The following is a 56,448-nucleotide window of genomic DNA, read 5'->3' as shown; positions in this document are numbered from 1 at the left end:
GGTTCTGCAGCCGCCGCCCTGCAATCACGCCCGGACCGTGGGCGATGAAGATCGCCTGCATCTCGGGGGCGGCGTTGTCATAGCCGTGGGCGCCGCCGGACCGGGTGACCGGGCGCGCCTTAGTCGCCAGCAGCCAGCCCGGCTCGGACGCGCAGACGATGGCCGAGACGCGCGGATTCGAGCCCAGCGCCAGCCGCGCCGGAATCTCGCTCTTGCGCCAGCAGTCCAGATGAGGGCGCGAGCCCAGCAGCGCCTGCTCCACCTCGGCCTCACGGCCCTCGACCGGATTGAGGAAGGCGACTGCGCCCGAATAGACGATCTGCACCGCAGCCGGATCAATGATGTCGTCCAGCACGGTGACGCGGTCCGGCGAGGTCGCCGCCATGCCGTGGTCCGACACCACCACCAGCATGGTGTTGTCATACAGACCCCGCGCCTTCAGTCCCTCCACCAAACGCCCGATGGAGGCGTCGACCGAGCGCATCGCTTCCAGCGTCTGCGACGCATCCGGGCCGTGGTTGTGCCCCATGGTGTCGACGATATCGAAATAGAGGGTGGTCAGGGCCGGGCGCTGGGCGGCGGGCAGATCCATCCAGGCCAGCACCTGATCGACGCGGACGTCGCCCGGCATCGACTGGTCGAAAGGCGTCCAATAGCTGGGACGCACCCCGCGAATGTCAGCTTCGGAGCCCGGCCAGAACATGGTGGCCGTCTTCACGCCCTGCCGCTCGGCCGAGACCCAGATCGGCTCGCCCTGATCCCACCAGCGGCGATCGGTGACCGCCTGCTTGTTGCCGAGCGAGAAGCGGCCCAGTTCGGCGTCGACCATATTGTTGCCGACGATGCCGTGGTGATCAGGATGCAGACCGGTGACGAGCGTATAGTGGTTCGGAAAGGTCACGCTGGGGAAGGACGGCTTCATCGGTCCCGACGCCCCCTCGGCCGCCAGTTGCGCCAGCACCGGCGTCGCCCCGCGCTCCAGATAGTCCGCGCGGAAGCCGTCGATGGAGATCAGGATGACGTTCGGCGCCTGAGCCGTTTCGACCAGCGACGTGGGCAGCGTGGTGGCGCAGGCGGCGACGGCCAGCGTCAGGACGGCGGCGCGCGCCAGGCCGAACAGACGATCAAACATGAGGAACTCCCGGAAACCGACTTTTTCGCGAATATTGCCTAAGCTTAATCCGCGACAGACAGAAGACGGCTTGCCGGTTTTTCAACTCCGGGCCACGCTCCCGTCCATGACCAGCGTTATCGAAACGAACGGCCTGACCAAGACCTATGGCGCGGTGCGCGCCCTGGACGGCCTCAGTCTCAGCATACCGCGCGGCGGGGTCTATGGGGTGCTGGGGCCCAACGGCGCGGGCAAGTCGACCCTGTTCCGCATCCTTCTCGGCCTGATCCGGCCCACGGCGGGCGAGGTGCGGGTCATGGGCCAGCCGACCGGCGATCCGGCTGTGACCCGTCGCATGGGCTCGATGATCGAGACGCCGCGCTATCCGCCCTATCTTACCGCGCGCCAGGCCCTGCGCTGGCTGGCGCTGGCGCACGGGATGGGGGCAGAGGCCGAGACCGACCGCTGGCTGGATCGTGTCGGCCTGTCCGAGGCGGCGGACCGCAAGGTGCGTGGCTTCTCGGTCGGCATGATGCAACGGCTGGGCGTCGCCGCCGCCCTGATGACCCGGCCCGATCTGGTCATCCTCGACGAACCGACCAGCGGCATGGACCCGCCCGGCATCCAGGAAATGCGCGCCCTGATCCGCAGTCTGGCCGACGACGACGGGGTGACCATCATCCTGGCCAGCCACCAGCTGCTGGAGGTCCAGCGCGTGTGCGACCGCGTCGCCATTCTGAACCGGGGCAAGCTGGCGGCCGAGGGCAGGGTCAGCGACCTGACCGCCTCGGGCGAGCGCCTGCGCCTGTCCGCCACGCCTCTGGCCAAGGTCATGGCCGTGCTGGGCGAGCGCGGCAGCGTTCAGGACGACGCCGTCATGGCCGCCGTTCCCCGCGCCGAGGCCCCTGCCCTGCTGCGCGCCCTGATCGAACAGGGCGTGGACATCGACGAGGCCCGCTGGGTCGGCGCCGATCTGGAAAGCGTCTTCATGACCGAAACCTCTTCCGCCGAGGGAGGCCGCCCATGATGCTGGCCGACGCCATCCGCGCCGAAACCTGGCGCCTGCTGCAGAACCGCACGGCGGTGTTCTGGAGCGTCGTTTTCGTGCCCCTGATCTCGCTGGCGCTGGCGACCGCAAGCTTCCTGTTCATTCGGTCCAAGATGGACGGGGCGATGCAGACCCTGCCGGTTGAACTGAAACTGACCGCCAGCGCCGTCGATCTGGGCCAATCGCTGGTCGATGCGGCGAGCGGGCTGGCCAACCCCGGCGTGCTGGCCTTCCTGTTGATCGGCGCGGCTACCGTCTTCGCCGGCGACTACCGCTGGGAGACCTGGCGGTTGATCACGGCGCGCAACACCCGGCCGAACCTGATCATGGGCAAGGTAGGCGCGGTCAAGCTGATGACCCTGGCCGGGTTGATCCTGCTGTTGATCGCCGGCATGGGCGCCGAAGTCGCCAAGGGCGTGATCTTCGGGCGCAGCTTCGCCTTCGGCTTCGGCGGCGAACAGGCGCAGGCGTTCAGCCTGCTGACGCTTCTGTCCTATGTGCGGGTGGTGCAGTTCCTGTTGCTTGGCCTGCTGGCGGCGACAGTGACGCGATCCCTGCTGGCGGCGCTGTTCGTGCCTCTGGTCATCGGCGTCGGCCAGTTCTTCCTGGCCAAACTGAGCCCCCTGTTCGGCTGGCAGATGGGCGACTGGGCGACGATGCTGCTATTGCCCGGCGACGCCTTCGAAGTGCTGAAGCTTCTGATCAAGGGCGGCATGGAAGCGGCCCTTGTCCCCACAGGCGCCGTCTGGCGCGCCATCACGGGACTGGTGCTGTGGAGCTTCGGCCCCTTCCTTCTGGCCCTGGCGTGGTTCCAGCGACAGGATCTGTCGAAGGAGTAGAATCTTTCCTCCCCACTGCGTGGGGAGGGGGGACCGCGTAGCGGTGGAGGGGCTTAGGGCTGCGGAACCAAGCAGCCCCTCCGTCTCGACGGCTACGCCGCCGATCCACCTTCCCATGTCATGGGGAGGAGAAACCCAGCGCCTTCTCCATGAAGACGTCGGCCCGGACATAGGGCGTATCGCGCGGCGGCAGGCGCACGAAGCCGAAGCTGTCATAGAGCGCCAGAGCCGGGCCGAGCGTCGAACTGGTCTCCAGATAGAGGCGATGCGCCCCCGCCTCGCGGGCCGCCGCCTCGCAGGCGTCCAGCAGGCGGCGCGACAGCCCCTGACCGCGCGCGGACGGCGCAATGGTCATCTTGGCGACCTCATAGCCGCCGTCGTCCATCGCCATCAGGGCGCAGCAGCCGACGGCCTGTCCCGCCTGCTCGACAAAGAAGATGCGGCCGCCCGGCCTCAGGATCTGGCCTTCAGGATCGCCCAGAACCTTGCGGTCCTTGGCTTCGATCGCGAAGCCGCCCTCGGCCAGCCAGGCTTCGTTCAGCGTCCGCCAGGCGTCGCGATGGTCCGGCCGATAGGCGACGATGGCGAAGCTTTCGCCGCTCATGCCGAAGCCCCCCGACAGTGGTCCGCAAAACCGGCGACGAAGGCGGTCAACCGTCGGCGCGTATCCGCGTCGATCAGGCGGCCTTCGGCGTCGAAGGCGTCGCCCGCGCGTGTGACCATCAGCCTGGCCCCGAACCACGGCGCCGCGCCCAGGGTGCGCAACACCGGCAGCCAGGCCGCCTGGCTCATCAGCGTCCCGAACGGTCCAGGCGAGGCGCCCAGCACCGCCACCGGCCGCCCGCCGAACACCCGACCGATGTCTGAACTGGGCCGGCTCAGCCAGTCGATGGCGTTCTTGAACGGGCCGGGGATGGAGTTGTTGTATTCGGGCGTGAACAGCATCAGCCCGTCGCAGCCGGCGATCAGATCCTTCAGCGCCACCACGGCCTCGGGCAGGCCCTGCTCGGCCTCCAGGTCGCCGTCATAAAGAGGGATGCCGTGGATGGTCGCGGCGATCAGCTCCACATCTGCGGGCGCCGTCTCCTGCGCCGCGCGCAGCAGGGCGCTGTTGTAGGAGGCCGCCCGCAGGCTGCCCGACAGTCCGACCAGACGCATCTCAGTCCTTCATCTCCGCTAGCGTCGCCGTATCAGGCGACGACAGCCTTTCGCCGTGAATTTGCTGCTCGGCGCAACCCTCGACCAGAAAATCCAGCAGCATGCGCACCGAAGGCAGCAGCCCCCGCCGCGACGGGAAGACCGCGTGGACGATCCACTTCTTGGGCCTCCAGTCCGGCAAGAGGTCGATCAGCCGCCCCGCCTCCAGGTCGCGCATCACCGCCACGCTGGGCAGCAGGCCCACGCCCAGGCCGTTCAAGGCGCCTTCGTGCAGCATGTGCAGGTCGTCGGTGACCAGACGCGGCGCATGACGCACTGACGCCGTCATGCCTTCCTTATGATGCAGGGCCCAAACATGATCGCGATGCGCCGGGCCGAAATCCACGCTGGGCCAGCCTGCAAGATCGGCCGGACCGGTCGGCGCTCCCATGCGAGCGATCAGGTCCGGGCTGGCGACCAGGCGATGCACGCTTTCGTCCAGTTTACGCATGACCAGATCGGTCTGCTCCAGCGGCGGCTCGCGCACGCGGATGGCCAGATCAAACCCTTCGCCGATGACGTCCACCCGACGGCTGGTGCTGTGAAGCTGCACCTCCAGCTCGGGATACAGGGCCATGAAGCGCAAGATCAGCCCGCTCATCTGATAGGTCAGCAGACCCGGCGCGCAGGCGACGCGGATGGTGCCGCACGGCTCGGACCGGGCGCCGTCGATCAGGGCCTGCGCCGCCTCGGCCTCGACCAGCATGGCGAGGCAGTGCTGGTAATAGGCCTGGCCGATCTCCGTGACCGAAAATTTGCGCGACGAGCGCTGGATCAGCCGCGTGCCCAGTTGGTCTTCCAGCGCGGCGATGCGGCGGCTCAGCTTGGATTTCTGCATCCCCAGCGCCCGCGCCGCCGGGGCGAAGCCGAGGTGATCCACCACCTGCACGAAGTAATAAAGGTCGTTGAGGTCTCTCATCGTCCTATTGATAGGACGCAGCGAGGCGATTTCGCAATCTGTCCAGCCCGGCGTTCCAGAGTCATAAAGTCTTCAACGCGATCGGCCCTGCCCCCAACGGCCGATCCAACGAATGGAGACAAGACCATGAAGAAGGTTCTGGGCCGTTACGGCAACGACCGCGGCCACTGGGTCGGCGACGGCTTCCCCGTCCGTTCGCTGTTTTCCTACAACGCCGTGGGCAAACAGGTCAGCCCCTTCCTGCTGCTCGACTACGCCGGTCCCTACAACTTCGAGCCGACGACCGAGCGGCGCGGCGTGGGCCAGCATCCGCACCGCGGCTTCGAGACCGTGACCATCGTCTATGACGGCGAGGTCGAGCATCGCGACTCGACCGGCCAGGGCGGAATCATCGGCCCCGGCGACGTCCAGTGGATGACGGCGGGCGGCGGCATCCTGCACGAGGAGTTCCATTCTCCGGCCTTCTCGCGCACCGGCGGCCCCTTCCGCATGGTTCAACTCTGGGTCAACCTGCCCGCCAAGGACAAGATGACCCGTCCCGGCTACCAGTCGATCCTGAACGCCGACATTCCGATCGTTTCCCTGCCTGACAATGCAGGAACCGCGCGGATCATCGCCGGCGCGATGGAGGGCTCGAAAGGACCGGCCACGACCTTCACTCCCATCAATGTGTGGGACGTGCGGCTGAACCGGGACGCCGAGACGACGCTGGATCTGCCCGAAGGCCACACGGCCATGGTGGTGGTTCTGTCGGGTCATGTCACCGTCAACGGCGACCAGCCCGCGGGCGCCGCCGAGGCCCTGCTGCTGGACCGTCAGGGCGACAGCGTGACCCTGAGCGCCGATGCGGACACGACCCTGCTGATCCTGACCGGAGAGCCGATCGACGAGCCCATCGTCGGCTACGGCCCCTTCGTGATGAATAACGAGGACGAAATCCGCACCGCCATCACGGACTTCAACAGCGGCCGCTTCGGCGACATTCCCGCCGCAGCGTGACACACTGAGCAACAGGCGGCCCGGCCATCGCCGGGCCGCCGCCCTTTCAAGGAGGCCCCCATGATCGAACTCATCATCGACCAGCGCCGCAAGGACCTCGGCGGCTTCGAGGTCGGCCGCGTCCTGCCCTACGCCAAGCGTCGCATGGTCGGCCCGTTCGTCTTCTTCGACCACATGGGCCCGGTCGACATGCCCGCCGGTATTCCCAAGACGGTCGACGTGCGCCCGCACCCGCACATCGGCATCTCGACGCTGACCTATCTGTTCGACGGCGAGATCACCCACCGCGACAGTCTGGGCGTCCAACAGGACATCCGCCCGGCCGAGGTCAACTGGATGACCGCCGGCAGCGGCGTCACCCACTCCGAACGCTTCGAGCGGGCGCGGATGGAGGGCCTACGTCTTGAAGGCATCCAGGCCTGGATCGCCCTGCCCAATGGGCAGGAAGAGATCGATCCCTCCTTCCAGCACGTTGTGCCCGGCGACCTGCCGACCTGGATCGAGAACGGCGTCAAAGGCCGTCTGGTCGCGGGTGAAACGATGGGCATGAAGGCGGGCGTCAGCACCTTCTCGCCCCTGCACTATATGCATCTGGAGCTTGAGCCCGGCGCCCGCTTCCAGACCCCGACCGACCATTCCGAAAGCGCCGTCTACGTCGTTCAGGGGCTGGTCGAAATCGACGGCGGCAGGCCCCTAGGCCACGGCCAGATGGCGGTGCTGTCCAAGGGATCGCCATCGGTCATCCACGCCCTGCAGCCGACCACCGTCATGGTGCTGGGCGGCGAGCCGGTGGGAGAGCGTTTCATCGAGTGGAACTTCGTTTCCTCGTCGCAGGATCGGATCGAACAGGCCAAGGCCGACTGGCGCGCCGGGCGCATGAAGCTGCCCGACATGGATGATCAGGAGTTCATCCCCCTGCCGCCGGACCGCACGCCGCCTCCCCCGCCCATGTCCTGATCGGAGTCGTCATCATGGCTATCGCACACGCCCATATCGGCGCCGCGCGCTATCGGACCACGATCCGGACAGGCGGCGACCTGCAACACCTCCTTACCGCTGACGAGCCGCAACGGCTGAACGGCGGGGATCAGGGGCCAGCGCCCTTCGACCTGCTGATCTCGGCGTTGGGGGCCTGCACGGCCATCACGCTGAAGATGTACGCCGAGCGGAAGGACTGGCCGCTGGAAGCGCTCGACGTTCAGCTGGAATATCTCGGCGGCGAAAATCCGCCCCGGATCGAACGCGTCCTGACGCCTGTCGGTCCTCTGGACGAAGCCCAACGCGCGCGCCTAGCCGATGTCGCCGAGCGCACGCCTGTCACCCTGGCGATCAAGAACGGCGTCCCAGTCAACACAAGGCTGGCGTAACGCCCTGCCGCCGCGGGGCCTGCGCCCTCAGTAAGTCCAGCGGACGCCCAGCCGCAGGGTGCGCGGCGGGCCGTAGCCCTCGACGCCGGTTCCAGTCTCGGACACCTCGACCGCTTCGTCGAACAGGTTGTCGGCGGCTGCCCAGATCATGGCGGCGGGCGTTATCCGCCATTCGGCGCGGGCGTCCACCACTACCGCAGCGCCCAGAACACGGCTGTTCAGGTCGTCTTCAAATCGCTTGCTCTCATAGCGGGCCTGGGCCGCCAGGGTCAGGCGTTCGCCGGCGCGCCAGTCCAGCCCGGCCGTGGCGCTCCAGATCGGCGCCTGGGCCGGACGCAGGCCCGTCAGCTGCGGCGCCGCCGAACCGCCGTCCATGCGGGCGTCGGTGACGGAAACGGCGCCGTCCAGACTCAGACCGCCGGGCAGGCTGCGGCGCGCCGTGAGTTCGATCCCTGTCGCTTGGATGGTCCCGGCGTTCTGACGCTGACGCAGCACGCCGCCGGCCGGAACAAAGCCTGCGCGCGGGAAGGTTCCCGGCCCCTCGCCGATGGTCACATTGACTATGGCGTCCTCGATCCGGTTCCAGAACAGGGTCGCGCCGAAGGCCGCGATCGGCCCCTCATAGGCCAGCCCCGCCTCCACGCCCTGAAGGGTCTCGGGAACCAGGGCGGCGTTGGCCTCGGTCAGGTCGTTGCCGACCCGGAACGGGCGGTGCAGTTCGTTCAGCGTCGCCGGGCGGAAGCCGGAATAGGCCGCCGCCCGCCCCGCCCAGCCGCCGCCGAGGAAGCGCCGCGCCGCCAGACGCGCGCTGACCACCTCGCCCGAGCGGTCGGTATCGGCCTCGTCCAGGGTCGCCGTTCCATCGGCCCGATCACGCTCCAGACGGCGGCCGTTCTCATTCTTCCAGCTGTCCAGACGCAGGCCCCCGGCCACCAGCCACAGGTCGTTGCGCCACGATGCCTCGCCGTAGAGGCCCGCCACTGCAGTCTCGCCGCCCGCGATGCGGTCGCGGGTGAAGGCGCCGTCCATGAAGCGGAAGCGTTCGCGGGTCTCGCCCTCGTTGAAGCGGGCGTCGGCGCCCAGCTCCCATTCCAGCCGTCCGCCCGCCACGTCGCGCGAGGCGCGGCGCAGCGCGGCGTTGACGCCCCAGCCGGTTGCGGGCGTCTCATACTGATCATTGGCGGGCGTGGTCGCGTTGCGGTCCGCCGCCACCGCGACGGAGGTATTGGCGAAATCGCTTTCGCGTCGCCAGGCCTGCAGTCGCCAGCCATAGTCGCCGTCCTGCGGCCGCTTCGCCGCCGTGGCCGACAGCAGGTGACCGCTGGCGCTGGACCGCGCCCCCATGAGGCCCGAGCCGCGCTCTTCGTCATAGGCCGAGGCGCGCAGCGACAGACTGGCCTCGCCCAGCGGCGCGTCCAGCCGCAGCGCCGCCGCCCTGGTGGTCAGATCCAGCGGCGTGTCCGCCGTCCCGGCCGCCGCGCCGCGCACGGGCGTATAGCCGTCGCTGGTCTCATAAAGGGCCGAGCCCGTCAGGCGCAGAGGGCCGGCGTCGAGCCCGCCCGCGCCTGCCAGCCGTGCCCCGCCCCTTTCGGCGATCGAGGCGTCCAGCACCCCGCCGCGTTCTCGCTCGCGCAGTTGGATGACCCCGGTCAGGGCGCCCGCGCCATAGGGACCGGCCCCCGCGCCGCGTACGATATCGAGGCTTTCCAGAGCCTCAGTCGGCAGTTGCGACCACAGGACCCAGCCGCCGAACGGATCATTCAGCGGTACGCCGTCCAGAGTCACCAACGTCCGCCCCGCCCCTGACGGCGCGATGGCGCGCAGGGATATCCCCTGCGTCGTCGGATTGGCGGACAGGCTGGTGGTGCGTCGGAACAGGGAGACCGCAGGCACGCTGGCCAGCGCCTCGTCCAGCCGCGTCGACCGATCCAACGCAAGCCCATCCAGCCGCACGACCGAAAAGGCCGCCTCCCCCGCCGCCGGCGGCAGACGCGCCGCTGTGACCACGACTTCGTCAACGACCGTCGGCTGTATGTCCAAAACCCAAACGCCCCCGTAAAAAACCGGCCTCGGCGTCAGGCGCGCAGGGTCGCTCCGCCGTCGACGTAGAGGTCCGTCATGGTGATGTGCGCCGCACGATCCGACAACAGGAAGACCACGGCCTCTGCGATGTCTTCCGGCGTCGCCAGCTTCTGCAACGGAATCCCGGCCTTAAAGGTTTCCGGCGAACCGGCGATGACGCGGGCGGCGCCGTCATCGTCGGCCCACATGCCGGTCTGCATCGGCGTCAGGGTCGAGCCGGGGGCGACGATGTTGCAGCGGACGCCCTTGGGCCCCAGCTCCAGCCCCAGACAGCGGGTGAACATGGTCGCCGCGGCCTTGGACGCCGCATAGGCCGCCATCGCATGACGCGGCACGCCTGCGGCGTTAGAGCTGACGGTGACGAAGGCCCCTTTGCCCCGCTCGCCCATCCGCCGCGAAACCTCGCGGCCCAGGTGGAAAGGCCCATCCGTATTGACCGCGAACACACGGCGCCACTCGGCGTCGGAGGTCTGATCCACCGTCACATTGGACAGGACGCCCGCCACGCTGGCCACGAAGTCGATCGGGCCGTCCTCGGCCTCGATGCGGTCGAACAGAGCTTCGACCGCCGCGCCGTCGGACACGTCCAGCGGCTCGACCCGCACGCCGTTCAGGAAGGCCAGCCCCGACAGGGCAGTGGACGGCAGGTCGGTGGCGACCACGCGCGCGCCCTCCTCGACCAGCAGACGCACCACGGCGGCGCCGATACCGCCGCCCGCGCCCGTGACCAGGGCCAGACGGCCGGACAGTCCGCTGTCTCTCATCGTGCGATCTCCTCGAAGGCGGTCATGCGGGCGTCGAGCTCAGGGGCGATCAAGGCCGTCGCCGCCGGGCCGGTCAGTTGCGGGTGCAGGAAGGGAACCTCGACCACGTCCAGATCGGGCGAATAAGGCCGCCACAGGCCCGGCGTCAGGTCGCGATCCTTGTGATCCAGCGCCGCGCGGACGTGGGTGGTGCGGCCGCCGAAGGGCCTGTGGTGGTGTTCCCGCACCAGACGGTTGGTGTCCAGCACCACGCGGATCACCCCGTCCAGCGCCGCCTCGGGCAGGCCGCCCAGCGCGCTGTCGCCCGCCTTCAGGAAGGCGACAATGGCCGCGCGGCTGCGCAGCTCGGGATACTGGGTCGGGTCGTATCCGGCGATGGCCAGCAGGGCCCGCATGGCGTCGACGGGGTCCGGTTCCGGTTCGGCGCGCCAGCACTCGGCCGGATAGGAATCCAGCATGGCCATCAGGCCGACCTTGACGCCGCGTCGCTCCAGCTCGACCGCCGCCGCCTGGGCGATGATGCCGCCGACGGACCAGCCTGCGATGTGAACCGGACCGGGCGCGCCCAAGGCCAGAATGTGATCCACATAGACGGACGCCAGCCCCTCGATGCAGTCCGGCAGGGCGTTCTGCGGGTCCAGCGCGGGCGACTGCACGCCCCACACCGTGCGGCGCGGCGACAGGGCGCGCGCCAGGGTGCGATAGCCCCACGACAGCCCTCCCGCCGGATGGATCAGGAACAGCGGCGGCAGGGCCGGGTCGCCCTCGGCCAGACGGATCAGCACGCCCAGCCCGTTGTCGAAGTCCAGCGCCTCGGCGTCGATCAGGGCCGCCAGTTCGGCCACGCGCGGCCGGTCGAACAGGGCCCCCAGCCCCGGATCGCGCCCCAGCCGCTCGCGGATCAGCATCATCAGATGCACCGCCAGCAGGGAGTCGCCGCCCAGGGTGAAGAAGTCGTCGTCGGCGCCCGCCGGTTCGGACCTGCCCAGCGTCTCGGCGAACAGTTCAGCGATGATTTTCTCGGTCGGCGTCTCGGCCGCGCGACCCGCAGCGGCCTCGAACACCGGGGCGGGCAGCGCCTTGCGGTCCAGCTTGCCGTTGGAGGTCGTCGGCAGGGCGTCCAGCGCCACGATGGCGGCGGGCACCATATAGTCGGGCAGGCGCGCGGCCAGCTTCGCCTTCAGAGCGGCTGGGTCATAACCCTCGGCCGGGACCAGATAGGCGACCAGACGGCGCTCGCCGGGACGGTCTTCGCGCGCCAGCACCACCGTCTCGCGCGCGAGGCCCGAGGCGATGACGGCGGCTTCGATCTCGCCCAGTTCGATGCGCAGGCCGCGAATCTTCACCTGATGGTCGCTGCGGCCCAGATAGACGACCGCCCCGTCCGCCCGCCGGCGCGCCACGTCGCCGGTGCGATACAGCCGCTGGCCCGGATGGTGCGGGTCGGGGATGAAGCGGTCCTCGGTCAGGTCAGGCCGGTTCAGATAGCCGCGCGCCAGCTGCACCCCGCCCAGATGCAGGTGTCCGCCCATGCCGGGCGCCACGGGGCGCAGACGCTCGTCCAGAATGACCAGCCGCGTGTTCCATACCGGCCAGCCGATCGGCATGGGGCGCGACGCATCATCCGGCCCGGCGGCCCAATAGCTGACGTCAACCGCCGCCTCGGTCGGGCCGTAGAGGTTGTGCAGTTCGGCGCTCACCGTCTGGTGGAAACGGTCGCGCAGTTCGGCGGGAAGCTCCTCGCCGCTGCAGAAGACGTGGGCGACCGCGATCCCCTTGGCCGCCGGATCGGCCAGAAAGGCCGACAGCATGGAGGGGACGAAGTGCAGGTCGGTGACCGCATGGCCGCGGATCAGCCCGGCGATGGCGGCCGGATCGCGGTGCGCGCCGGGCGAGGCCACGACGAGTTCGCCGCCGGAAATCAGCGCCAGGAAGAACTCCCACACCGAGACGTCGAAGGTGGCGGGCGTCTTCTGCAGGATGCGGGTGTGGACGCCGATGCCGTATTCGGCCTGCATCCACAGCAGGCGATTGACGATGGCCCGATGCTCGACCAGCACTCCCTTGGGATCGCCGGTCGACCCCGAGGTATAGATGACATAGGCGGCGTCCTCGCCCCCTTGCGCCACCGCAGGCGCAGCCCCGTCCAGCGGCCAGTCGGCGGGCGCCAGCAGGGCCTCGCCGAAGGCGCCGCCGATGTCTTCATGCGCCAGGACGACGCTCGGCCCGGCGGCGCGGACGATGGCGGCGATCCGCTCGGCCGGATGCTCCAGATCGAGCGGCAGATAGGCTCCGCCTGCGCGTAAGGTCGCGACCAGCGCGATCACAAGCTCCAGCGAACGCGGCAGGGCCACGGCCACCAGGCTCTCGCGCCCCACGCCGCGCGCCGCCAGGGCCGAGGCCAGCGCCGCCGTGCGGCGGTCCAGTTGGGCGTAGGTGAAGGTCTGATCGCCGAAGGTCAGCGCCGGGGCGTCCGGCGTCGCCTTCATCGCCGCCTCCAGCAGGGCGGTCAGCGTCGTGTCGGGAACGGGGTGGGCGGTGTCGTTGAAGGCTTCGAGTTCGCGCGCGGCCTCGCTCGGCGTGGCGATGGGAACCTCGCCCAGCGTTTCGGCGTCCAGCGCGTTCGTCAGAAAGGCGGCCAGACGCTCTGCGTGGGCGGCAGCCTCCTCCAGCGTGTAGAGGTCGGGGTTGGCGTCGACTTCCAGCGTCAGGGCCGGGGCGGCGTCGCCGCGGAAGGTGAAGCTGATGTCGTCCACCGGGCCTGTGCCCAGCACCTTCAACGTCGTATCCAGCCCCGCAAAGCGCGGCGGCAGGTCGAACGGCAGGACGTTGACTAGCGGCCCATACAGGCGCCGCGCCCCGCCGATCAGGCCCAGGTCGCGCCGCAACTGCTCGCTGCGGTAACGTCCGTGGCGACGGGTCTTGATCAGGGCCTTGGAGGCCACAATCAGCTGTTCGTCCAGCGGGGCGTCCTCGTCCAGCGTCAGGCGCAGCGGCGGGACGTTCATGACCATGGCGGGCGTGCGCGCCGATACGCTGCCCATGCGGCCCATCCACGGCACGCCGATCACAGCCTCTTCCGCGCCCGAGAAGCGGCGGACATAGGCGGCGCCGATGGCGGTCAGCACGTCGGGCCATGACAGGCGCCCGGCGTCGGCGCGGGCGCGCAGGCGGGCCGTGACCTCGGGCGGCAGGGCGCGCTCGATGCGATGGAAGCGGTGGGCGGTCGTCGCCTTGCCCGGCGCCAGAGAGGCGACTTCAGGCGCGTCGCCCATGATCTCGCGCCAGTAAGCCGCGTCGGCCGTGCGCTTGTCGGATACGCGATAGGCGGCGTCTTCCTCCCACACCTTGGCGATGGGGTTGAAGGCCGGGCCGGGCGCCGGGCCGCCACGCGCGGCGTTGTAGAGCTCGGCTGTGCGGTTGGTCAGCAGGGCCATGCCGAAGCCGTCGGTGGCCAGGTGGTGGACGCGCAGACTCCACAGGAAGCGTTGCGGTCCCATCAGGAACAAGATGTTGGCGGCCAGCGGGTCGCGGGTCGGGTCCAGCGGCGTCTCGTGATCGCGGCGCATGGCGGCCACGGCCTCGGCGACCGGATCGGCGGCGGCGAATACGTCGACGATCTGAAGCTGGGGCCGATGGGTCGGGTCGAGCGTCTGGAAGACCTCGCCGTCTCGTTCGACGAAACGCAGCGACAGGGCCTCGGCCTCAGCCGCGGTCTGATCGACGGCGGCGCGGAAAGCCTCGACATCCAGATCGCCCCTAATGTCGAGATAGTGGGCCGTGTTAAAGATCGGATTGGCCGGGTCCAGTCTCTGGGCGAACCACAGGCCGGATTGGGCTTCCGTCAGCGGGTATTCCAGCGCCGCCGCCATGCGTCCGTCGTCCATGATATCAGGTCAGGCGTCGTGACCGGCGGCGCGCAGTCGCGCCTGAACCACGCTCCACCAACCGGCGAGCGTGGTGTGCTCGGCCAGTTCGCTGAACTCCAGCGGCACAGCCTCGCTCCACGCCAGAGACAGGTTGAGGGCGCGCAAGGAGTCGACGCCCAGATCCATCAGATTGTCGTCGTCCAGAATGGAGTCCGGCGTTTCGTGCAGCACGGCGGCGACATCGGCGCGCATCCGCTCCAGCGTCAGATCCTGCGGGGTCAGCTTGGTCATTTCAGTCGTTCCAGAACGCGCGCCGTTGAAAGGGCCACGGCGCAGGTGTCGGCGGCCCAGGCCACCGCGCCCATATGCTTGTCGCGCGAGAAGTCGCCAAGCGCATCGGCGACGAAGAAGGGTTCAATGTCCCGCTGAAACGCCTCGGCCGCCGTCAGTTGGCAGCCGATGTGGGCGTAGACGCCGCAGACGATCAGCTGGTCCCGCCCTCGCACGCGCATCAGCGTCTCGAAATTGCTGCGCTGGAAGGCGCTGTAGCGGTGCTTGACCAGCGGGAAGTCGCCTGGCGCCGGGGTCAGTTCAGGCAAAATCTCTTCATGCTCGGGCGCGCGGCTCATGCCCGGTCCCCACAGGTCGGCCTGCAGGCCCCGGTCGCGGCGATCCTGATCGCCGTGCTGGGCGGTGTAGAAGACGGGAACGCCCGCCGCCCGCGCCGCCGCGATCAGCCCGGCGATGTTGGCGATCAGGCCCGGCAGCGGCTCGGCGCCCGGCGCATAGGGGCGCATGAAATAGTGCTGCATGTCGTGGACCAGCAGGGCGGCGCGATCACGCTGCAACGTCCACTGGGCGCGCGAGGCGGGGATCTCCGCCTCGGTCGGCAGGGCATAGGCGGGGACGGTGGGCAAACCTTTGGAGACGCTCACGCCTTGCCCTCTTCTTCCAGAATCCGCTGGCGCAGGGCGGCGCGCAGTTCGCGGCGGCTGACCTTGCCCACGGCGGTCACGGCGAAGTCTTCGACAAAGACGATCTGGTCCGGCACCTTGAAGTCGGCGATGTCGCGCTTGCGCATCCAGGCCTTCAGCTCGACGCCGCGCGGCGGGGCGCCGTTGGGGATGATGAAGGCGCAGATACGTTCGCCCAGATAGTCGTCGGGCACCGACACCACGGCGGCGTCGAAGACGGCCGGGTGGGCCAGCAGGTGATCCTCGACCTCCTCGGCCGAAATCTTCTCGCCCGCGCGGTTGATGTGGTCGGTGGCCCGGCCCATGACCACGAGGTAGCCCTCGGGCGTGCGCCGCACCACGTCGCCGGTGCGGTAGAAGCCGTCGTCGGTGAAGGACCGCTCATTGGCCGCCGGTTCGTTGTGATAGGCGCGGATCGTATAGGGGCCGCGCGTCAGCAGATTGCCCGGTTCGCCCTCGGCCACGGGCGCGCCCGCGTCGTCGACGATCAGGATTTCGTCGTCGGGGCTGATGGGTCGCCCCTGCGTCTCCACGATCAGGCTCTCGGGGTCGTCCAGCCGGGTGTAGTTGACCAGCCCCTCGGCCATGCCGAACACCTGTTGCAGGGTGCAGTCCAGTTCGGTGCGCACGCGACGCGCCGCCTCGGGCAGGAATTTCGCCCCGCCGACCAGCAGCACCTGAAGGCTGGACAGGTCGTGGGTCTTCTTGGCCGCCGCCTGCATCCACAACAGGGCCAGAGGCGGCACAAGGCCGGTGATCGTCACCCCCTCGCGTTCGATGAGGGGGAAGCAGACGTCCGGCGACGGCGACGGCGCCATCACCACCGTCGCCCCGACATAGAGAGCGCCCAGATAGCCAGGCGAGCTCATCGGGAAGTTATGCGCCGCCGGCAGGGCCGTCAGATAGACGCTCTCCGGCTCCAGCGCCGAGATGTCGGCGCTTTCGCGCACGCTGTAGAGATAGTCGTCGTGGGTGCGCGGGATCAGTTTGGACAGGCCGGTCGAGCCGCCCGAAATCTGCAGGAAGGCCACATCGGACGGATCGGCGTCCTGCGTCGGCAGAGACGCCGGATCGGCGCGGAAGCCATCGAAGGATGCGAACTCCTCGGCCTCGCCCACCACGACCACATGGCGCAGGTCCGGAACCTCGGCCTGAACGGCGCGGGCCAGGGCGCGGTAGTCGAAGCCTTCATGCCGGTCGGCCACGACATAGGCGGCGGCTTCCGAACGTTTCAGGAAGTGAACGATCTCGGTCGAGCGGTGCGCGGGCAGCGCATAGACGGGGATCAGCTTCGCCCGGAACAGGCCGAAAATCACGCTGAGGAACTCGGGCAGGTTCGGCAACTGCACCACCACCCTGTCGCCCGGCTTCAGCCCCAGCGCCAGGAAACCGGCGGCGGCTGTCTCGGCCTTTTCCAGCAGTTCGCCATAGGTCCAGCGCTTGTCCATGCCGAGCACGGCGACAGCGTCGCCCTGCGCCTCGGCGCGGCTGCGCAGCAGTTGGGAGAAGGTTTCGCCGCGCCAATAGCCCTTGGCCCGATAACGCGCCGCCATGTCGTCCGGCCAGATCTGTTGCAGGGGAATCATACGCTCGCCTCATCCACGCCCAGTGCGCGCAGGACGGCCTGGAACTTACCTGACGTCTCGTCCGCCTCGGCGGCGGGGTCGGAACCTTCGACAATGCCCGCCCCGGCGTAGAGACGCGCCTGATCGCCGCACGTCTCGGCGCAGCGCAGCGAGACGTACCATGCGCCATCGCCGAAAGCGTTGGTCCAGCCCACGGCCCCGGCATAGAAGCCCCGGTTATAGCCTTCAAGCGCGTGAATCATCTCGGCCGCCCGGTCGCGCGGCGAGCCGCAGACGGCGGGCGTCGGATGCAGCAGGGCGGCAAGTTCGGCGGCGGAGGTTTCGTCGGGGCGATGCAGTCGCCCCTCGATGCGGGTGCCCAGGTGCCACATGGTCCGCGTCGACACGAGCGCCGGTCCCGGCGGCGCGCGCAGGTCGCTGCAGTAGGGCGCCAGCAGGTCCATGATGGCCTCGACCACCAGGGCGTGCTCGCGGCGGTCCTTGTCGGACGCCAGCAGACTCTGCGCCGCCGCCTCGTCCTGCACAACGTCGGTGCTGCGGCGAGCTGATCCGGCCAGAGGGTGAGAGAAGACGACCGGGCCGCGCTTGGACGCCAGCAGTTCGGGCGTGGCGCCGACCAGACGGCGCATGGCCCCGCCCTGTCCTGTTTTTTGGCCTTCACCCAGCGGCGTCAGGAAGCGAGCGGCGGTCGGGTCGGCTTTCAGGTCGCGCCACAGGGCGAAGGGGTCGATCGCGCCGTCGCCCTGAACCTTCAGGCTGCGCGACAGCACCACCTTGTCGACCGGCTCGGCGCCGCCTTGCGAGGCGCGCATGGCCTCAAGCGCCTGCGTCACAGCCGCCTCATAGGCCGCGCGCGACGGCTCGGGCGTCAGGGCGCGGATCGACGGATGAGACGCGCTTGAAGGCATATCCCAGATGCGGTTGGCCGCGCGCTCGGGCAGGAACAGGCAGTCGTCGGCTTTGCGGTCGAACGGCAAGGCGCCGACCAGCAGGCGCGGTGACGGCTCATCGGTTTCCGGCGCGACGGGCAGGTCAGCGAAGAAGCGGCGCACCCGCGCGCCCAGCGTCGCCGCCGGTCCCGGCGTCAGGCGCTGCTTCAGACCCGTGGTGAAGAGCCGAAGCTCCGGCGTGGTCAGTCCAAAAGCCCAGTCCATGTCGTCCTTCGGCGCGGCGGCCTCTTGCCGTTCGGATGCGCCGCCGCCGATCTGAACCGACAGATCGGGCGCCCCCCAGAATTCCGCTACTCTCGACTCCATGCTGGTCCCTGCCGCACTCAAGCTGTTGCATATCATTCGCAACAACCGGCCTATAGCGGAGCAACCTTCGCGTTGTCTTGCGGCGAGATTAATTCCAAGCCGGTCTGGTCGTTTCGCTGCAGAGGTTTAGAAGGGCGCTCATGCGAATGCTTGTCATTGACGATGATGCCCGAACCCGCGCCTTCGTGGCCGAAGGCCTGCGCCAGCAAGGGCATACGGTCGATGAGGCGAACGACGGCGAGACGGGTCTGCACATGGCGATGGAGGGCGAGTACGACGCCATCGTCGCCGACCGCATGATGCCCGGCCTGCCCGGCCTGGAAGCGGTGCAGGCCATGCGCGCGAGCGGCCTGAAAACGCCGGTGCTGATGCTGACGGCGCTGGGCTCGGTCGACGACCGGGTGGCGGGGCTGAACGCGGGCGCCGACGACTATCTGGTCAAGCCCTTCGCCTTCAGCGAACTGAGCGCGCGCCTTCAGGCGCTGGTCCGACGCCCGCCGCTGGCCGAGGCCACGACGCGGCATCGGGTGGCCGACCTGGAAGTCGACGTGGCCGCCCACCGGGCGACCCGCGCGGGCAAGCCCTTGGACCTGACCCCGCACGAGTTCAAACTGCTGGAGCGGCTGGCCCGCAACGCCGGGCACGCCGTGACGCGCACCATGCTGCTGGAAAGCCTGTGGGGCTTCCACTTCGACCCGCGCGCCAATCTGATCGACGCCCACATCAGCCGCCTGCGGGCCAAGGTCGATCGTGGCTTCGATCAGGAGCTGATCCACACCATCCGGGGGGTGGGCTATGTCCTCAAGGCTCCGGACTGAGCCGAAACGTCCGTCGGTCTGGTCCACGGCCAGCCTGCGCTACGCCGCCGCCTTCTCGGTCCTGTTCGGCCTGGGCGCGGCGGTGATGATCGCGGGCGTGGACTACGGCCTGATGCGCTTCGCCGAGGCCGAGGTCCGCGACGGGCTGAACCACCAGATGGACGTGATGCGCGCCGACGCCAACCGGCATGGCACGGCCCAGTTGGTGCAGGAGTTGAACGCTGAAGCCCGCAACCGCGACGCCCGGCGCTATCTGCTGCTGGTCGAGGCGCCGGACGGCAGCACCTTCTCCAACGGCCTGACGCGGCTGGCGGTCAATGAGACCGGCTTCCGCCGCAACCTGCCCAACAAGGCCCGCCCCGCCCGTTGGCCCGACCAGACGCCCAACATGCTGGCGCTGAGCGCGCGGGCGTCCGATGGCGGCCTGCTGGCGGTCGGACGCGACATCCAGCATCTGGACGAACTGCGCGGCGGCATCCGTCGCTATGCTCTGATGAGCGGGATCGCCCTGATCCTGCTGGCGCTGGCTGGCGGCTGGTTCGCCGGACGGCTGTTCCTGCGGCGGCTGGAGGACGTCAACCAGGCGGTCGGCCGCATCATCGCCGGTCAGGATTCGGCCCGCCTGCCCGCTGTCGGCCTGGGGCGGGAGTTCAACGAACTATCAGCCAACCTCAACCGGATGCTGGACCGGCAGGAGGCGGCGCTGACGACGCTGAAGACCCTGTCCGAGGGCGTGGCCCATGAACTGCGCGCGCCTCTGAACCGGGTCCGCAACCGGCTGGAGGATCTGGCCGCCAATCTGAATGACGCCAAAGCGCGTGAAGCCGCCGTCGAACGCGCGCTTGAGGAGACTGATCAGGTCAGCGCCCTGTTCGAGGCCCTGCTGACGCTGGCGCGGATCGAAAGCGGCGACGCCGCCCTGAAGACCGAACCGCTGGACCTCGCCGTCCTGACCGGCGCCGTGGCAGACATCTACAGCCCCTTTGTCGAAGAAGCGGGCGGGCGTCTGGCCGCCACCCTCGCCCCGGCCGGAACGGTCGAGGCCGACCCCGCTCTGCTGCAACAGGCCCTGGCCAATCTGATCGAGAACGCCGTCTTCCACGGCGGCGGCCAGGTCGCGGTCTCAACGTCCAGCGCAGACGGCAGGGCGGTCGTCCGCGTCGCCGACCACGGCCCCGGCGTGCCGGAAGCCGAACGCGAAAAGATCCTGCGCCGCTTCTATCGCCTGGATCAGGGCGAGAACAGCCACGCCTCGGGCGCAGGGCTGGGTCTGGCGATGGTGGCCGCTGTCGCGCGGGCGCACGGCGGCGACTTGCGGCTGGAGGACAATCAGCCGGGTCTGGCGGTGGAACTGGCCCTGCCCGCCACAATGGCCAAGCCCTAGTTGCAATTGGTTCTCAATTATCCGATCAAGCCGCTCCATCCCGTTCAGGAGCGTCTCATGACTTCCGCCACCACGACCGTCGCAGCCCCCGGCGGCGCCTTCAGCCTGAAGCCCCTGCTGTTCACCGCGGGCGTCGGCAGCATGTCGATGATGGCCTTCGTCGCCGTGGTCGGGCCGATGGCGCGGCTGCTGGGCCTGCAGCCCTGGCATGTCGGAGCGGCGGTGACGGCGGCGGGCCTGGCCTGGATGCTGATGGCCCGCTTCTGGGGCGCGCGCAGCGACGAGGTCGGGCGGCGCAAGGTGCTGTTGATCGCCCTGGCCGGGTTCGCCGTCAGCTATGCGGCGCTGGGCCTGTTCATGAGCACGGCCCTGGCCCTGGTTCCGGCGGCCATCGTCAGCTTCCTGGGCATGACGGCGGCGCGCACCGCCGCCGGGGCCTTCTACGCCGCCGTGCCGCCGATCTGCGCCGCCGTGGTCGCCGACCACACGGCGCCGCACGAACGCGCTCGCGCCATGGGCGCCGTCGGCGCGGCTAGTTCGCTGGGCATCGTCTTCGGACCGGGTGGGGCCGGCCTGCTGGCCGGATGGAGTCTCAGCGCCTCCCTGATCATCATCTCCGCCCTGCCCGTCCTGGCCTTCATCGCCGTGTGGCGGTTCCTGCCCGCCGACGCGCCGCATGAGACCCGCAGGAAGTCGGCGCTGAAGCTGTCGGACGCGCGCATCCGCCGCGCCGTCGTCACCGCCTTCGCCGCCATGTGCGGCGTCGTCGTCTGCCAGGTGGTGGTCGGTTTCCTGGCTCTGGACCGCTTCGGCCTGTCGCCCAATGAGGCGGCGCGCACGGCGGGAATCGCCCTGGCCGTGGTCGGCGTGGTTCTGTTCGCCTCGCAGATGGCGCTGCGCCGGTTAAGCTGGGCGCCCTCGCGCTTCATTCGTATCGGCGCAGGCATCGCCGCTCTCGGCTTCATCGGCGCCGTCTTCGCCGCTACGCCGGTGCAGCTATGGATCGCCTATGGCGTCATCGCGGCGGGTATGGGCTGGGTCTATCCCTCGCAGTCGGCCCTCGCCGCCAACGCCGTCGAAGCCCATGAGCAAGGCGCCGCCGCGGGAGCCGTGGGCGCTGCGCAGGGTCTGGGCGCCGTCCTGGGCCCGCTGGCGGGAACCCTAGCCTATCAGGCGGCGCACGGCGCGCCTTACGCCGTATCGGCCGGTCTGATCCTGATCGCCGCCCTGTGGCCTGCGACCCGCCTCAAGGCCCACGAGGTCTGAAGCCGAATCTTGTCGCCGGGATCGGTTTGCCTCTTATATTCCGAGGATGCTGACAGATCAGCCGAACTCAGGAGGCCCCATGTCAGACGGCTTTCCGCACGGAACCGTGCATCAGGCGGCTGCGGATCTTCAGGGCGCCCTGAAGATGGACGCCGAGATTTTCGACCTGTGGCGAAACCTGACGCCGCTGGGTCGCAATGAGTTCATCTGCTGGGTTGATGACGCCAAACAACCGGCGACGCGCCAGCGACGCATCGGGCGGACCGTAGAGGAACTGCGGGAGGGCAAGCGCCGCCCCTGCTGCTGGGCGGGCTGCATTCATCGCACCGACAAGGCGCCGAGCCGATGGCAACAGGCCGTCCTGATCGACCAAAAAAGCAAGGGCGCGTCCAAGCCCTGACGCGCCCTCGCCTTCTCTCGTCTGTCGCCCGTATTATTGAGCGGCGACCGCCTTGGCCGTCTCAGCGGGTTTGCCGCCGCGCGCGATGAAGGCGCGCATATGCTCCTCCAGCGTGTTCAGCGGCACCGAGCCCAAAGCCAGGATTTCGTCGTGGAACGGGCGCGGATCGAAACGCTCGCCCAGAGCGGCCTCGGCCTCGCCGCGCAGACGGCGGATGGTCAGCTCGCCCAGCTTGTAGGACAGGGCCTGACCGGGCCAGCTGATGTAGCGGTCCACCTCGGTCTCGACCTCGTGGCGCGACAGGGCGGTGTGACCCGCCAGATAGTCGATGGCCTGTTCGCGCGACCAGCCCTTCAGGTGCACGCCGGTGTCGATCACCAGACGCGCCGCGCGCCACATCTCATAGCTGAGGCGGCCGAAGTTCTCATAGGGCGTGCGATAGATGCCCATCTCGACGCCCAGCCATTCCGTATAGAGGCCCCAGCCCTCGCCATAACCTGAGAAGTAGGTGTGGCGACGGAAGGTCGGCCCCGCGTCCTGCTCCTCGGCCAGCGCCATCTGGAAGCTGTGGCCCGGCGCGCATTCATGCAGGGTCAGGGCCGGGATGTTGTACAGGGGGCGGCTGGGCAGGTTGTGGGTATTCATCTGGCAGGCTTCCAGCCCGCCGCGCCCCGCCGTGTAGAAGGGGGCCAGCGCCTCAGGCACCTGAATGATGGTGTAGCGACGGCGCGGCAACTTGCCGATCAGCTTGCCGATCTCCCCATCGGCCCGCACCGCGACCCAGGCCGACACCATCATCAGTTCGTCCGGCGTCTTGGCGTAGAACTGCGGGTCGGTGCGCAGGAAATGCAGGAACTCGTCGAACGAGCCGGTGAAGCCCGCGTCGGCCATCGTCTGGCGCATCTCGGCCTGGATGCGGGCGACCTCGGACAGGCCGATCTGGTGGATCTCTTCGCCGCTCAGATCCAGCGTCGTATATTTGCGGACCTGGGATTCATAAAAGGCGACGCCGTCAGGCATGTCGCGGGCCGCCAGCGTGGTACGGGCGCGCGGCTGGTATTCCTTCAGATAGAAGTCCAGCAGCGACCGATAGGCCGGGATCACCGCCTCATTGATGACAGTCGCGGCCTCGGCGCGCAGGCGCGCCTGGTCGGACGCCGAAACGGTCGAAGGCATCTGGCGGAAGGCCGCGTAGAAGGCGTTAGCCTCGGCCGTGTCGGTGATGAAGTTGGTGATGGAGGCCTCACGGCCTTCCAGCGTCACGCGCGGCACGCTGAAACCGCGCGCCAGGCCGTCGCGCATATTGGCCTTCTGCTGGTCGAAATAGCGCGGGATGTCGCGCATTCGCGAGATAAAGGCGCTGTAGTCCTCGGCTGTGCGCAGGCTGCGGGCCTGGTCCAGATAGGTCCAGAAGGAGCTGTCGCTGTTGAACGGCATTTCCCATTGGCGAGCCTGACCGTCGATCAGGGCATGCTCCAGATTGGTGCGGAAGACGGCGGCGTTGATGCGGTCCTCGTCCGACAGCTCATCCAGCGAAATGCCGTCCAGTTGCTGCAACAGTCCGCGCACATAGGTCAGACGCTGCTGCTGGGCGGCCGGGCTGACGTCCGCCAGACGATCCGCCGGTCCGTATTCGCCGTCGGCGCCTTTGACCCGGCCGGTGCGGGCCATCCCGGCCTCGGTTTCCGCCTCATAGAGCGCCTTCAGCCGCGCCCCGGCCTGCTGCATCTGCGCCACGGACGGAGACGCCTCGGCGGCGAACGCCGCCGCCGGGACCGACGCGACCAAAAGAGACGAAACGGCGCAGGCCGTCAGCAGCAGGGTTCTCATGATACTGTTCCTATTCTTACCAGCACGGGCGTCGGCCGAAGCCTAAGCCAGTGTCAATGCCACTCGCCGCCGCCGATCGGCGCGCCCGGCGGAACCGGCTGGGCGACCGGAAGGGTCGCGCTGAGCGCCTTCAGCCCCTCGACCGGTCCTGTCAGGGCTTCGGCCAGATAGGCGCACTGCGCCGTCTCCAGCCGATCGCCACGGCAGCGTTTCAACTGTTCGCCGAAGCGGCGGGCGCTGTCGCGCACCACGCCCTGAGCGGTCGAAGACAGGTCCTTGCCCTGCATCAGGGCCGACAGATGGGCGGCGTAGCGAGCCCGGGCCACGCGGCGCAGTTCGGCCTGTCGCGGGCTGAGAACGGCGCCCGGACCGACGGCCGACGCCACCCGATCCAGCGTCTCGACCAGGCCCAGCTGGCCCGGATCGCGGCGCTGCTGTTCGATCAGACGATTCAGCCGCTCGGGCGCCAGCAGGGTCTCGAACACCACCTCGGTCGCCGCAGCCGCCGCCGAGGACGGGTCGAACACAGCGTCGGTCTTGCCCTCGAACAGTTCGATCTGGGTCTGGCGGTCCGGATTGCCCGACTGGACCGAGGACAGCAGGTCGATCAGGTCGTCCCTGAGGTCCAGTTCGGCCGGAGACAGCGCCTGCATCAGGGCCTCCAGCGCCGCGCGCTGCTTGTCGGCGGGCACGACCTCGGCCCGCTCATGCCCGGCGCCGCTGACGGCGTAGCTGTAGTCGACGCCGCCGATCTGACGCCCGACCGCCGTGGTCTGATAGCGGTGATACAGATAGATCGGCACAATGACCCGGCGCAGGTCCGCCGCCGGCGCGCCGGCCGGCAGATTGCCCAGGCCGAAACGCGACAGGGCGATGCGGCGAACCGCCAGAGTGTTGGCGAACTCCGCCACCGGATCTTCGCCGTTGTCCCACATGGCGCCATAGGGCTGAAGGCTGCCCAGAGGTCGGGTGTCGTTGTCCCCGACGAACCGATAGCCCTTTCCTTGCGCCTCTGCCGCCAGGGCCAGACGACGCGCCTGCGGGTCCTGACCCGGCGTATCGCCATACAGCCAGTCGATGGCGTAGCGGTCCCAGGCGCCGACGCCGGTCGTATAGGCCTGGCTGAAGTCCAGCCGGTCGCCGTCGGCGATCACCCAGGGCGCGGGATAGTCCATGACCGAGGCCCGCCCCTCATACATGGAAGCGGCGAAGTTGTGAGCCAGGCCGATCGAGTGGCCGATTTCATGCGCCGACAGGTGACGCAGGCGGTGATAGGCGAGACGGTCTGGGTCGTCCTCGGCGCCCGTCCCTGCGCGGGCGGCGCCGACCAGCCCCTCGATGATCATCTTGTCCTGACGGTCGCGCAGCGAACCCAGTTGCACCACGCCGCGCACGATCTCGCCGGTGCGCGGATCGCTGACCGTGCTACCGGTCGACCAGCCCCGCGTCTCGCGGTGGACCCAGGCGATGATGCTGTAGCGGGCGTCCATCGGATGCGCCCCTTCAGGCAGCACCTCGACCCGGAAGGCGTTCTGATATCCCGCCTCTTCAAAGGCTCGCGCCCACCAGTTACCGCCCTCGATCAGGGCTTCGCGGATGGCGACCGGCGCGGCGCGGTCGACGTAGAAGACGATCGGCTTCTTGACCGGCGAACGGGCGGCCGAGGGATCAGTCTTCTCCAGCCGGAAGCGGCGCGCCATCCGCTTCATCACCGGCTGATCCAGAGGCGCGGCGAAGTCCACCGCCATCGCCTGGCCGATGCTGCCGCCGCGCGGATCGTGCGGCACGGTCTGGAAGCCGTCGTCCGGCAGGCGGATGAAGGAGTGCTGGACCGTCAGGGTGACGGCGCGCGAATCCGGCGCGATGCGCGACAGCTCGCCGCCCGGCTCGTCGCTGGTGAAGGTCTGAACCGTCTGAAGTTCGACGTTGTCCGGAAACACCAGAGTCTGATCCAGCGCCAGATGCCCCAGATCCTGCGCCGGCTTGAACGAACCGAGGCTGGCCCGCTTCAGTCGCCCGGCGATATTGACCGCATCGCGCGTCAGGAAGCCGGACAGGTCGACGACCACCGAGCCGTCGGCGCCTGTCTCGATCACATCCGTCGCCCATACGGTCGAGGGGGCGAAGGAGGCGGCGACCGCCCTCTGTTCGTCGTCGCTGGCGTCAAAGGCGCGGAAGCGGTGATTCTCGAACCGGGCGAACACCCGGCCCCCGACCTTGTGGAAGGCCACGATCTGCGTCTGGCCCAGACCGGATCGATCCAGCCCGGCGTTATCCATGCCCAGCCCCGCCGACAGGCCCGGCTGATACAGGTAGCGGCCGATCACGCCCTCGGCGTCCGGCGGCGACAGACGCGCCAGAACCCGCCCCTTCTCCCGGTCCAGCCGCACGCCGAACAGGCCGTCCTGCCAGGCGGCTGTGGCCGCCGCAGTCGCGGGCGCGGACTGCGCTGTCGCCTGAGCCGACGCCCCGAGCATCACCAGACCGGCGACGCTCGCCAGCAGAACCTTGCGTAACATCGGCTTCCCCCTCCGACCGCTTGAACTGCCGCGTTCAGAACACTGAACGCCTGCAAGCGCAAGCCGGCCAGACCTTATGATCGAATAATGTATCTGAACATTTCACATGCAGGCCGCTTTGCGAAGTCGGGGGCTCAGCCTTCCGTTCGCTCGATATTCCGGCTCTTTCCGTCGAACGGCAAAGGCGCGCGGAACCGTCAGCCACGCCTGTCGTTGCGCCTGGGTACGAAGGAGAACGACATGATTAAATGGGCTATCATTTTCGCCATCATCGCCGTTGTCGCCGGCCTGCTCGGCTTCGGCGGGATTGCGGGCGCCGCAGCGGGCATAGCCAAATTCCTGGCTGTTCTGGCGCTGATCATCTTCGCGATCTTCCTGGTGCTCGGCTTCACGGTGGCGAAGAAGGTCACCTAAAGCGAACCTGCGCCGCCCTGTCGCTGAACAGGGCGGCCGTATCAGCTCAACTATCGTCGGATACGCGCCCTGACAGGCGCCGCCTTACGGCCAGCCCATGCAACTCCACCCGCAGGCCGCCCATCGCAGACGGGGCGAACCGGACAGCGCCTCCATGCGCCTTCACCGCGGAGACCACGATCGACAGCCCCAGGCCGCTGCCGCCGCCGGGGCTGCCCGACGGCCGGAAGAATCGCTGTCCCAACCGTTCCAGATCGGCTGTGGTGACGCCCGGCCCGTCATCATCGACGGCGATGACGGCGAACGGTCCCTCGCCCTGTACCGACAGGCTGATGCGGCTGCGGGCGAACTGCCGCGCATTGGCCAGCAGATTGGCCGCCACAAGGCTGAAGCGATCAGGATCAGCGAAGACCTCGACGTCAGCGTCCGGCAACTGAAGCCGCGGCTCCGCCCCAAGAGCCTCAAAGTGAGCGGCGAGACCCGTCCACCGTTTTTCGCGATCATCGATGGCGGTTACGTCCTCGCGCGCAAGGGCCAGCAGTCCGGTGACCAGACGCGCGGTTCGGTCGACCGAGACCTGTATCTGCTCCAGCGCATGTCGGCGCGTCGGTTCGTCGCCGGTCGCGGCGGCGATCTGGGCCTGGATACGCAGCCCCGCCAACGGCGTGCGCAGTTCGTGCGCGGCGGCGGCGGTGAACTCCGTCTCCCGCAACCGGGCCGCGCGCACCCTGTCCATCAAGGCGTCCAGAGACTGCACAAAGGGCTGGAGATCAGACCCGCCGGGCGCCACGCCGATCGGCGACAGGTCGTCGGCGTCCCGTTCGGTCAGAATGCGGGTCATCTGACGAATTGGCCGCAGCCCGGCCCCCACCGACCACCAGATCAGCACGCCCAATGCAGCCAGCCCCAAAACCGCCGGACCGATCAGGCCGGTGACGACGCTGCTGATCAGATGTTCGCGGATCGTCAGACTGTCTCCGACCATAACGCGATAGCCGTCGTCCGGCATATGCACGGTGTAGACGCGCCACCGTTCGCCTTCGATCACCCGCTCTGAAAAACCGTCTTCGTCCGGCGCCAGACTCTCGGCCGGAGCGTTCTGGGAACGCGCGATGAGTTCGCCGTTCACCGTCCATATCTGACACGACAGCTGACGCTCATAGGTCGGAACAGGCCCTGGCAGGACAGGATTCACCACCGGCGTCATCTCGCCCGTGCGCATCAGGGACGACACCATGCGCGCCGATTCCATCAGCCGCCGGTCCAGCACGCGCTGGACCTCATGGCGAGTGTGGATCTCTACCCAGACCACCGCTGCGCCCCACACCAGAGCGGTCACAAGGGCCAGAATGGCGAACAGCCTGAGCCGGATGGAGGTCATTGCAGGGTATATCCCACGCCGCGCACCGTGCGGATGAAGGCGGAACCCAGCTTGGCGCGCAGGTGGTGGACGTGAACCTCGACCGCGTTGGAGCCGATCTCCTCCTGCCAGCCATAGAGACGCTCCTCCAGCTGATTGCGCGATTGCACGGCCGACGGCCGCTCCATCAGGGCCTCCAGGATGGCGAACTCGCGGCGCGACAGCGGCAGATCCTGTTCGCCGCGCCAGGCCAGCCGCGCCTTCGGGTCCAGAGTAATGTCCTTATGCGTCAGGGCCGGGCGAGACCGCCCGAGCAGCCGACGCCGCACCGCCCGCAGCCGCGCCGCCAGTTCATCAAGATCGAACGGCTTGCCAACATAATCGTCGGCGCCCGCGTCCAGACCGCCGATCCGGTCCCGGCTTTCGTCGCGCGCCGACAGAATGACCACCCCGACGTCCATGTCGCGCTCCCGCACGAAACGCAGCACCTGAAGGCCGTCGCCATCGGGCAGATTGAGGTCCAGGACGACGGCGTCGAACGCCGAGCTTTCAAGGGCGGCCAGGGCGTCCTCGAGGCGGGTCATGGCCTCGACCGTCCAGCCGCACGCCGTCAGGCCGACCTGAAGGCCGTCCGAAAGCACCGGATCATCTTCCACAATGAGCAGTCTCATGCCTTATGCCTTCCGCCGCCCGGCTTAAGCCTGACTTAAGCTCTTACGCCGACCCCGGAAGCATGAAGATCATTTCCTGGCGCCTTCTGGCGATCCTGTTCGCCCTGATGCTGGCCGTCCCCGCCGTCGGCCGCGCCCAGTCCTTCCCGGCGCTGGACCAGTCCTTCCTGTCTCCGGACCAGGCCTTCACGCTCAAGGTCGCGCGAGAGACCAACGGCGACCTGACCTTCCGCTGGACCATAGCGCCGGGGCATTACCTGTATCGCGACCACACTGTCGCAGCGGCGCCGGGCGGCGAGGACACCCTCAGCCTGCAACTGCAGCCCGGCGAGAAGAAGGACGACCCCGGCTTCGGCGTGGTCGACATCTGGCGCACAGCCGGACAGGCGCGCCTGTCGGCGGCGACGCTGGAGCGCGCAGGAGCGCCCGCGTCGATCAACATCACCTATCAAGGGTGCAAGGAAGACTCGATCTGCTATCCGCCGACCACGCGGACCGTCGCGGTTCCAGCCCTGCCCCGTGCCGCGCTAGCCGCCGCCGCGCCGACCCTGAAGGCGCCGCCCGCGCCTGAAAGCCTGTCAGCATCTGAAACCCTGTCAGCGCCTGAACCTCAACCGGCGCCTGAGCCTGAAGCCCTGCCTGAATCTGAAGCCGTCGACGCCACGGATGCAGCCGCCCCAGCTTCCGACGCTTCGTCGATCCCCCCCGCCGTTCGACTGGACCAGAACGCAGGCTTCGTCGACCGGCTGGCGGATCAGGGGGGCTTCGCCTGGGTCCTTCTGGCCTTCTTCGGGTTCGGCGTGCTGCTGGCCTTCACCCCTTGCGTCTTCCCCATGTATCCGATCCTGGCCGGAGTCATCGGAAGGGGCGTCGATGGACGCGGGACCCGACGCGGGCTGGTGCTTTCCACGGCCTATGTCCTGGGACTGGCCACGGCCTTCGGCCTGCTGGGCGTGGCCGCCGCCTGGTCGGGTCAGAACCTGCAGATGGCGCTTCAGTCCGTGTGGGCCGTCGGCGCCCTGTCGATCATCTTCCTGGTGCTGGCCGCCTCCATGTTCGGCGGCTTCGAACTGCAGTTGCCGTCCGCCTGGACCAGCCGTCTTTCGCGGGACAACGGGACCGGGCGGCGCTCCCTCGGCTCGGCCGCCGGGCTGGGCTTCGCCTCGGCCCTGATCGTCGGCCCATGCGTGACCGCGCCGCTGGCGGGCGCCCTTCTCTACATCGCCCAGACCGGCGATGTCGGCCTCGGCGCGGCGGCTCTGTTCGCCCTGGGGCTGGGCAAGGGCGTGCCCCTGATCGTCTTCGGCACGGCCGGCGCCCGCTTCCTGCCCAAGGCCGGGGCGTGGATGGATCGGGTGAAGACTTTGTTCGGCTTCGTCTTCCTGGGCATGGCCTGGTGGCTGGCGAGCCGCATCCTGCCGCCGACCGTCGTGCTGGCGCTGGGCGCGATGCTGGCTCTGGCCGCAGCCGCCGTCCTCGGCCTGTTCAGCGGCCCCGCGGCCAGCCGTCCGGCCGGCCTCGCCCGCGCCGCCGGACTGGCCGTCGCCGCCTGGGGGATCATGCTTCTGATCGGCCTGGGCATGGGCGCCGCCGATCCCTGGCGCCCGCTGGCCCCGCTCGCGTCCCGCTCGGCGCCCGGCGTCGCCGGGCCGGGCGCAGCGCCTGTCCCCGCCGCCGTGGTCGTTGACCCCGCCGGGCTGGAGCGCGCCATCGGCGCCGCAGCCGCCCGCTCACGCCCGACGATGATCTATTTCACCGCCGACTGGTGCGTCATCTGTCGGCAGATGGACCGGGAAGTCTTCGCCGACGGCCGGGTCGTCGCCGCCCTGCAGAACGCCGATCTGATCAAGGTCGATGTGACGAACAACACGCCGGAAACCCGTCAGCTGATGGAGACCTACGGCGTGGTCGGCCCGCCGACGCTGATCTTCCTGTCCGCCGCATCACAGGAGCCTGCGTCCACCCGCCTGGTCGGCAAGACCACTGTGAGCAAGGTGCTGGCCTCGCTCGACAGCGCACAGACCGCCCGATGAACGCGCTTGAGCTTGGCCCCCTCGTCCTGTCCGGCGAGCGACTTTCCATCATCATCGGCATCTTCGTCTTCGTCGTCGGCTCGGGCTTTCTGGCCAGCCGGGTGAGCATCCGCTTCAACGCGTGGAGCACCTTCGTCGTCTTCGGCGGCGTTCTGGTCGCCCGTCTGGCCTATGTCGTCGCCAACTGGCCGCACTTTCAGGCTGACCCGTTGCGCGCCGTCGCCGTCTGGCAGGGCGGGTTCGCCTGGCTCTGGGTCATCCCGGTCGTCGCGCTGGCGACGGCGGCGCTGCTCAAAACCGCCAAGGAACGCGCCTGGGCTCTGGCGCCCGTCGCCGCCAGCGCCCTGGCCTGGATCGCAGCGCATCAGCTGGCGTCCGCGACCGAGCCCCTGCCCCCGGCAGAGATCACCCTGGCGCAGCTGGACGGCGCTCCCCTCGACATGGCAGCGCCGTCCGATCGCCCGACCGTGATCAACGTCTGGGCCAGCTGGTGCCCGCCCTGCCGCCGCGAGATGCCCGCCCTGGCTGCAGCCCAGAAGGCCAATCCCGACGTGCGCTTCCTGTTCGTCAATCAGGGCGAGGGCGAAGCAACCTTACGGACCTATCTGGCGCGCGAGGGCCTGACGCTGGAGCACGTCCTGCTTGACCCGCACATGGACCTGCCGCGCCACTACGGCACGGTCGGTCTGCCCATCACCTTCTTCCTTGGAAGCGACGGGCGGCTGGCCAAGGCGCATCTGGGCGAAATCGGGCCTGAGCGTATCGCCGCCGAAATCGCGCGGCTGGACTGAAACGGAAAATCCCCGACCCGTCTGCGTCTTAAGCCTGACTTAAGACCGGGCGTGGACGAAGCTCACACCTTTGAGGCGCGCGCCTCGCCGAGATCATGGCCGTAGATGGCCGTCATAACACCCGGAGAAGTCTGATCATGAACAAGCCCGCGCTCGCCCTGATGCTGGCCGCAACGATGAGCCTGGCGGCCTGCGGTCCGGCCGACGCCGCGCAGGACATGCCCATGATCGCAGAGGTCGGCTTCAGCGACCTGCTGAAGAATCCGGCGACGCCCTTCATCGGCGCCGAACAGGCCGACATCACCATCATCGGCTTCATGGATTACAACTGCCCTTACTGCAAAATGATGATCCCGGAGCTCAACGGCCTGATGGAAGCCGATCCGAAGGTGCGGGTGCTGTACAAGGAATGGCCCATCTTCGGCGCCGTGTCCGAGAACCTGGCGCGCATCGCCCTGGCCGCCGGCTATCAGGACAAATACCACGCGGTGCATAACGCCTTCATGAGCGCGCCGGATCGCATCCAGACCAATCAGAAGGCGCGTCAACTGGCGACCGAAGCCGGCGTCGACATGGAACAGCTGGATCGCGACCTGGCGGCCCATCGCGAGGAAATCGACGCCGTCCTGCTGCTCAACAGCCGAGAGGCCGCCGCCCTCGCCCTCAACGGCACGCCGGCCTTCGTCATCAACGGCAATCTGATCCCCGGCGGAATGCCACAGGCCCAGCTGGAGGCCGTGATCGCCCGCATTCGCTCCGGTCAGCCCCTGCGCTGATTCAGCAGGCGAACGCTTCATAAAGAGGCTCGGCTTTCGGCGCGGCGCGGAAGACGCTGTGCGCCTCGCCGATCCCGCTTCCCCTCCGCCGCGTTCAGGGGAACCTCGGCAAACCAAGAATCGTTCTGAACGACATGAACCTTGGCCTTTTCTTCTTCGGCGTCCTGATGCTGGCGGTTCTTCTGACCGGGCTGGATCGCGCCATCACCGGCCCCCGGCGTGCTGCGGACAAGAATCAGGACGGCGAACCCGACGGCCCGCCAGAAGACTGACGCCCCACCTTTCGATCCGGCGGCAAAGGACTATGTTGCCGACACGCTGCGGCTCTATCGCGGCGCGTTAAACCTGTCCCGATTTCGCTGAGCCCGCTTCATGTCCTACGTCGCCCGTGACGACCGCCCCGCCGACAAGGCCGAATGCTATGCCGAGGTCGAGGCCGAGATTCTGGCCGTGCTGGAGGGCGAGCCCAACCTGACGGCGCGCATGGCCACGGTAGCCTCGATGTTGGCTGACGCCTTCCCCGCCTTCTTCTGGACCGGCTTCTACGTCGTTGATGCGGCCAAGGGCGATGAGCTGGTGGTCGGGCCCTATCAGGGCACGCTGGGCTGCCTGCGCATCCCGTTCGGGCGCGGCGTCTGCGGCGCGGCGGCGAAGACGCGCGAGACGCAGGTGGTCGAGGACGTCCACGCCTTCCCCGGCCATATCGCCTGCGACAGCCGTTCGGCCAGCGAGATCGTGGTTCCGGTGCTGGACGCGGCAGGCGACCTGATCGCCGTGCTCGACGTGGACGCCACGGAGACAGCCGCCTTCGACGCCGTGGATGCGGCGGCGTTGGAACGGCTGATGGCCAAGGTGTTCGGCGCGGGGTGAGACCTCAAAACCATGCGTATAGGAATTGACTTCGGCGGCACCAAGATCGAGGCGGCGGCGCTGGATGCATCCGGCGCCTTCATCGCGCGCATACGCGAGCCGAACCCCGGAACCTATGACGCCGCGATCAGCCTCGTCGCCGACCTGATCGCGCGGGTCGAGGCCGAAGCAGGCCCGGCGCATTCGGTCGGACTGGCCATTCCCGGCTCGCTCTCACCGCGCACCGGCCTGATCCGCAACGCCAACTCAATATATCTGAACGGCCGCTGCTTCGGCGATGATCTGGAGGCCACGCTGGGCCGCCCGGTGCGGCTGGCGAACGACGCCAACTGCCTGGCCCTGTCAGAATCCGCCGACGGCGCGGGTGTGGGCGCCGCCAGCCTGTTCGGCGTCATCCTGGGCACCGGCTGCGGCGGCGGACTGGTCATCGACGGCAAGCTCGTCGAGGGCGCGCAGGGCGTCGCCGCCGAGATCGGCCACATCTCCCTGCCCTGGCCCTCGGCGGACGAGGCGCCCGGCCCCGCCTGCTGGTGCGGCCTGCATGGCTGTCTCGAGACCTGGGTGTCCGGCACCGGCTTCCAGCGCGATCATGAAGCCGCGACCGGTCGGGCGCGGACGGCGCAGGCCATCGTGGACGTCGCACGCGCTGGCGATGTGCAGGCGGTGGCCGCGCTGAATCGCTACATCGGCCGGCTGGGGCGCGCGCTGGCGATGGTCGTCAACCTGGCCGACCCGGAGGTCTTTGTGCTGGGCGGCGGAATGTCGAACGTGGACGAGCTTTACGACCGCCTGCCGCAGGTCGTGGCGCGCCATGTCTTCTCCGACCATTGGGACGGGCGGATCGTCCCGGCGAAGTGGGGCGACTCCTCGGGCGTGCGCGGCGCCGCGCGGCTGTGGGGCGCCTGATCTCCGATTGATCACGCCGCGTGCCCCGCTATGGTCCGCGACGAACCGACAGGAGCAGGAAGCATGAGCCAGAGAGTCGTGGCGATCACCGGCGGATACGGCGCCCTTGGCCGGGCGGTCGTCGAGGCGGCGCAGGCGCGCGGCCTGTCGGTCGCCGTCATCGGCCGCACCCCGCCCCGCGCGCCGAGCCCCGATGTGTTCGAGATTAACGGCATCGACCTGACCGACCCCACGCAGGCGAAAGCCGCCATCGAGGCGGTCACCGCCCATCACGGCCGTCTTGACGCCCTGCTGAACATCGCCGGCGGCTTCGTCTGGAGCCCGGTCGAAGGCGATGGCGATGAATTCGACAAAATGTACGCCCTCAATGTCAGGACGACGCTGAACGCCAGCCGCGCCGCCCTGCCCTATCTGAAGGCCTCAGACGAAGGCCGCATCGTCAACATCGGCGCCAATGGCGCGATCAAGGCCGGGCACGGCATGGGCGCCTACGCCGCCTCCAAGGCCGGGGTTCACCGCCTGACCGAGGCCCTGGCCGAGGAGCTGAAGTCGACCTCGGTGACGGTCAACGCCGTCCTGCCCTCCATCATCGACACGGCGGCCAACCGCGCCGACATGCCCGACGCCGATCCGTCGAAGTGGGTCGCGCCCGCCGATCTGGCCGCCGTCATCCTGTTCCTCGCCTCGGCCGAGGCGCGGGCGGTGACGGGAGCCCTGATCCCTGTGACGGGCAAGGTCTGATGCGCGCGCGCAGCATCCTCTACCTGCCCGCCTCGAATGCGCGGGCGGTCGAGAAGGCCTGCACCCTGCCCTGCGACGTGGCGGTGCTGGACCTGGAGGACGCCGTCGCGCCCGAGATGAAAGCCGAAGCTCGTGCGGCCGCCGTCGCGGCGGCGCAGGAAGGCGGCTTCGGCCCGCACCTCGGCGTGCGGATCAACGGACTGGACACGCCGTGGGGCGCCGACGACCTGAAGGCCCTGCGTGACGCCCCCGTCGAGCTGATCGTCGCGCCAAAGGTCGGGAGCGCGGCCATGGTCCACGCCCTGTCGGCGGCGCTGCGCCCCGGCGTCGCCCTGTGGGCCATGATCGAGACGCCGCGCGCCCTGGTGGATCTCGGCGAGATCGCCGGAGCGGACGGCGCGCTGAGCGGCCTGATGCTGGGCGTCAACGATCTGGCCAAGGATCTGAAGACGGGCGCGTCGCCCGACCGGGAACCGCTGAAGCCTTGGCTGGCGGCCGTCGTGGCCCACGCCCGCGCCAACGGCCTGAACGTCATCGACGGCGTGTTCAACCGCATCAAGGACGAGGCCGGGTTCGCCGCAGAGTGCGCTCAGGGAAGACTGTATGGCTTTGACGGCAAGAGCCTGATCCATCCCGCTCAGATCGAGGGGGCGAACGCAGCGTTCGGCCCTTCGCCCGACGAGATCGAATGGGCGCGCAAGGTCGTGGCCGCCTTCGCCACGCCCGAGGCCGCCGGGCTGGGCGTCATCCGCGTTGAGGGCGAGATGGTGGAGCGGCTGCACCTGCACGCCGCCCAAAACCTTCTAGCCGATCTCTGACCCTTCTCCCCTTGAGGGAGAAGGTGGGCGCCGGAGGCGCTCGGATGAGGGGTGTCGGCGCGAGGGCAGATGATTAGCGACTTCGCTGGGAAACATTTCGGATAGGGCGCGCTCACACTCCTCATCCGTCAGGCTCCGCCTGCCACCTTCTCCCACAAGGGGAGAAGGAAGAGCGGGGTGGCGCCTTCCCGCGACAGACCTTAGACACGGCTCCATGACCGCACCGCTTCCGCCCCTGTCGAAAACCCGCGCCTGGGTCTGTGCGCCGGGGGTGTTGAAGGTGCCGTTCCTATCCGCCTTCCTGCCCGATTACGACCTGTCCGCCCTGCCCGGATCGTCAATCGAGGCCGTCCTCGGCTGGGGCATGAAGCCAACGGCGGAGGCGGGTCGACGTTGGGCGGCGAAGCACGACAAACCCTATGTCGCGTTGGAGGACGGCTTCCTGCGCTCGGTCGGGATCGGCGAGAGCGGAGCGACCAGCCTCAGCCTGATCGTCGATGATCTGGGCGTCTATTACGACGCGACCCGGCCCAGTCGGCTGGAACAGCTGATCGACACAGCCCCAGACTGGTGCGACGCCGCCATGAAGACCCGCGCGCGGGGCCTGATCAACCGCATCGTCGCCTCTGGCGTGTCCAAGACCAATATGGGCGGGCCGCTGGATGCAGATCTGCTGAAACCGGGCCGCCGGGTGCTGATCGTGGACCAGACCTTCGGTGACGCCTCCATCGGCTATGGACTGGCGACCGAGACCAGCTTCTCGGAGATGCTGGCGACCGCCCGGCGCGACGAGCCGGACGCCCAGTTGATCGTCAAGCGCCACCCCGCCGTGGCGGCGGGACGCAAGCAGGGCTGCATCCCGGCGGACCAGCTTCAGGGCGTCACCCTGATCGACACCGACGTGCGGCCCGCCGACCTGCTGGCGGCGGTGGACGCGGTCTATGTCGTGACCTCGGCGCTGGGGTTCGAGGCGCTGTTGCGCGGCCTGCCGGTGCGCTGCTTCGGCGCGCCCTTCTATTCCGGCTGGGGCCTGACGACGGACGCGGTCCAGACCCGGCGGCGCGGCGTCGCGCGCGATCTGGAGCAGATCGCGGCGGCGGCTCTGATCGCCTACACCCGCTATGTCGATCCGGTGACGGGCCAGCGGTGCGAGGCGGAACAGGCGCTGGAGCGGCTGATCGCCCTGCGCGACCGGGCCGACCGGCTGGCGGGCGCCTTCGCCGCCGTCGGCTTCGCCCCGGCCAAGCGGCCGCCGGTGCGCCGCCTGCTCAACTCGCCCAAGGGCCGTGTCCGCTATTTCTGGCGCTCCTCCGCCGCCGTCGCCCATGCGCGGGCGACGGGCGGCAGGCTGATCTGGTGGGCCGGCAAGGAGACGCCGCAGATCCGCGCCGCCGCCGACGCCTTCGAAGGGCCGGTCGTGCGGATGGAGGATGGCTTCATCCGCTCGCGCGGGCTGGGGTCCGACTTCTTCGGCGCCCTGTCGGTCGCGCTGGATGATCAGGGCGTCTATTATGACCCGACCCGCCCCAGCCGTCTGGAAAGCCTGATCAAGGCGGGCGAGCCGTCGCCGGATCAGATCGCGCGGGCCGAGGCCCTTCGCGCCCGCGTGGTCGATGCGGGCCTGTCGAAATACAATCTGAAGGGCGCGGGCGTCCCGGCGCACTGGCCGACCGACAAGCCCATCCTGCTGGTCGTGGGCCAGGTCGAGAACGACCGCTCGATCATGATGGGCTGCGGACCGGACCTTCGCACCAACTCGGGTCTGGTGAAGGCGGCGCGGGCGGATCATCCCGACGCCTTCCTGATCTATCGCAACCACCCGGACGTGACTGCGGGCAACCGGCCCGGCCTGCTGGACCATGCGGCGATGGAGGAGGTCGACGCCTCGGCCGACGATCTGGACATCATCGACTGCCTGAACGCCTGCGACCGGCTGGCCACCCTGACCTCCCTGACCGGGTTCGAGGCCCTGATGCGAGGCAAGCCGGTCAGCGTCTATGGCCGCCCCTTCTATGCCGGATGGGGCCTGACCGACGACCGGCTGACGTTCGAGCGCCGCACCCGCCGCGCCAGTCTGCAAAGCGTCATCCACGCCGCCCTGATCGGCTATCCGGTCTATGTCACGCCGGACGGCTGGCCGTGCGAGGCCGAGGATCTGGTCGAGGCCCTGATCGCCGCGCGCGACCATCCCCTGCCCGCCCCGCCGCGCGGCCGGATCAATCGCTGGTGGCGGGGCATAAAGGCCAGTCTCGACCGCAGCCTTCCCCCAGCTTATTGAGGAAGTTCGTCATCGCAACGGACTGAGTCCGGCCCGCGAGGCGCCCGAACTTCGCCGCGAGGCGCCGACATAAGGCTTGTCGAGCGTCGGGGACTCCATGTTCCCTCATGCAGCGAGGCGCCGCGCGCCGAGCGTCAGGGAACCATACAGTGCAAAAAGCCGTCATCTCCGCCACCGGCCTGTTCACGCCGGAACAGTCGATCTCGAACGAGGAGCTGGTCGGCGCCTACAACGCGTGGGCGGAAGGCTGGAACGCGGCCAACGCGCAGGCCATCGCCGCCGGAGAGGTCGAGGCCAAGACGCCCTCGTCCGAAGCCTTCATCGAGAAGGCCTCGGGCATCAAGGCGCGCTACGTCATGGACAAGTCGGGCATCATCGACCCCGAGCGGATGCTGCCCAATCTGCCCGCGCGCGGCGACGACGAGCTGTCGATCCTGGCCGAAATGGCGGTGAAGGCCGCGCAAGACGCCATCAAGGCCTGGGGCAAGCCGGTCAGCGAGATCGGCGCCGTCATCTGCGCCGCGTCGAACATGCAGCGCCCCTACCCCGCCATGGCCATTGAGGTGCAGCAGGCGCTGGGCATTGAGGGCTTCGCCTTCGACATGAACGTTGCGTGCAGCTCGGCCACCTTCGGCATCAAGACGGCGGCGGACTTCGTGGCCTCGGGCTCGGTCAAGGCCGTGCTGATGGTGAACCCAGAAATCTGCTCGGCGCACCTGAACTTCAAGGATCGCGACAGCCACTTCATCTTCGGCGACGTCGCCACGGCCGTCATCATCGAGGCCGAGGATCAGGCCGGGCCGGGCGGCTGGGACATTCTGGGCACGAAGCTGCAGACCAGCTTCTCGAACAACATCCGCAACAATTTCGGCTTTCTGAACCGCGCCGCCCTGCCGACCGACGGGCATGAGCCCGTCTCGTCCGACGGCCTGAGCGACAAGATGTTCGTCCAGCAGGGTCGCAAGGTGTTCAAGGAGGTGGTGCCGATGGTGTCGGAGATGATCCTGGACCACGCCGCCGAACTGAGCCTGGACCCGCACGGACTGAAGCGTCTGTGGCTGCACCAGGCCAACATCAACATGAACACCCTGATCGGCAGGAAGGTGCTGGGTCGCGAGCCTGAGCCCGGCGAGAACGTCATCATCCTGGACGACTACGCCAACACCTCCTCGGCCGGGTCGATCATCGCCTTCCATCTGCACCACGAGGGCTTCGCGCCGGGCGATACGGGTCTGATCTGCAGCTTCGGCGCAGGTTATTCGGCGGGCACGGTTTTTGTGCAAAAGCGCCCCTGATTCAGTCGTTCGGGAATCATTATTTCCGGCGGCGCTTGCACTGTTCGGAAAATTTTGCAAACCGTAACGCGTCGAGAAACAGGGGGGACGATGCCCGAATGACTCAGACAGCTTTGCCTTGGGCTGAAAAACTCAGTGATCCGCTGGCGCACGACGTGGCCACGGTGTTGCAACGCATGGGCGGTTCCGCCCATCAGGATATAGTCATCAACTGCGTCGCGGCGTTGAAGCGCCAACGCGGCGAGTCGGTGACTCAGGACCTCAAGATGAAGATCATCGAGGTGTTTGAACGCTATCGCGACTTCTTCATCCGCCCCTTCGGCGAAGGGTCCCTGCGCTGGGCTCTGGCGCCCGACGTCGCCTGACCCATAAGGTTTCAGTCAACGAAAAAGGCCCGCTCCGATGGAGCGGGCCTTCGTCATTTCAGACTATCCGCGCTTAGACCATTATCGGTTCGGATGGAATCAATCCGAACTCAGATCAATGGTCCAGATCAATCACTTGAGCGAATATCTGGGTTCACATGCGATCGCATGTGAACCGATTTCGCTCTAGAAGCGACGGATGTAGCTGACCGAATAGGCGTCAGCCTCGCCGCGGTCGTCGCGGAAGTCACGACGGGTCCAGTCGGCACGGACGCCGTTCACGCCGTCCAGATAGTAGTTGGCGCCGACGCCATAGTTCCAGCTGTCGCCGCCGACCTTGGTCTCGGCGCCCGCCAGTTCCTGCTTCAGCTCAGTGTGGCCGTAGCCGCCGCGAGCGAACAGTTCCAGCTTGTCGCCGATCGGGTATTTGCCGACGACATAACCGGCGGCGTCCCACTCATGCTTGATCTGGCCATCGACGCCGGCGACGGTGATGTCCTTATCCTTGACCCCTACCCCGACTTCCGTCTCGACGGCGAGGTAGCGGTTCAGGTCGACGCCCAGGCGCCCGCTGACGGCGCCGGTCTGGGCTGCGTCGCCTTCCATATGCGTGTAACCCAGCGATCCATAACCGCGCGGCTCAGGATTCGATTGAGCAAACGCCGGAACGGCAAGAACAGACATAGCGGCGGCGGCGAGAAGAACGTTACGCATTATTTCATACTCCTTAGATGATGTGACTTCTGTGATCACATGCCCCATCCAACACAGGGATAAATGGGTAGGCAGGACCTATAGTTCCATGCCGAATATCAAAGACATAGCCCTGTGATGCAATAACGACACATACAGTGTTACATCTAGATCTCAAAAAAAAAGAAGGGCGCGCTCCGCCGAGAAGCGCGCCCGATCCGTTCGCTTAAGTCGGCTTAGAAGCGACGGACGTAGTTGACCGAATAAACATCCACCTCGCCCCCATCGTCGGTGAAGTCACGGCGGGTCCAATCGCCGCGCAGGCCGTTCTGAGCGTCGAAGTAGTAGTTGGCGCCGACGCCGTAATTCCAGCTTTCACCGTCGGCCTTGCTCTCAAAACCGGCCAGTTCGCCCTTGATGCGGGTCGTGCCGTAACCGCCGCGCGCAAACAGTTCAAAGTTGGGCGTAACCGGCAGCGTGCCGACCGCATAGGCGGCCAGATCGTAGTCGTGCTTGATCTTGCCCTTGGCGCCGGCGACGGTGAAGTCGTGGTCCTTCACCCCGATCGAGCCCTCGCCCTCAACGCCGAAATAAGGGTTGAACTTGGCGCCCAGACGACCGGTCACCGCGCCCAGGTCCCCATCTGAATGGTCCAGTTGCGAATAGCCGAGCGTACCATAATAGGTGGGGCCGCCCGGCTGCATGACCTGGGCCGCAGCCGGCAGGGCGAATACAGACAGCGCGGCGGCGGCGAGAATAACATTACGCATGAGCTTCAATCACTCCTTATTGCGATGAGCAGGACTGGCCTGACCACCTTGCGGAGAAACAAAGCTCGCACGCCCGCAGACGTTCCTTATGCTTCATGAAGAAGTCGATGACTGTGCAATCGGAAGCACACACGACGTTCCTTCAAGAGCGACTATTATAAGACAAGAAAAAGGCGACCCTTTCGGATCGCCCTTTCCTTATCGATTTTGAGAGCCGACCTTAGCGGTCCTTCTCGCGCTCTACGCCCGAACGGGCGGCCAGCGCCGCCTGCGCCGCCGCCAGACGGGCGATCGGCACGCGGTAGGGCGAGCAGGAGACGTAGTCCAGCCCCACCTCTTCACAGAAGGCGATGGACGACGGGTCGCCGCCATGTTCGCCGCAGATGCCCATCTTCATGCCCGGCTTGGCCGCGCGACCGCGCTCCTCGGCGATGCGGATCAGGTCGCCTACGCCGTTCTGGTCCAGACGAACGAAGGGGTCGTTCTCGAAGATGCCCTTGTCGAGATAGACCTGCAAGAAGCGGCCGGAATCGTCGCGGCTGATGCCGAAGGTCGTCTGGGTCAGGTCGTTAGTGCCGAAGCTGAAGAATTCAGCATGCTCGGCCAGATCGGCGGCGCGCAGGGCCGCACGCGGCAGTTCGACCATGGTGCCGACCAGATAGTCCACGCTGTCGCCCGCCTCGACAAAGACGGCCTTGGCCGTGCGGTCGGTCAGCTCGCGCAGATATTTCATCTCCAGACCCAGGGCGACCAGCGGGTGCATGATCTCCGGGATCGGGGCGACGCCGGTGGACGCCTTCACCTGCAGCGCCGCCTCAAGGATGGCGCGGACCTGCATTTCATAGATTTCCGGATAGGCCACGCCCAGGCGACAGCCGCGATGGCCTAGCATGGGGTTGGTTTCCTGAAGCTCCTTGGCCCGACGCTTCAGCTTGGCCGCGTCCAGCCCCTGATGCGCGGCCAGGGCGTCGATTTCAGCCTCGGTGTGCGGGATGAACTCGTGCAGCGGCGGGTCCAGCAGACGCACGGTCACCGGCAGACCGCTCATGATCGCGAAGAGTTCGATAAAATCGGCCTTCTGGAACGGCGCGATCTTGGCCAGGGCGGCGCGACGGCCCGCCTCATCATCGGCCAGGATCATCTCGCGCACCGCCGCAATGCGGTCGTCGTCAAAGAACATGTGCTCGGTGCGCGACAGGCCGATGCCCTCGGCGCCGAAGCCGCGCGCGGTCTTGGCGTCCAGGGCGGTCTCGGCGTTGGCGCGGACCTTCAGGCGGCGGATGCCGTCGGCCCAGCCCATCAGGGTCTGGAAATCGCCCGTCAGCTCCGGCTCGATCATGGCCACGGCGCCGTCCAGCACCTCGCCCTTGCCGCCGTCGATGGTGATGACCTCGCCCGCCTTGAAGGTGCGGCCGCGCGCGGTGAAGGTCCCGGCCTTCTCATCGATCGAGATTTCGCCCGCGCCCGAGACGCAGGGGCGCCCCATGCCGCGCGCCACCACCGCCGCGTGGCTGGTCATGCCGCCGCGCGCCGTGACGATGCCGCGCGCCGCGTGCATGCCGTGGATGTCTTCGGGGCTGGTCTCGTCGCGGACCAGGATGACGGCGTCGCCCTGCTGGCCCAGACGTTCCGCCTCGTCGGCGTCGAAGACGATCTTGCCGGTCGCTGCACCCGGCGAGGCGGGCAGGCCCGCCGCCACCACGGTGCGCGCCGCCTTGGGGTCCAGCGTCGGGTGCAGCAACTGGTCCAGCGCCGCCGGTTCGACGCGGCTGACCGCCTCGTCCTGAGAGATGACGCCTTCCGAAGCCAGATCCACGGCGATCTTCAGCGCCGACTTGGCCGTGCGCTTGCCGTTGCGGGTCTGCAGCATCCACAGGCGGCCCTGCTCGACCGTGAACTCGATGTCCTGCATGTCGCGGTAGTGGCTTTCCAGCCGCCCCACTACGTCGACGAACTGGGCGAAGACCTCAGGCATGGCCTCTTCCATCGAAGGAGCCGTTTCGCCCATCTCCTCGCGGCCCGCCTTGGTCAGCGACTGCGGCGTGCGGATGCCGGCCACCACGTCCTCGCCCTGGGCGTTGATCAGGAACTCGCCGTACAGCTTGTTCTCGCCCGTCGAGGGGTTGCGGGTGAAGGCGACGCCGGTGGCCGAGGTCTCGCCCATGTTGCCGAACACCATCGACTGGACGTTGACGGCCGTGCCCCAGCTTTCGGGGATGTCGTGCATGCGGCGATAGAATTTCGCCCGGTCGTTCATCCAGCTTTCGAACACGGCGCCGACAGCGCCCCACAGCTGGGCCTGGGGATCCTGCGGGAAGGGCTTGCCCAGTTCGCGCTCGACCAAGGCCTTGTAGTCCGCGACCACCTTTTCCCAGTTCTCGGCGGTCAGTTCAGTGTCGACCGAGACGCCCAGACGATCCTTGTGGTCGTCCAGCACCTCTTCGAAATAGTCGTGGCCCAGACCCAGAACCACGTTGGAATACATGGTGATGAAGCGGCGATAGGAATCGAAGGCGAAGCGACGGTCGCCCGACAGCTTGGCCAGACCCTCGACCGTCTGGTCGTTCAGGCCCAGGTTCAGGACGGTATCCATCATGCCCGGCATGGAGGCGCGGGCGCCCGAGCGCACCGAGACCAGCAGGGGGTTGGCGGCGTCGCCAAAGGTCTTGCCCACCACGCCCTCGACGTGGGCGAGGGCCGCCTTGACCTGATCGGTCAGGTCGGTCGGATAGGTCTCTTCATTGGCGTAATACCAGGTGCAGACCTCGGTGGTGATGGTGAACCCCGGCGGCACCGGCAGGCCGAGGGACGACATCTCGGCCAGGTTCGCCCCCTTGCCGCCGAGAAGATTCTTCATCGAAGCGTCGCCGTCAGCGGATCCGCCGCCAAAGCCGTACACCCACTTGGTCATTTCGCAGTTCCTGAACCGTGGTCTGACTGCGGGTCCCAGCCCCGCATATGTAGAAGGGTGCGGGTATATTCTGAGTCCCGCCTTACGGACGCCCTCACTAGCGCGCTGCACCTGCGAAGGCGAGGCTGCAGTTGCAACAATCCGTGAGGGGATGTTTCGTACGGCAAGGCCGAGGCGCGGCGTGACGCACTGGAGGAAGCGGCTCGGGCCGCCTATCTAGGCCTTATGCCTATCGCCCGCCTCGACAGTCGCGCCCTGATCCGCATCAGCGGCCCCGACGCCCGCCCTTTCCTGCATAATCTGCTCACCCAGAACGTGGAGACGCTGCAGCCCGGCGAACTGCGCTTCGGCGCTCTGCTTTCGCCGCCGGGACGCCTGATGTTCGACCTGTTCATCTGGGGCGAGGAGGATGGCGTCATTCTGGATGTGGCGGCCGACCGGCGCGACGCCCTGCTCCAGCGTCTGTCGATGTACAGGCTGCGCTCCAGCGTGGATGTGATGGCGATTCCCGATGCTGTCTTCGTCGCCTGGGGCGCCGAGAGGCCGGACGGCTTTGTCGATGATCCCCGCTTGCCGGCGCTGGGCGGCCGCCGCTGGGGAGATCAGAGCGAGACCGACGCGACAGAGGCCGACTGGCAGGCGCACCGCCTGACGCTGGGCGTGCCCGATCCCACAGCCGACACGCTGCAGGACAAGACCTATCCGATCGAGGCGGACTTCGACCTGCTGAACGGCATCGACTTCCACAAGGGCTGCTTCATCGGTCAGGAGACGACCTCGCGGATGAAGCGGCGCGGCACGATCAAGAACCGCATGATGGCCATCACCTTCGACGGCCCCGCCCCCGAACGCGGCGCCGAGGTGCTGAACGGCGACCTGCGGGCGGGCGAAGTCATGACCGGCGCCGAGGGGCGCGCCATCGCCCTGATGCGCTTGGACCGCATGGAAGGCGACCTGACCGTCGAGGGCCGCTCCGTGCGGGTCGCGAAGCCCGACTGGATCCCTGATTTTCAAGGCTGAATTCGAAATAACGGAAAATCTGCTTGTCGCGATGTAAAAGTCGCTTGACGTAAGCGCGACCCCGTTGGTAAAGCTCACTTGTCAACACGACAGGGGAGCTTGTCATGAATACCCAGATCACCACCGCAGGCGAAGCCGCCGCCCGTAACAAGAAGAAGATGGACGACCTGACCGTCGTTCTGTGCGCCCTGACCGTGGTCGGAGTCAGCGCCACCGCCGCCACGCCCTTCTGGCCCGACGCCTGGGGCCGCGCGCCGTCGATCGGCGTTGTCGTCCTGGCCGCCGGACTAGCCGTCTTCACCGCCCTGCACACCCTCTACTGGTGGCGCGCCCTGGATGAGGCCGCCAAAGAGGCGCACAAATGGGCTTGGTGGTGGGGCGGCAACCTGGGCCTCGTCGCAGGCGGCGCGGCCGTCGTCATCGCCGCCCTCGCAGGCGTGAATTTGCTGCCCGCCGCCGTGCCGCACACCGATGCTGCCCTGATCGCCCTGGGCGTCTTCGCCGTCTTCGCGGCCCAGGCCGTCGGCTATGGCCTCGCCTGGTGCGGCTGGTGGATCGCCCGTCGATGACGAGCGCCTTCGTCAATCGCCTGAAGGTCTTCCGCGCAGAACGCGACTGGACCCAGGCCGATCTGGCCGAGCGCCTGGGCGTCTCGCGCCAGACCATCCAGGCGCTGGAGAAGGGCCGCTACGACCCTTCCCTGCCCCTCGCCTTCCGCATTTCCCGCCTCTTCGGCCAGCCGATCGAAGCCATCTTCATCGCCTGATCTGACCTCGCCTTAAACAAAACCTCTAAAATTCAAGGACTTCTCAATGACCATCGCACACCGCATGGGCCAAACGGCCAACTGTGTCTCGCGCTTCGCCGCCGGACTGCTGGCCGCCCTGGCCGCCTCCGCCGCCCTCGCCGCCGCCCCCGGCGTCGCCCACGCCGAAGCCCCCGGCTCGGTTTCCGCGGCGCCCATCCCCCGCGCCGAGGGCGCCGGCCCCCCGCTGTGGGTGGTCAGGGACGCGGACTCCACCGTCTATCTGTTCGGCACGGTCCATGTGCTGCGTCCCGGCACGGCCTGGGGCTCGGACAAGGTCAACGCCGCCTTCGCCAGCGCGTCCGACATCTGGGTCGAGATCGCCGATCAGGACGATCAGGCCGTGGTCATGCCGGTGATCCAGCAGCATGGCGTCGATCCGTCCCGCCCCCTGTCGTCCATCCTGTCGGCCGCAGACTTCGCCGCCTTCGACAAGGTCGCCCAGGCCAATGGCGCGTCAGGCGCGGCGCTGGACGCCTATCGTCCGTGGCTGGCGGCCTTCATGATCTCCATGTCGGGCCCGACCAACGCGGGCTATCGGTCCGAGGCGGGCGTCGACAAGACGCTGATGGATCGCGCCAGGGCGCAGGGCAAGGCGCTGCACGGCTTTGAAACCGCCGACATCCAGGTGCGCCTGATCGCGGGCATGAGCGAAGAGGCTCAGGTCGCCTATCTGAACAACTATGTCCGCAACGCAGACGGGATCATCACCAATCTGGATGATACCGTCGCCGCCTGGCTGAAGGGCGACGCCGCCGAGACGGGCCGCCTGAACCGCGTCAACACCCGCGACATTCATGAAGACATCCACCGCGCCGCCCTGATCGAGCGCAACGCCGACTGGACCAACCAGATCGAGACGATGATGCAGGGCGCAGGCACGGCCTTCGTCGCCGTCGGCGCCGCCCACCTGATGGATCAGGACAGCGTGATCGACATGCTGACGGCGAAGGGCTTCACGGTCGAGCGGCTGTAAGCTTCGCGTTCGGCGCATTGAGGGGCCCGGCGTCGTCGCCGGGCCTTTTTGCAGGCCCGTTCCCATCCCCGTCATCCTCCGGCAAGCCTCGAAGCGGAGCGAGACCGCAGGATAACGGGGATGATTGTTCACTTGCGCCGTCAGAACATTCCCGCAACCTCGCACCATGACCGAATCCGAAAAGGCTGAAGGCCGCTGCGGCTGGTGCGGGACGACGGACCCGCTCTACATCGCCTATCACGACACCGAATGGGGCGTGCCCGAATACGACCCTCGCGCCCTGTGGGAAAAGCTGGTTCTGGACGGCTTTCAGGCCGGGCTGGCCTGGGTCACCATCCTGAGAAAGCGCGAGGGGATGCGCGACGCCTTCGACGGGTTCGATCCCGAGATCATCGCCCGCTATGGAGAGGCCGACCGCGCGCGCCTACTGGCCGACCCCCGCATCATCCGCTCAGGCGCCAAGGTCGACGCCGCCATCAACGGCGCCCGCATCTGGCTGGACATGCGCGACAACGGCGAGGACTTTTCGGCCTGGCTGTGGTCCTTCGTCGGCGGCCGGCCGCGGGTGAATCAGTGGAGAGATTTCCGCGACGCCCCGACCCAGACGCCAGAAAGCGTCGCCATGGCCAAAGCCTTGAAGGCGCGCGGTTTCAAGTTCTGCGGCCCGGTCATCGTCTACGCCTTTCAGCAGGCGGTCGGTATGGTGAACGATCACCAGACCACCTGCTTCCGACACGCACAGATCAACGACGCACACGGACAAAAACATCAATCGGCAGGACGTGACGGTGGATCTGGTGACTGACGATCGCATCGCAACAACCCGAACCTTATAACAGATTGCTTTCGATTTCGGCCGCCCCTACCTAAACCTGCAATGGCTTGGTCGATGACGACATTGGCAAGACTGTTGGCCGCGCTGACTCTGGTCGTCGCGGCGTTCGTCATTGCGCCCATCGCCGACGCCGCCGCCTGCGGGCCCGAACCGCTGGCCGCCCACCAGGTGATCGACCACGATCCGGCGGCCGGGGATCATGACGGCTCAGGCGGCGAACCCGGCCTGTGCGCCCACGGCCATTGCCATCACACCGCCAGCGAACGGCATCCCTCGCGCGATTTCGTTCTCATCGGTCTGCCGGCCCATGTCGAACATGGCCGCCCGCTGAACGATCGTCTGGCTTCCTGCGCGCCCGAAGGCCTGAAGCGCCCTCCCAGAGCCTGAGCTGAGATCCGCGCAGTCGTGCGCGCTCCTGTTCAGTAATTCTGGAAATCAAACATGTTATTGCTGCATCGTCGTCGATCGCGCCTCGCGATCGGCTGCGCGCTCGTCTTGCTGGGCGCGGCGTCGGCCGCCCCGTCGTGGGCCGACCCCGCTCCGACCTATGCCGAGCTTGTCGCTCGCCTCGACCAGACGCCCGCTTCCGCAGAAGCCGCCGCCCTTGTCGACGCCGCCGAGGCGCGTGTCCGCCAGGCCCGCGTCCGCCCCAACCCCAGTCTGGACCTGAGCGCCGAGAACGTCGCTGGGTCCGGCCCTTATAACGGCTTTGGAGGCGGCGATATCAGCCTGTCCTTCAGCCAGGATCTTGAACTGTGGGGTCGACGTCCGGCCAGGGTGAACGCCGCCCGCGCCGATGCAGGCGCGGCGTCTCTGAGACGCGACCTCGCCCTGATCGATACGGCCGGTCGGCTGGCCCTGACCTATGCCGAAGCCGAAGCGGCCCAGCGTCGCGCGGCCCTGGCCGAAGAGGCGCTGAGCCTGTCCGTGGCCGACGCCCGCGCGGCGCTGGCCCTGGTCGAGGAAGGGCGAGAGCCTCTTCTGCGCGGCATACAGGCCGAGAGCGAGGCCGCCGCCGCCCGCGCCGCGTTGGACGAGGCCAAAGCCGAGCGTGACGCCGCCTTCGCCCGGCTGAGCGCCGTCGCCATGCTGCCGACGCCCGCGACCTCGATCGATGCCGGACTGCTGGATGCGTCAGCGACGCCCTCAAGCCCTTCCCACCGCGAAGCGCCCACGGTGCGCGTGGCTGAGGCCGAGGCGACGGCGGCCGAGCGCCGCATCGACATCCAGCGTATCAACGGCCGCCCCGATGTCACCGCCAGCGTGGGCGTGACCCGCTTCGGCGCCGAGGACCAGACGGCCCTGACCTTCGGCCTCAGCCTGCCCTTGCCGCTGTTCGACCGCAACCGGGGGAGCATCGACGCGGCCCGCGCCGAACACCGGGCTGCCCAAGCGCGGGTCATGCAGGCGCGTCAGGACGCCGGAGCCGACCGGGCCGCCGCGGTGGCGCGTCTGGCGTCGTCCGCCAGCCGCGTGTCAGCCGCCGATGCAGGCGTGACCTCGGCCGAGGAGGCCTATCGCCTGTCGCGCATCGGCGCAGAGGCGGGACGCATCTCGCAACTGGAGCTGCGCACCGGACGCGCGGCTCTGATCAACGCCCGATCCGCCGCTGTCGACGCCCGCATGGCGCGCGTCCGCGCCGAGATCGACCTGGCGCGCCTGGAAGGCCGCCTCCCCTTTGAAGGAAGTCGCTGATGCGCAATACCTTGTCGAAGAAAGAAACCCTGCTCGTCGGCATCGCCGCTGTTCTCATGCTGGGGATCGGCGGGCTGACGCTGTCTCTTGTCCGGCATGACCCGCCCCGCGCCGTTGCGGCTGTCAAGGAAGCCGAGCCCGAAGGCGAAACCACGGGCGAAACCGCCGAAAAGCCCGAGGGCGTGATCGAACTGACCGCCGAACAGCTTCAGGCGGCGGGCATTTCCGTCGTCTCCGTCTCGCGCGGCGGCGGCGGCGAAACGCGCCTGTCCGGCCGGGTCGAGGCCATGGTCGACGCGCGCGCCGCTGTCGGCGCCGTGGTCGGCGGCACGGTCGAGCGGGTGCTGGTCGCGCCGGGCCAGGCGGTCCGCGCGGGCCAGCCTCTGGTCAGCCTGATCAGCGGCGACGGCGCCGCCCTGCGCGCCGAGATCGACGCAGCCTCGGCCGCCGCCACCGCCGCGCGTCAGGCGCATCAGCGCAACCGCAATCTGGCCGATCAGGGCGTCGTCGCCCGTCAGGAGGTCGAGGCCTCGCAGGCTCAGGCCGCCAGCGCCGAGGCTATGGCTCGCGCCGCGCGGGCGCGAGCGACGGCGGCGGGCTCGCCCAACGCCTCGGGCCGGATGAGCATCGTCAGCCCCATCGCGGGCGTCGTCACCAATGTTCAGGTCGGCCCCGGCGGCTTCGTCGGTCAGGGCGCGGTCGTGGCCGAAGTGACCAATCCGGCGCGGGTCGAGCTGGTCTTAAACGCTCCGCCGCAGCTGGCGGCCCAGGTGCGCCTCGGCTCGCACGTGCGCGTCACGGGACCGCAAGGCGAGTTCGACGCCCTCGTCACCGGCGTCGCCGCCGACGCCGGATTACAGGACAGCGGCGCGACCGTGATCCGCGCCCGGCCCGAAAGCGACCGCCTGCCGCCCGCTGGATCGCCCGTCACCGGCGCCGTGGTCACACAAGGCCAGTCGGGCGGCGCCCTGACCGTGCCGTCCGAGGCGGTGCAGACGGTCGACGGCGCCACGGTGGTCTTCGTTCAGACCGGCCAAGGCTTCCGCGCCCAGCCCGTGCTGGCCGGCCGTCAGGCCGGGGGCGCCACCGAAATCCTTCGCGGCCTGACCGGGACCGAAAAGGTCGCGGCGGCCAACGCCTTCCTGCTCAAGGCCGAACTGGCCAAGGGCGAAGCCGAGCACGGCCACTAAGGGAGGGCGATCATGTTCAAAGCCATCATTGAGGCGTCCGTCCGCTTCCGCTGGTTCGTCATCCTGGCCACGACGCTGGTCGCGGCCTGGGGCCTGTTCCAGCTGACCAAACTGCCGATCGACGCCGTTCCGGACATCACCAACCGACAGGTGCAGATCAACACCGTGGCCCCGGCCCTGGCCCCCGAACAGATGGAGCGTCAGGTCACCTACCCGCTGGAAACAGCGATGGCGGGCATTCCGGGGATACAGAGCACCCGCTCCCTGACCCGCAACGGCTTCAGCCAGGTGACGGTCATCTTCAGCGACGCCACCGACATCTACTTCGCCCGTCAGCAGGTGGCCGAACGGATGGCGCAGGCGCGCGAGAATCTGCCCGAGGGCGTCGAACCGGCCCTGTCGCCCATCACCACCGGCCTGGGCGAAGTCCTGATGTGGACGGTCGATCTGACGCCCTTCGACGCAAAGACAGCGCGCGCGGGCCGTCCCGGCTGGCAACCCGACGGCGCCTATCTGACTCCCGAGGGCGAGCGGTTGGATACGCCGCAGGCGCGAGCCACCTACCTGCGCACCGTTCAGGACTGGATCATCGCGCCCCGGATGCGGACGGCGCCCGGTCTGGCGGGCGTCGATGTCAACGGCGGCTATGTGAAGGAATACGCCGTCCGGCCCGATCCGGCGCGGCTGGCCGGCTATGGCCTCAGCCTGAACGACCTGATCCAGGCGCTGGATCGCGCCAACACGCAAGCGGGCGCGGGCTATATCCAGCGCGCGGGCGAGGCCCTGACCGTGCGCACCGACGCCCTGGCCCAGACGGTCGAGGATCTGGCCCAAGCGCCCGTGGTCAATCGCAACGGCCTTGTCGTGCGCGTCGCCGATGTGGCCGTGGTCGAGATCGGCCAGGCGCCGCGTCTGGGCGGGGCCAGCCGCGATGGTCATGAGGCGGTCATCGGCACGGCCTTGATGCTGGCGGGCGAGAACAGCCGCACCGTGGCCCAGGCCGCCGCCGAACGACTAGAGCAGATCAGCGCCAGCCTGCCGCCCGACATCGTCGCCGAGCCGGTGCTGAACCGCAGCGCCCTGGTCAACTCCACCATCAAGACGGTGGCCAAGAACCTGACCGAAGGCGCCCTGCTGGTCATCGTCGTGCTGTTCCTGTTGCTGGGGAACATCCGCGCTGCGACGATCACGGCCCTGATGATCCCGATCAGCTTTCTGTTCGCGGTCATCGGCATGAACCGCTTCGGCATCAGCGGAAACCTGATGAGCCTGGGGGCGCTGGACTTCGGCCTGCTGGTCGACGGCGCCGTGGTAGTGGTCGAGAACACCCTGCTGCGTCTGGGCCAGAAGCGCGCCGATCTGGGCCACGTCCTGACCCGCAACGAACGGCTGGGCGTCGCCGCCTCGGCCGCGCGCCAGATGGTCAAGCCAGCCGCCTTCGGCCAGCTTATAATCCTTCTGGTCTTCACGCCCCTGCTGATGCTGGAAGGCGTCGAGGGCAAGACCTTCATTCCCATGGGAGCCACGGTCATGCTGGCTTTGGTCGGCGCCTTCATCTTCTCCTTCACCTTCGTCCCGGCCATGGCGGCCCTGCTGGTCAAGGAGCCCAAGACGGTCCACGTCGACGAGAACGGCGAGGCCGAGGAGCATGAGACCTTCCTGCTGCGCCACGCGCGCCGCTGGATCGAACCGGTCATCCGCGCCGCCGTCTCGCATCCCAAAACGGTGCTGGCCTCGGCCTTCGGCGCCCTGCTGATCGGCGCCCTGGCCTTCACCCTGCTGGGGCGCGAGTTCATCCCCACGCTGGACGAAGGCGACATCGCCATGCAGGCGCTGCGCGTGCCCTCGGCCTCGCTGGAGCAGTCCCTCGCCATGCAGATGGCGCTGGAACGGACCATCAAGGCCCAGCCCGAGGTGAAAACCGTCTTCTCGCGCACCGGCACTGCCGAGGCGGCGGTGGACCCCATGCCGCCCAACATCTCCGACGCCGTCATCGTGCTGAAGAAATGCAAGGAATGGCCCGATCCGCGCCTGCCGAAGGAAGAGCTGATCGCCCGCATCGAGAAGGCCGCCTCGACCCAGCTGGGCAACGCCTTCGAGTTCAGCCAGCCGATCGAACTGCGCTTCAACGAGCTGATCTCGGGCGTCCGTACCGATCTGGCGGTCATGGTCTATGGCGACGATTTCGCCCAGCTTCAGAAGACGGCGGACCAGGTGGCCAACGCCCTGCGCGACACGCCCGGCTCGGCCGACGTGCGGGTGGAGCAGGCGTCCGGCCTGCCGACCCTGACGGTCAGCGTCGACCGCTTCGCCGCCGCCAACTACGGCCTGTCGGCGGCGGATGTGTCCGAAGCCGTCTCGGCGGCCATCGGCGGCGCCGAGGCGGGTCAGATCTTCGAGGGCGACCGCCGCTTCGACGTAGTGGTCCGCCTGTCGGACGCCGAACGGAACGACCCCGCCGCCCTGAACGCCCTGCCCGTCACCACGGCCAGCGGCGCAGCCATTCCCCTGTCCTCGGTCGCCCGCATTCAGGTGAAGGAGGGCCAGAACCAGATCAGCCGCAACGACGGCAGCCGCCGCTTGGTGGTTCAGGCCAATGTGCGCGGCCGCGATCTGGGCGGCTTCGTCGCCGACGCCCAGAAGCAGGTCGACCAGCAGGTCAGCCTGCCCGCAGGCTATTCGCTCAAATGGGGCGGCCAGTTCGAGAACCTGAAGCGGGCTGAGCAGCGTCTGAGTCTGGTCATTCCCGTGGTCTTCGTCCTGATCGGCATCCTGCTATTCATGGCGCTGGGGTCGTTCGCGGAGGCGGGACTGGTGTTCGCCTGCGTGCCGCTGGCGCTGGTCGGCGGAGCGCTGTCGCTGTTGCTGAGGGGGATGCCCTTCTCGGTCTCGGCGGCGGTCGGATTCATCGCCGTGTCGGGCGTGGCGACCCTGAACGGATTGGTGCTGATGCAGGCGATCCGCGAGCGGTTGCAGACAGGGCAGACGCCGCGCGACGCCGCCCTGTTCGGCGCCTTCAGCCGTCTGAGGGCGGTGCTGACCACGGCCCTGGTCGCCATCGTCGGCTTCATTCCCATGGCCATCGCCACCGGGGCCGGGGCTGAGGTTCAGAAGCCGCTGGCCACCGTGGTCATCGGCGGCCTGCTGAGCGCCACCGCCCTGACGCTGCTGGTGCTGCCGACCTTCGCGGCCAGGGCCGTGAAACGTCGTCAGCCGGAGGATGTCGAACACTGATCAAGGAGGTCCGCCACGCGGCCCGCACGTCGGCCCATCGCGATATCAACCTCGCGCATGGGTCGGCGCCGCGTGGCGCCTCGCCTTCGATTTGATGCCGATTTGATATCAAATACGAACAAAACGGCATTTTAGATCATCACAGACGCGCCCTAGGCTGACCTCCACTGAAGGATGCGGAGACGACAGGTGCAGGGATCAGCCATTCAGGTCGTGGAGACAATCATCCTCGACGTGCCCACGATCCGACCGCATGTCCTCTCCGTGGCGACCATGCAGTCGCAGACGATCGTTCTGGTTCGCCTGCGCTGCGCCGATGGGATCGAGGGCGTCGGCGAAGGCACCACCATCGGCGGGCTGAACTACGGCGGCGAAAGCCCCGAGGGCATCAAGCTGGCGATCGACGCCTATTTCGCCCCTATGCTGGTCGGCGCCGATTCCACCCGCCCGGCGGTGATCATGGAGCGCCTGCGCCGCTCGATCATCGACAACCGCTTCGCCAAGAACGCCGTCGAGACCGCCCTGCTGGACATTCAGGGCAAGCGTCTGGGCGTGCCGGTCAGCGAGCTTCTGGGCGGACGCGTCCGCGACCGCCTGCCGGTGCTGTGGACCCTGGCCAGCGGCGACACCGCTCAGGACATCGCCGAGGCTGAAAGCATGGTGGCCTCGGGTCGCCACACCGCCTTCAAGCTGAAGATCGGCAAGCGGCCGGTGCAGGAAGACGTGGCCCACGTCGCAGCCATCAAACGCGCCCTGGGCGACCGCGCCAGCATCCGCGTCGACGTCAATCAGGCCTGGAGCGAGGCCGCCGCCAAACGCGCCCTGCCCCTGCTGGCCGAGGCGGGCGTCGACCTGATCGAACAGCCCATCCGCGCCCATGCGACAGCGGGCATGGCCCGGCTGACGGCGATGGGCCTGGTCCCCATCATGGCCGACGAAGCCTTGCACGGACCCGAGAGCGGCTACGCCCTTGCATGCGGCCAGTCGGCCGATGTCTTTGCGCTCAAGATCGCCCAGGCGGGCGGCCTGACCGAGTGCAAACGGCTGGCGGGCGTCGCCCAGTCGGCGGGAGTGGCCCTTTACGGCGGCACCATGCTCGAAGGCCCGGTCGGCACCATCGCCTCAGCCCAGCTTTTCGCCACCCTGCCCGAGATCGAGTTCGGCACCGAACTGTTCGCCCCCCTGCTGCTGACCGAAGAACTGCTGGCTGAGCCGCTGCACTACGCCGACGGCTGTCTGACGGTGCCGGACGGGCCGGGCCTCGGCCTTCAACTGAACGAGGACGCCGTCGCGGCGCTTCGTCGAGACCGAGGCGCCCGAACCTCGGTCGTCACGCCCAAACTGGTAGCGGGGTAAGCCGATGCTGTTTCATGTCACGATGGATGTGCGCATTCCGCACGACGCCGATCCGGCCAAAATCGACCGGCTGAAGGCCGAGGAAAAGGCCCGCGCCCAGGATCTGCAGCGTCAGGGAATCTGGCGTCATCTGTGGCGCGTGGCCGGCCGTTACAGCAACGTCAGCGTCTTCGACGTCGCCGACGCCCAGACGCTGCACGACCTTCTCAGCGCCCTGCCGCTGTTTCCCTACATGGACGTCCAGGTCACCGCCCTGTGCCGCCATCCGTCGTCGATCCACGAGGACGATCGTTAAAGAGCCCATCAAGGCCGAACATACTGGAGAGGAAGACCATGACCGAAGATTTCGTCGCCACACCCGAGATTCAACAGCTTCTGGACCGCGCCAGCGGCCTGACCGTCGAGGGCGGCGATCCCCGTCTGAAATCCATTACGCGAGACGTGGTCGAGGCCCTGATGCGGGTCATCGTCAAGCATGACGTCAGCGAGGACGAGTTCTGGGGCGCGATCAAATTTTTCCAGGACGGCGCCCAGGAGTTCGGCCTGATCGTGCCGGGTTCGGGTCTTGAGCACTTCATGGATCTGTTCCTGGACGCCAAGGACGCCGAGGCGGGCCGCACCGGCGGCACCCCGCGCACCATCGAAGGCCCCCTCTATGTCGAGGGCGCGCCGCTGGTCGAAGGCGAAAACATCAACCTGACAGACGACGCCGATGACACCGACACCCTGTATATGACCGGCAACATCGTCGGCCCGGACGGCGAGGCGCCCGCCGACGCCATCCTTCACGTCTGGCACGCCAATTCGAAGGGCTTCTATTCCCACTTCGACCCGACCGGCGAACAGACGCCGTTCAACAACCGTCGCCGCATCAAGGTCGGCGCGGACGGCCGCTACTATTTCAGCTCCAAGATCCCCAGCGGCTATTCGGTGCCGCCGAACGGCGCGACCGACCGGATGCTGAAGGCCATCGGCCGCCACGGCAACCGCCCGGCCCACGTCCACTTCTTCGTCGAGGCGCCCGGCTATCGTTCGCTGACGACCCAGATCAACTTCGGCGATGATCCGTTCGCGGCCGACGATTTCGCCTTCGCCACCCGCGACGGCCTGCTGCCGGTGCCGCAACGTCAGGGCGACAGCGCCTATGTCGCCTTCGACTTCACCCTGCAGCGCGCCGCTGCCGAGGGCGACCAGCACCTGTCCGGCCGCGCCCGCGCGGCGGCCTGATCGAAAGACCTGAGGTTCGTGTCCAAGATTTTCGCCTCTCCCCGAGCCGCGCTTGAGGGCCTGTTGTTCGACGGCATGACCATCATGTCCGGCGGCTTCGGGCTCTCTGGCAACCCCGAGAGCCTGATCCCCGAGATCAGGGCTTCCGGGGTCGGCGGGCTGACCGTCATCTCCAACAATGCAGGCGCCG

Annotated in this window: 52 protein-coding genes (2 of these 52 only partly in view); 34 read left to right on the top strand and 18 right to left on the bottom strand. The window is 68.1% G+C overall.

The annotated features are described in order from the left end of the window. Window positions 1–1,132 carry the 5' portion of an alkaline phosphatase family protein gene (locus tag H556_RS0107970; RefSeq protein ID WP_024353939.1) on the bottom strand. The gene continues 104 nt to the left of window position 1, outside the view, so only the first 1,132 of its 1,236 coding nucleotides appear in the window; the start codon lies at window positions 1,130–1,132; its stop codon lies off the left edge, out of view. 106 nt (window positions 1,133–1,238) lie between these two features. Here H556_RS0107970 and H556_RS0107965 point away from each other — a divergent pair, with 106 nt between their 5' ends. Beyond that, window positions 1,239–2,138, top strand: a complete 900-nt coding sequence (locus H556_RS0107965) for an ABC transporter ATP-binding protein (protein WP_024353938.1) — start codon at window positions 1,239–1,241, stop codon at window positions 2,136–2,138. Next, window positions 2,135–2,998 carry a membrane protein gene (locus tag H556_RS0107960; RefSeq protein ID WP_024353937.1) on the top strand — a complete coding sequence of 288 codons (864 nt, stop codon included), beginning with the start codon at window positions 2,135–2,137 and terminating at the stop codon, window positions 2,996–2,998. Before H556_RS0107965 ends, H556_RS0107960 begins: the two co-directional genes overlap by 4 nt. Window positions 2,999–3,116: 118 nt before the next feature. Here H556_RS0107960 and H556_RS0107955 read toward each other — a convergent pair whose 3' ends face one another. The 3 genes from H556_RS0107955 to H556_RS0107945 are packed head-to-tail and all read right to left on the bottom strand — an operon-like array spanning window position 3,117 to window position 5,114. After that, window positions 3,117–3,602, bottom strand: coding sequence for a GNAT family N-acetyltransferase (locus H556_RS0107955; RefSeq protein WP_024353936.1), 486 nt, complete (start codon window positions 3,600–3,602; stop codon window positions 3,117–3,119). Continuing rightward, window positions 3,599–4,156: an NADPH-dependent FMN reductase gene (locus tag H556_RS0107950; protein WP_024353935.1), complete on the bottom strand. Its 558-nt coding sequence runs from the start codon at window positions 4,154–4,156 to the stop codon at window positions 3,599–3,601. The genes H556_RS0107955 and H556_RS0107950 overlap by 4 nt, the downstream gene beginning before the upstream one ends. Window position 4,157: 1 nt before the next feature. Next, window positions 4,158–5,114 carry a LysR substrate-binding domain-containing protein gene (locus H556_RS0107945; protein WP_024353934.1) on the bottom strand — a complete coding sequence of 319 codons (957 nt, stop codon included), beginning with the start codon at window positions 5,112–5,114 and terminating at the stop codon, window positions 4,158–4,160. Between the two features lie 126 nt (window positions 5,115–5,240). On the opposite strand from H556_RS0107945, the gene H556_RS0107940 reads away from it, so the two are divergent. Genes H556_RS0107940 through H556_RS0107930 form a run of 3 tightly spaced genes read left to right on the top strand, consistent with a single transcriptional unit; the run spans window position 5,241 to window position 7,480 of the window. Further along, window positions 5,241–6,113 (top strand): pirin family protein, encoded by an 873-nt coding sequence (locus H556_RS0107940; RefSeq protein WP_024353933.1) that lies wholly within the window; start codon window positions 5,241–5,243, stop codon window positions 6,111–6,113. A 60-nt stretch (window positions 6,114–6,173) separates the two neighbouring features. Next, on the top strand, window positions 6,174–7,070 hold the full coding sequence (locus H556_RS0107935; RefSeq protein ID WP_024353932.1) for a pirin family protein: 897 nt from the start codon (window positions 6,174–6,176) through the stop codon (window positions 7,068–7,070). Between the two features lie 14 nt (window positions 7,071–7,084). Next, entirely contained in the window at window positions 7,085–7,480 is a 396-nt protein-coding gene (locus H556_RS0107930; RefSeq protein ID WP_024353931.1) for an OsmC family protein, read from the top strand. Window positions 7,481–7,507: 27 nt separating this feature from the next. On the opposite strand, the gene H556_RS0107925 is transcribed toward H556_RS0107930, so the two are convergent. Genes H556_RS0107925 through H556_RS0107895 form a run of 7 tightly spaced genes read right to left on the bottom strand, consistent with a single transcriptional unit; the run spans window position 7,508 to window position 18,011 of the window. Then, the gene (locus tag H556_RS0107925) at window positions 7,508–9,520 is read right to left on the bottom strand and encodes a TonB-dependent receptor (RefSeq protein WP_024353930.1); all 2,013 of its coding nucleotides are present in this window, start codon (window positions 9,518–9,520) and stop codon (window positions 7,508–7,510) included. Window positions 9,521–9,555: 35 nt separating this feature from the next. Beyond that, entirely contained in the window at window positions 9,556–10,326 is a 771-nt protein-coding gene (locus tag H556_RS0107920; protein WP_024353929.1) for a 2,3-dihydro-2,3-dihydroxybenzoate dehydrogenase, read from the bottom strand. Then, complete coding sequence (locus H556_RS0107915) at window positions 10,323–14,213, bottom strand: non-ribosomal peptide synthetase (protein ID WP_024353928.1); 3,891 nt, start codon at window positions 14,211–14,213, stop codon at window positions 10,323–10,325. The genes H556_RS0107920 and H556_RS0107915 overlap by 4 nt, the downstream gene beginning before the upstream one ends. 9 nt (window positions 14,214–14,222) lie before the next feature. Further along, the gene (locus tag H556_RS0107910) at window positions 14,223–14,486 is read right to left on the bottom strand and encodes a phosphopantetheine-binding protein (protein WP_024353927.1); all 264 of its coding nucleotides are present in this window, start codon (window positions 14,484–14,486) and stop codon (window positions 14,223–14,225) included. Further along, window positions 14,483–15,130: an isochorismatase family protein gene (locus H556_RS0107905; RefSeq protein WP_081650918.1), complete on the bottom strand. Its 648-nt coding sequence runs from the start codon at window positions 15,128–15,130 to the stop codon at window positions 14,483–14,485. Before H556_RS0107905 ends, H556_RS0107910 begins: the two co-directional genes overlap by 4 nt. Further along, the gene (locus H556_RS0107900; RefSeq protein WP_024353925.1) at window positions 15,127–16,755 is read right to left on the bottom strand and encodes a (2,3-dihydroxybenzoyl)adenylate synthase; all 1,629 of its coding nucleotides are present in this window, start codon (window positions 16,753–16,755) and stop codon (window positions 15,127–15,129) included. Before H556_RS0107900 ends, H556_RS0107905 begins: the two co-directional genes overlap by 4 nt. Beyond that, complete coding sequence (locus tag H556_RS0107895; protein WP_024353924.1) at window positions 16,752–18,011, bottom strand: isochorismate synthase; 1,260 nt, start codon at window positions 18,009–18,011, stop codon at window positions 16,752–16,754. Before H556_RS0107895 ends, H556_RS0107900 begins: the two co-directional genes overlap by 4 nt. Window positions 18,012–18,157: 146 nt before the next feature. Here H556_RS0107895 and H556_RS0107890 point away from each other — a divergent pair, with 146 nt between their 5' ends. The 4 genes from H556_RS0107890 (at window position 18,158) to H556_RS0107875 (ending at window position 21,879) form a co-directional block, all read left to right on the top strand. Further along, complete coding sequence (locus H556_RS0107890; protein ID WP_081650917.1) at window positions 18,158–18,829, top strand: response regulator; 672 nt, start codon at window positions 18,158–18,160, stop codon at window positions 18,827–18,829. Beyond that, on the top strand, window positions 18,807–20,213 hold the full coding sequence (locus tag H556_RS0107885) for a sensor histidine kinase (RefSeq protein WP_024353922.1): 1,407 nt from the start codon (window positions 18,807–18,809) through the stop codon (window positions 20,211–20,213). The genes H556_RS0107890 and H556_RS0107885 overlap by 23 nt, the downstream gene beginning before the upstream one ends. 57 nt (window positions 20,214–20,270) lie before the next feature. After that, the gene (locus H556_RS0107880; protein WP_024353921.1) at window positions 20,271–21,479 is read left to right on the top strand and encodes an MFS transporter; all 1,209 of its coding nucleotides are present in this window, start codon (window positions 20,271–20,273) and stop codon (window positions 21,477–21,479) included. A gap of 79 nt (window positions 21,480–21,558) precedes the next feature. Continuing rightward, the gene (locus H556_RS0107875) at window positions 21,559–21,879 is read left to right on the top strand and encodes a YdeI/OmpD-associated family protein (protein ID WP_024353920.1); all 321 of its coding nucleotides are present in this window, start codon (window positions 21,559–21,561) and stop codon (window positions 21,877–21,879) included. 33 nt (window positions 21,880–21,912) lie between these two features. Here the strand turns inward: H556_RS0107875 and H556_RS0107870 are convergent, their stop codons facing one another. Both H556_RS0107870 and H556_RS0107865 read right to left on the bottom strand, forming a co-directional pair. Then, entirely contained in the window at window positions 21,913–23,709 is a 1,797-nt protein-coding gene (locus H556_RS0107870; RefSeq protein ID WP_024353919.1) for a DUF885 domain-containing protein, read from the bottom strand. Window positions 23,710–23,762: 53 nt separating this feature from the next. Beyond that, entirely contained in the window at window positions 23,763–26,228 is a 2,466-nt protein-coding gene (locus H556_RS0107865; RefSeq protein ID WP_024353918.1) for a zinc-dependent metalloprotease, read from the bottom strand. A 240-nt stretch (window positions 26,229–26,468) separates the two neighbouring features. Between H556_RS0107865 and H556_RS16075 the strand changes: the two genes are divergently transcribed. Beyond that, complete coding sequence (locus tag H556_RS16075; RefSeq protein ID WP_024353917.1) at window positions 26,469–26,642, top strand: DUF1328 family protein; 174 nt, start codon at window positions 26,469–26,471, stop codon at window positions 26,640–26,642. A 46-nt stretch (window positions 26,643–26,688) separates the two neighbouring features. Here H556_RS16075 and H556_RS0107855 read toward each other — a convergent pair whose 3' ends face one another. Together H556_RS0107855 and H556_RS0107850 are read right to left on the bottom strand one after the other, a co-directional pair. Next, window positions 26,689–28,023 carry an ATP-binding protein gene (locus H556_RS0107855; protein ID WP_024353916.1) on the bottom strand — a complete coding sequence of 445 codons (1,335 nt, stop codon included), beginning with the start codon at window positions 28,021–28,023 and terminating at the stop codon, window positions 26,689–26,691. Continuing rightward, the gene (locus H556_RS0107850; RefSeq protein ID WP_024353915.1) at window positions 28,020–28,673 is read right to left on the bottom strand and encodes a response regulator; all 654 of its coding nucleotides are present in this window, start codon (window positions 28,671–28,673) and stop codon (window positions 28,020–28,022) included. The genes H556_RS0107855 and H556_RS0107850 overlap by 4 nt, the downstream gene beginning before the upstream one ends. Window positions 28,674–28,735: 62 nt before the next feature. Here H556_RS0107850 and dsbD point away from each other — a divergent pair, with 62 nt between their 5' ends. From dsbD to H556_RS0107795, 11 genes are all read left to right on the top strand, one after another. Beyond that, window positions 28,736–30,706: a protein-disulfide reductase DsbD gene (gene dsbD / locus H556_RS0107845; protein WP_024353914.1), complete on the top strand. Its 1,971-nt coding sequence runs from the start codon at window positions 28,736–28,738 to the stop codon at window positions 30,704–30,706. After that, entirely contained in the window at window positions 30,703–31,497 is a 795-nt protein-coding gene (locus tag H556_RS0107840) for a TlpA disulfide reductase family protein (protein WP_024353913.1), read from the top strand. The genes dsbD and H556_RS0107840 overlap by 4 nt, the downstream gene beginning before the upstream one ends. A 137-nt stretch (window positions 31,498–31,634) precedes the next feature. Beyond that, window positions 31,635–32,273 (top strand): DsbA family protein, encoded by a 639-nt coding sequence (locus H556_RS0107835; RefSeq protein ID WP_024353912.1) that lies wholly within the window; start codon window positions 31,635–31,637, stop codon window positions 32,271–32,273. Window positions 32,274–32,407: 134 nt separating this feature from the next. After that, window positions 32,408–32,545 carry a hypothetical protein gene (locus H556_RS16300; protein WP_155802442.1) on the top strand — a complete coding sequence of 46 codons (138 nt, stop codon included), beginning with the start codon at window positions 32,408–32,410 and terminating at the stop codon, window positions 32,543–32,545. 100 nt (window positions 32,546–32,645) lie between these two features. After that, a complete protein-coding gene (locus H556_RS0107825) occupies window positions 32,646–33,143 on the top strand; it encodes a GAF domain-containing protein (protein WP_024353911.1) in 498 nt (165 codons plus the stop codon). Window positions 33,144–33,155: 12 nt separating this feature from the next. Further along, window positions 33,156–34,049, top strand: coding sequence for an ROK family protein (locus tag H556_RS0107820; protein ID WP_024353910.1), 894 nt, complete (start codon window positions 33,156–33,158; stop codon window positions 34,047–34,049). A 63-nt stretch (window positions 34,050–34,112) separates the two neighbouring features. Beyond that, window positions 34,113–34,790 carry an SDR family NAD(P)-dependent oxidoreductase gene (locus H556_RS0107815; protein ID WP_024353909.1) on the top strand — a complete coding sequence of 226 codons (678 nt, stop codon included), beginning with the start codon at window positions 34,113–34,115 and terminating at the stop codon, window positions 34,788–34,790. Continuing rightward, complete coding sequence (locus H556_RS0107810; protein ID WP_024353908.1) at window positions 34,790–35,608, top strand: HpcH/HpaI aldolase/citrate lyase family protein; 819 nt, start codon at window positions 34,790–34,792, stop codon at window positions 35,606–35,608. Before H556_RS0107815 ends, H556_RS0107810 begins: the two co-directional genes overlap by 1 nt. Before the next feature lie 214 nt (window positions 35,609–35,822). After that, the gene (locus H556_RS0107805) at window positions 35,823–37,886 is read left to right on the top strand and encodes a capsular polysaccharide biosynthesis protein (RefSeq protein ID WP_245559448.1); all 2,064 of its coding nucleotides are present in this window, start codon (window positions 35,823–35,825) and stop codon (window positions 37,884–37,886) included. A gap of 149 nt (window positions 37,887–38,035) precedes the next feature. Then, a complete protein-coding gene (locus H556_RS0107800) occupies window positions 38,036–39,181 on the top strand; it encodes a beta-ketoacyl-ACP synthase III (RefSeq protein WP_024353906.1) in 1,146 nt (381 codons plus the stop codon). A 98-nt stretch (window positions 39,182–39,279) separates the two neighbouring features. Continuing rightward, on the top strand, window positions 39,280–39,546 hold the full coding sequence (locus H556_RS0107795) for a hypothetical protein (protein WP_024353905.1): 267 nt from the start codon (window positions 39,280–39,282) through the stop codon (window positions 39,544–39,546). 186 nt (window positions 39,547–39,732) lie between these two features. Here the strand turns inward: H556_RS0107795 and H556_RS0107790 are convergent, their stop codons facing one another. From H556_RS0107790 to ppdK, 3 genes are all read right to left on the bottom strand, one after another. Beyond that, a complete protein-coding gene (locus H556_RS0107790; protein ID WP_024353904.1) occupies window positions 39,733–40,260 on the bottom strand; it encodes a porin family protein in 528 nt (175 codons plus the stop codon). A gap of 215 nt (window positions 40,261–40,475) precedes the next feature. After that, window positions 40,476–41,009: a porin family protein gene (locus tag H556_RS0107785; protein ID WP_024353903.1), complete on the bottom strand. Its 534-nt coding sequence runs from the start codon at window positions 41,007–41,009 to the stop codon at window positions 40,476–40,478. Window positions 41,010–41,229: 220 nt separating this feature from the next. Further along, complete coding sequence (ppdK, locus tag H556_RS0107780; protein WP_024353902.1) at window positions 41,230–43,920, bottom strand: pyruvate, phosphate dikinase; 2,691 nt, start codon at window positions 43,918–43,920, stop codon at window positions 41,230–41,232. Window positions 43,921–44,145: 225 nt separating this feature from the next. Between ppdK and ygfZ the strand changes: the two genes are divergently transcribed. The 13 genes from ygfZ to H556_RS0107715 all read left to right on the top strand — a co-directional run. Continuing rightward, a complete protein-coding gene (ygfZ, locus tag H556_RS0107775; RefSeq protein WP_024353901.1) occupies window positions 44,146–44,940 on the top strand; it encodes a CAF17-like 4Fe-4S cluster assembly/insertion protein YgfZ in 795 nt (264 codons plus the stop codon). Window positions 44,941–45,044: 104 nt separating this feature from the next. Beyond that, the gene (locus H556_RS0107770) at window positions 45,045–45,509 is read left to right on the top strand and encodes a hypothetical protein (RefSeq protein ID WP_024353900.1); all 465 of its coding nucleotides are present in this window, start codon (window positions 45,045–45,047) and stop codon (window positions 45,507–45,509) included. Beyond that, the gene (locus tag H556_RS0107765; protein WP_024353899.1) at window positions 45,506–45,706 is read left to right on the top strand and encodes a helix-turn-helix transcriptional regulator; all 201 of its coding nucleotides are present in this window, start codon (window positions 45,506–45,508) and stop codon (window positions 45,704–45,706) included. Before H556_RS0107770 ends, H556_RS0107765 begins: the two co-directional genes overlap by 4 nt. 46 nt (window positions 45,707–45,752) lie before the next feature. Further along, window positions 45,753–46,721, top strand: coding sequence for a TraB/GumN family protein (locus H556_RS0107760; RefSeq protein ID WP_024353898.1), 969 nt, complete (start codon window positions 45,753–45,755; stop codon window positions 46,719–46,721). 166 nt (window positions 46,722–46,887) lie between these two features. Beyond that, complete coding sequence (locus tag H556_RS0107755; RefSeq protein ID WP_024353897.1) at window positions 46,888–47,526, top strand: DNA-3-methyladenine glycosylase I; 639 nt, start codon at window positions 46,888–46,890, stop codon at window positions 47,524–47,526. A gap of 105 nt (window positions 47,527–47,631) precedes the next feature. Further along, window positions 47,632–47,943, top strand: a complete 312-nt coding sequence (locus H556_RS0107750; RefSeq protein WP_245559447.1) for a hypothetical protein — start codon at window positions 47,632–47,634, stop codon at window positions 47,941–47,943. 54 nt (window positions 47,944–47,997) lie between these two features. Further along, a complete protein-coding gene (locus H556_RS0107745; RefSeq protein ID WP_024353895.1) occupies window positions 47,998–49,251 on the top strand; it encodes a TolC family protein in 1,254 nt (417 codons plus the stop codon). Next, window positions 49,251–50,441 carry an efflux RND transporter periplasmic adaptor subunit gene (locus tag H556_RS0107740; protein WP_024353894.1) on the top strand — a complete coding sequence of 397 codons (1,191 nt, stop codon included), beginning with the start codon at window positions 49,251–49,253 and terminating at the stop codon, window positions 50,439–50,441. Before H556_RS0107745 ends, H556_RS0107740 begins: the two co-directional genes overlap by 1 nt. Before the next feature lie 12 nt (window positions 50,442–50,453). Continuing rightward, window positions 50,454–53,675, top strand: coding sequence for a CusA/CzcA family heavy metal efflux RND transporter (locus H556_RS0107735; RefSeq protein ID WP_024353893.1), 3,222 nt, complete (start codon window positions 50,454–50,456; stop codon window positions 53,673–53,675). A gap of 189 nt (window positions 53,676–53,864) precedes the next feature. Then, a complete protein-coding gene (locus H556_RS0107730) occupies window positions 53,865–55,031 on the top strand; it encodes a muconate/chloromuconate family cycloisomerase (protein ID WP_245559446.1) in 1,167 nt (388 codons plus the stop codon). Window positions 55,032–55,035: 4 nt separating this feature from the next. Next, window positions 55,036–55,326: a muconolactone Delta-isomerase gene (gene catC / locus H556_RS0107725; protein WP_024353891.1), complete on the top strand. Its 291-nt coding sequence runs from the start codon at window positions 55,036–55,038 to the stop codon at window positions 55,324–55,326. A gap of 38 nt (window positions 55,327–55,364) precedes the next feature. Further along, complete coding sequence (locus H556_RS0107720; protein WP_024353890.1) at window positions 55,365–56,258, top strand: dioxygenase family protein; 894 nt, start codon at window positions 55,365–55,367, stop codon at window positions 56,256–56,258. A 9-nt stretch (window positions 56,259–56,267) separates the two neighbouring features. Further along, window positions 56,268–56,448 carry the 5' end (the start) of a CoA transferase subunit A gene (locus H556_RS0107715; RefSeq protein WP_211216122.1) on the top strand. It continues 542 nt past the right edge of the window, so the window shows 181 of its 723 coding nt (coding positions 1–181); its start codon is at window positions 56,268–56,270; its stop codon lies off the right edge, out of view.

The organism is Brevundimonas naejangsanensis DSM 23858, from assembly GCF_000421705.1.
Lineage (GTDB): Bacteria > Pseudomonadota > Alphaproteobacteria > Caulobacterales > Caulobacteraceae > Brevundimonas > Brevundimonas naejangsanensis.
The sequence above is the reverse complement of the archived record's forward strand: the minus strand, read 5'-3'. Positions and strand labels throughout refer to the sequence as shown.

Bases quoted from the DNA above. Each gene is read 5' to 3' on its own strand.
- catC (WP_024353891.1), top strand. From the start codon at position 55,036: ATGCTGTTTCATGTCACGATGGATGTGCGCATTCCGCACGACGCCGAT.
- H556_RS0107940 (WP_024353933.1), top strand. From the start codon at position 5,241: ATGAAGAAGGTTCTGGGCCGTTACGGCAACGACCGCGGCCACTGGGTC.
- H556_RS0107920 (WP_024353929.1), bottom strand. From the start codon at position 10,326: ATGAGAGACAGCGGACTGTCCGGCCGTCTGGCCCTGGTCACGGGCGCG.
- H556_RS0107740 (WP_024353894.1), top strand. From the start codon at position 49,251: ATGCGCAATACCTTGTCGAAGAAAGAAACCCTGCTCGTCGGCATCGCC.
- H556_RS0107820 (WP_024353910.1), top strand. From the start codon at position 33,156: ATGCGTATAGGAATTGACTTCGGCGGCACCAAGATCGAGGCGGCGGCG.
- H556_RS0107825 (WP_024353911.1), top strand. From the start codon at position 32,646: ATGTCCTACGTCGCCCGTGACGACCGCCCCGCCGACAAGGCCGAATGC.
- H556_RS0107910 (WP_024353927.1), bottom strand. From the start codon at position 14,486: ATGACCAAGCTGACCCCGCAGGATCTGACGCTGGAGCGGATGCGCGCC.
- H556_RS16075 (WP_024353917.1), top strand. From the start codon at position 26,469: ATGATTAAATGGGCTATCATTTTCGCCATCATCGCCGTTGTCGCCGGC.
- H556_RS0107880 (WP_024353921.1), top strand. From the start codon at position 20,271: ATGACTTCCGCCACCACGACCGTCGCAGCCCCCGGCGGCGCCTTCAGC.
- H556_RS0107900 (WP_024353925.1), bottom strand. From the start codon at position 16,755: ATGATTCCCCTGCAACAGATCTGGCCGGACGACATGGCGGCGCGTTAT.
- H556_RS0107955 (WP_024353936.1), bottom strand. From the start codon at position 3,602: ATGAGCGGCGAAAGCTTCGCCATCGTCGCCTATCGGCCGGACCATCGC.
- H556_RS0107850 (WP_024353915.1), bottom strand. From the start codon at position 28,673: ATGAGACTGCTCATTGTGGAAGATGATCCGGTGCTTTCGGACGGCCTT.
- H556_RS0107765 (WP_024353899.1), top strand. From the start codon at position 45,506: ATGACGAGCGCCTTCGTCAATCGCCTGAAGGTCTTCCGCGCAGAACGC.
- H556_RS0107960 (WP_024353937.1), top strand. From the start codon at position 2,135: ATGATGCTGGCCGACGCCATCCGCGCCGAAACCTGGCGCCTGCTGCAG.
- H556_RS0107895 (WP_024353924.1), bottom strand. From the start codon at position 18,011: ATGGAGTCGAGAGTAGCGGAATTCTGGGGGGCGCCCGATCTGTCGGTT.
- H556_RS0107815 (WP_024353909.1), top strand. From the start codon at position 34,113: ATGAGCCAGAGAGTCGTGGCGATCACCGGCGGATACGGCGCCCTTGGC.
- H556_RS0107810 (WP_024353908.1), top strand. From the start codon at position 34,790: ATGCGCGCGCGCAGCATCCTCTACCTGCCCGCCTCGAATGCGCGGGCG.
- H556_RS0107915 (WP_024353928.1), bottom strand. From the start codon at position 14,213: ATGGACGACGGACGCATGGCGGCGGCGCTGGAATACCCGCTGACGGAA.
- dsbD (WP_024353914.1), top strand. From the start codon at position 28,736: ATGAAGATCATTTCCTGGCGCCTTCTGGCGATCCTGTTCGCCCTGATG.
- H556_RS0107735 (WP_024353893.1), top strand. From the start codon at position 50,454: ATGTTCAAAGCCATCATTGAGGCGTCCGTCCGCTTCCGCTGGTTCGTC.
- H556_RS0107795 (WP_024353905.1), top strand. From the start codon at position 39,280: ATGACTCAGACAGCTTTGCCTTGGGCTGAAAAACTCAGTGATCCGCTG.
- H556_RS0107950 (WP_024353935.1), bottom strand. From the start codon at position 4,156: ATGCGTCTGGTCGGACTGTCGGGCAGCCTGCGGGCGGCCTCCTACAAC.
- H556_RS0107855 (WP_024353916.1), bottom strand. From the start codon at position 28,023: ATGACCTCCATCCGGCTCAGGCTGTTCGCCATTCTGGCCCTTGTGACC.
- H556_RS0107890 (WP_081650917.1), top strand. From the start codon at position 18,158: ATGCTTGTCATTGACGATGATGCCCGAACCCGCGCCTTCGTGGCCGAA.
- H556_RS0107805 (WP_245559448.1), top strand. From the start codon at position 35,823: ATGACCGCACCGCTTCCGCCCCTGTCGAAAACCCGCGCCTGGGTCTGT.
- H556_RS0107755 (WP_024353897.1), top strand. From the start codon at position 46,888: ATGACCGAATCCGAAAAGGCTGAAGGCCGCTGCGGCTGGTGCGGGACG.
- ppdK (WP_024353902.1), bottom strand. From the start codon at position 43,920: ATGACCAAGTGGGTGTACGGCTTTGGCGGCGGATCCGCTGACGGCGAC.
- H556_RS0107840 (WP_024353913.1), top strand. From the start codon at position 30,703: ATGAACGCGCTTGAGCTTGGCCCCCTCGTCCTGTCCGGCGAGCGACTT.
- H556_RS0107785 (WP_024353903.1), bottom strand. From the start codon at position 41,009: ATGCGTAATGTTATTCTCGCCGCCGCCGCGCTGTCTGTATTCGCCCTG.
- H556_RS0107875 (WP_024353920.1), top strand. From the start codon at position 21,559: ATGTCAGACGGCTTTCCGCACGGAACCGTGCATCAGGCGGCTGCGGAT.
- H556_RS0107745 (WP_024353895.1), top strand. From the start codon at position 47,998: ATGTTATTGCTGCATCGTCGTCGATCGCGCCTCGCGATCGGCTGCGCG.
- H556_RS0107760 (WP_024353898.1), top strand. From the start codon at position 45,753: ATGACCATCGCACACCGCATGGGCCAAACGGCCAACTGTGTCTCGCGC.
- ygfZ (WP_024353901.1), top strand. From the start codon at position 44,146: ATGCCTATCGCCCGCCTCGACAGTCGCGCCCTGATCCGCATCAGCGGC.
- H556_RS0107720 (WP_024353890.1), top strand. From the start codon at position 55,365: ATGACCGAAGATTTCGTCGCCACACCCGAGATTCAACAGCTTCTGGAC.
- H556_RS0107930 (WP_024353931.1), top strand. From the start codon at position 7,085: ATGGCTATCGCACACGCCCATATCGGCGCCGCGCGCTATCGGACCACG.
- H556_RS0107965 (WP_024353938.1), top strand. From the start codon at position 1,239: ATGACCAGCGTTATCGAAACGAACGGCCTGACCAAGACCTATGGCGCG.
- H556_RS0107885 (WP_024353922.1), top strand. From the start codon at position 18,807: ATGTCCTCAAGGCTCCGGACTGAGCCGAAACGTCCGTCGGTCTGGTCC.
- H556_RS0107870 (WP_024353919.1), bottom strand. From the start codon at position 23,709: ATGAGAACCCTGCTGCTGACGGCCTGCGCCGTTTCGTCTCTTTTGGTC.
- H556_RS0107790 (WP_024353904.1), bottom strand. From the start codon at position 40,260: ATGCGTAACGTTCTTCTCGCCGCCGCCGCTATGTCTGTTCTTGCCGTT.
- H556_RS0107865 (WP_024353918.1), bottom strand. From the start codon at position 26,228: ATGTTACGCAAGGTTCTGCTGGCGAGCGTCGCCGGTCTGGTGATGCTC.
- H556_RS0107935 (WP_024353932.1), top strand. From the start codon at position 6,174: ATGATCGAACTCATCATCGACCAGCGCCGCAAGGACCTCGGCGGCTTC.
- H556_RS0107835 (WP_024353912.1), top strand. From the start codon at position 31,635: ATGAACAAGCCCGCGCTCGCCCTGATGCTGGCCGCAACGATGAGCCTG.
- H556_RS16300 (WP_155802442.1), top strand. From the start codon at position 32,408: ATGAACCTTGGCCTTTTCTTCTTCGGCGTCCTGATGCTGGCGGTTCTT.
- H556_RS0107945 (WP_024353934.1), bottom strand. From the start codon at position 5,114: ATGAGAGACCTCAACGACCTTTATTACTTCGTGCAGGTGGTGGATCAC.
- H556_RS0107770 (WP_024353900.1), top strand. From the start codon at position 45,045: ATGAATACCCAGATCACCACCGCAGGCGAAGCCGCCGCCCGTAACAAG.